Annotated in this window: 49 protein-coding genes, 1 tRNA gene, 1 other RNA gene and 2 pseudogenes (2 of these 53 only partly in view); 19 read left to right on the forward strand and 34 right to left on the reverse strand. The window is 71.4% G+C overall.

What is annotated here, in order from left to right:
- Positions 1-416 carry the final stretch of a S9 family peptidase gene (locus ACZ4U4_RS01225; RefSeq protein WP_467868105.1) on the forward strand. It extends 1,393 nt beyond the left edge of the window, so the window shows 416 of its 1,809 coding nt (coding positions 1,394-1,809); its start codon lies beyond the left edge, outside the window; its stop codon occupies positions 414-416.
- Between the two features lie 23 nt (positions 417-439).
- Here ACZ4U4_RS01225 and ACZ4U4_RS01230 read toward each other — a convergent pair whose 3' ends face one another.
- The 4 genes from ACZ4U4_RS01230 to ACZ4U4_RS01245 form a co-directional block, all read right to left on the reverse strand.
- The gene (locus tag ACZ4U4_RS01230; protein ID WP_467868107.1) at positions 440-1,267 is read right to left on the reverse strand and encodes an SURF1 family protein; all 828 of its coding nucleotides are present in this window, start codon (positions 1,265-1,267) and stop codon (positions 440-442) included.
- Between the two features lie 101 nt (positions 1,268-1,368).
- A complete protein-coding gene (locus tag ACZ4U4_RS01235) occupies positions 1,369-2,574 on the reverse strand; it encodes a hypothetical protein (RefSeq protein WP_467868109.1) in 1,206 nt (401 codons plus the stop codon).
- On the reverse strand, positions 2,571-3,251 hold the full coding sequence (locus tag ACZ4U4_RS01240; protein ID WP_467868111.1) for a SigE family RNA polymerase sigma factor: 681 nt from the start codon (positions 3,249-3,251) through the stop codon (positions 2,571-2,573). The genes ACZ4U4_RS01235 and ACZ4U4_RS01240 overlap by 4 nt, the downstream gene beginning before the upstream one ends.
- Before the next feature lie 536 nt (positions 3,252-3,787).
- Positions 3,788-5,059: an aspartate kinase gene (locus ACZ4U4_RS01245; protein ID WP_030285545.1), complete on the reverse strand. Its 1,272-nt coding sequence runs from the start codon at positions 5,057-5,059 to the stop codon at positions 3,788-3,790.
- A gap of 537 nt (positions 5,060-5,596) precedes the next feature.
- Between ACZ4U4_RS01245 and ACZ4U4_RS01250 the strand changes: the two are divergent.
- Together ACZ4U4_RS01250 and ACZ4U4_RS01255 are read left to right on the forward strand one after the other, a co-directional pair.
- Positions 5,597-5,911, forward strand: a pseudogene (locus ACZ4U4_RS01250) (type I restriction-modification system subunit M N-terminal domain-containing protein); the annotation flags it as partial.
- A gap of 76 nt (positions 5,912-5,987) precedes the next feature.
- A complete protein-coding gene (locus ACZ4U4_RS01255) occupies positions 5,988-7,151 on the forward strand; it encodes an HsdM family class I SAM-dependent methyltransferase (protein WP_467868113.1) in 1,164 nt (387 codons plus the stop codon).
- A 27-nt stretch (positions 7,152-7,178) separates the two neighbouring features.
- Here ACZ4U4_RS01255 and ACZ4U4_RS01260 read toward each other — a convergent pair whose 3' ends face one another.
- On the reverse strand, positions 7,179-7,361 hold the full coding sequence (locus tag ACZ4U4_RS01260) for a DUF397 domain-containing protein (RefSeq protein WP_467868115.1): 183 nt from the start codon (positions 7,359-7,361) through the stop codon (positions 7,179-7,181).
- 84 nt (positions 7,362-7,445) lie between these two features.
- Entirely contained in the window at positions 7,446-7,874 is a 429-nt protein-coding gene (locus ACZ4U4_RS01265; RefSeq protein ID WP_467868117.1) for a DUF5753 domain-containing protein, read from the reverse strand.
- 227 nt (positions 7,875-8,101) lie between these two features.
- On the opposite strand from ACZ4U4_RS01265, the gene ACZ4U4_RS01270 reads away from it, so the two are divergent.
- A complete protein-coding gene (locus ACZ4U4_RS01270; protein WP_467868119.1) occupies positions 8,102-8,677 on the forward strand; it encodes a hypothetical protein in 576 nt (191 codons plus the stop codon).
- A gap of 117 nt (positions 8,678-8,794) precedes the next feature.
- Positions 8,795-10,855, forward strand: a complete 2,061-nt coding sequence (locus tag ACZ4U4_RS01275; protein WP_467868121.1) for an AIPR family protein — start codon at positions 8,795-8,797, stop codon at positions 10,853-10,855.
- A gap of 100 nt (positions 10,856-10,955) precedes the next feature.
- Here ACZ4U4_RS01275 and ACZ4U4_RS01280 read toward each other — a convergent pair whose 3' ends face one another.
- From ACZ4U4_RS01280 to ffs, 5 genes are all read right to left on the reverse strand, one after another.
- Positions 10,956-11,627, reverse strand: coding sequence for a DUF5063 domain-containing protein (locus tag ACZ4U4_RS01280; RefSeq protein WP_467868122.1), 672 nt, complete (start codon positions 11,625-11,627; stop codon positions 10,956-10,958).
- The gene (gene recR, locus ACZ4U4_RS01285; RefSeq protein ID WP_030285547.1) at positions 11,620-12,219 is read right to left on the reverse strand and encodes a recombination mediator RecR; all 600 of its coding nucleotides are present in this window, start codon (positions 12,217-12,219) and stop codon (positions 11,620-11,622) included. Before recR ends, ACZ4U4_RS01280 begins: the two co-directional genes overlap by 8 nt.
- An 83-nt stretch (positions 12,220-12,302) precedes the next feature.
- On the reverse strand, positions 12,303-12,650 hold the full coding sequence (locus tag ACZ4U4_RS01290) for a YbaB/EbfC family nucleoid-associated protein (RefSeq protein WP_078654103.1): 348 nt from the start codon (positions 12,648-12,650) through the stop codon (positions 12,303-12,305).
- A gap of 264 nt (positions 12,651-12,914) precedes the next feature.
- The gene (locus ACZ4U4_RS01295) at positions 12,915-15,341 is read right to left on the reverse strand and encodes a DNA polymerase III subunit gamma and tau (RefSeq protein WP_467868125.1); all 2,427 of its coding nucleotides are present in this window, start codon (positions 15,339-15,341) and stop codon (positions 12,915-12,917) included.
- Positions 15,342-15,385: 44 nt separating this feature from the next.
- Positions 15,386-15,484: signal recognition particle sRNA small type (ffs, locus tag ACZ4U4_RS01300), an RNA gene on the reverse strand.
- A 131-nt stretch (positions 15,485-15,615) separates the two neighbouring features.
- Between ffs and ACZ4U4_RS01305 the strand changes: the two genes are divergently transcribed.
- The 5 genes from ACZ4U4_RS01305 to ACZ4U4_RS01325 all read left to right on the forward strand — a co-directional run bounded on the left by ACZ4U4_RS01305 (position 15,616) and on the right by ACZ4U4_RS01325 (position 22,451).
- A tRNA-Ser gene (locus tag ACZ4U4_RS01305) sits at positions 15,616-15,703 on the forward strand.
- 372 nt (positions 15,704-16,075) lie between these two features.
- Positions 16,076-17,626, forward strand: a complete 1,551-nt coding sequence (locus ACZ4U4_RS01310; protein WP_467868127.1) for a type I restriction-modification system subunit M — start codon at positions 16,076-16,078, stop codon at positions 17,624-17,626.
- Positions 17,619-18,884, forward strand: coding sequence for a restriction endonuclease subunit S (locus tag ACZ4U4_RS01315; protein ID WP_467868129.1), 1,266 nt, complete (start codon positions 17,619-17,621; stop codon positions 18,882-18,884). The genes ACZ4U4_RS01310 and ACZ4U4_RS01315 overlap by 8 nt, the downstream gene beginning before the upstream one ends.
- Positions 18,885-18,908: 24 nt before the next feature.
- Positions 18,909-21,986 (forward strand): type I restriction endonuclease subunit R, encoded by a 3,078-nt coding sequence (locus tag ACZ4U4_RS01320; protein ID WP_467868131.1) that lies wholly within the window; start codon positions 18,909-18,911, stop codon positions 21,984-21,986.
- Positions 21,987-22,277: 291 nt separating this feature from the next.
- Positions 22,278-22,451: a hypothetical protein gene (locus tag ACZ4U4_RS01325; RefSeq protein WP_467868133.1), complete on the forward strand. Its 174-nt coding sequence runs from the start codon at positions 22,278-22,280 to the stop codon at positions 22,449-22,451.
- Here the strand turns inward: ACZ4U4_RS01325 and ACZ4U4_RS01330 are convergent.
- Positions 22,437-23,780 carry an APC family permease gene (locus tag ACZ4U4_RS01330; RefSeq protein WP_467868135.1) on the reverse strand — a complete coding sequence of 448 codons (1,344 nt, stop codon included), beginning with the start codon at positions 23,778-23,780 and terminating at the stop codon, positions 22,437-22,439. The genes ACZ4U4_RS01325 and ACZ4U4_RS01330 overlap by 15 nt on opposite strands.
- Positions 23,781-23,891: 111 nt before the next feature.
- Between ACZ4U4_RS01330 and ACZ4U4_RS01335 the strand changes: the two genes are divergently transcribed.
- A complete protein-coding gene (locus ACZ4U4_RS01335) occupies positions 23,892-24,437 on the forward strand; it encodes an Lrp/AsnC family transcriptional regulator (RefSeq protein ID WP_467868137.1) in 546 nt (181 codons plus the stop codon).
- Between the two features lie 27 nt (positions 24,438-24,464).
- Here the strand turns inward: ACZ4U4_RS01335 and ACZ4U4_RS01340 are convergent, their stop codons facing one another.
- Both ACZ4U4_RS01340 and ACZ4U4_RS01345 read right to left on the reverse strand, forming a co-directional pair.
- Positions 24,465-25,142 carry a hypothetical protein gene (locus tag ACZ4U4_RS01340; protein ID WP_467868139.1) on the reverse strand — a complete coding sequence of 226 codons (678 nt, stop codon included), beginning with the start codon at positions 25,140-25,142 and terminating at the stop codon, positions 24,465-24,467.
- A gap of 157 nt (positions 25,143-25,299) precedes the next feature.
- Positions 25,300-26,262 carry a GlxA family transcriptional regulator gene (locus ACZ4U4_RS01345; protein ID WP_467868141.1) on the reverse strand — a complete coding sequence of 321 codons (963 nt, stop codon included), beginning with the start codon at positions 26,260-26,262 and terminating at the stop codon, positions 25,300-25,302.
- A 127-nt stretch (positions 26,263-26,389) separates the two neighbouring features.
- Here ACZ4U4_RS01345 and ACZ4U4_RS01350 point away from each other — a divergent pair, with 127 nt between their 5' ends.
- Positions 26,390-27,028: an HD domain-containing protein gene (locus tag ACZ4U4_RS01350; protein ID WP_467868143.1), complete on the forward strand. Its 639-nt coding sequence runs from the start codon at positions 26,390-26,392 to the stop codon at positions 27,026-27,028.
- Between the two features lie 88 nt (positions 27,029-27,116).
- Here the strand turns inward: ACZ4U4_RS01350 and ACZ4U4_RS01355 are convergent, their stop codons facing one another.
- The 11 genes from ACZ4U4_RS01355 to ACZ4U4_RS01405 all read right to left on the reverse strand — a co-directional run bounded on the left by ACZ4U4_RS01355 (position 27,117) and on the right by ACZ4U4_RS01405 (position 39,556).
- The gene (locus ACZ4U4_RS01355) at positions 27,117-27,323 is read right to left on the reverse strand and encodes a hypothetical protein (protein ID WP_467868145.1); all 207 of its coding nucleotides are present in this window, start codon (positions 27,321-27,323) and stop codon (positions 27,117-27,119) included.
- An 88-nt stretch (positions 27,324-27,411) separates the two neighbouring features.
- Positions 27,412-29,475: a hypothetical protein gene (locus tag ACZ4U4_RS01360; protein WP_467868147.1), complete on the reverse strand. Its 2,064-nt coding sequence runs from the start codon at positions 29,473-29,475 to the stop codon at positions 27,412-27,414.
- An 11-nt stretch (positions 29,476-29,486) separates the two neighbouring features.
- A complete protein-coding gene (locus tag ACZ4U4_RS01365) occupies positions 29,487-31,265 on the reverse strand; it encodes a hypothetical protein (RefSeq protein ID WP_467868149.1) in 1,779 nt (592 codons plus the stop codon).
- 220 nt (positions 31,266-31,485) lie between these two features.
- Positions 31,486-32,364, reverse strand: coding sequence for a TIR domain-containing protein (locus tag ACZ4U4_RS01370; protein ID WP_467868151.1), 879 nt, complete (start codon positions 32,362-32,364; stop codon positions 31,486-31,488).
- Positions 32,365-32,665: 301 nt separating this feature from the next.
- On the reverse strand, positions 32,666-33,910 hold the full coding sequence (locus ACZ4U4_RS01375) for a helix-turn-helix domain-containing protein (protein ID WP_467868153.1): 1,245 nt from the start codon (positions 33,908-33,910) through the stop codon (positions 32,666-32,668).
- A gap of 397 nt (positions 33,911-34,307) precedes the next feature.
- Complete coding sequence (locus ACZ4U4_RS01380) at positions 34,308-34,979, reverse strand: potassium-transporting ATPase subunit C (RefSeq protein ID WP_467868155.1); 672 nt, start codon at positions 34,977-34,979, stop codon at positions 34,308-34,310.
- A gap of 8 nt (positions 34,980-34,987) precedes the next feature.
- Positions 34,988-37,108 (reverse strand): potassium-transporting ATPase subunit KdpB, encoded by a 2,121-nt coding sequence (gene kdpB, locus ACZ4U4_RS01385; protein WP_467868917.1) that lies wholly within the window; start codon positions 37,106-37,108, stop codon positions 34,988-34,990.
- 68 nt (positions 37,109-37,176) lie between these two features.
- Positions 37,177-38,841: a potassium-transporting ATPase subunit KdpA gene (gene kdpA, locus ACZ4U4_RS01390; RefSeq protein WP_467868918.1), complete on the reverse strand. Its 1,665-nt coding sequence runs from the start codon at positions 38,839-38,841 to the stop codon at positions 37,177-37,179.
- A gap of 32 nt (positions 38,842-38,873) precedes the next feature.
- A complete protein-coding gene (kdpF, locus tag ACZ4U4_RS01395; protein WP_384598624.1) occupies positions 38,874-38,972 on the reverse strand; it encodes a K(+)-transporting ATPase subunit F in 99 nt (32 codons plus the stop codon).
- Positions 38,969-39,097, reverse strand: a complete 129-nt coding sequence (locus tag ACZ4U4_RS01400; protein ID WP_467868158.1) for a hypothetical protein — start codon at positions 39,095-39,097, stop codon at positions 38,969-38,971. The genes kdpF and ACZ4U4_RS01400 overlap by 4 nt, the downstream gene beginning before the upstream one ends.
- 273 nt (positions 39,098-39,370) lie before the next feature.
- The gene (locus ACZ4U4_RS01405) at positions 39,371-39,556 is read right to left on the reverse strand and encodes a hypothetical protein (RefSeq protein ID WP_467868945.1); all 186 of its coding nucleotides are present in this window, start codon (positions 39,554-39,556) and stop codon (positions 39,371-39,373) included.
- A 73-nt stretch (positions 39,557-39,629) separates the two neighbouring features.
- Between ACZ4U4_RS01405 and ACZ4U4_RS01410 the strand changes: the two genes are divergently transcribed.
- Positions 39,630-40,190 carry a hypothetical protein gene (locus ACZ4U4_RS01410; protein ID WP_467868159.1) on the forward strand — a complete coding sequence of 187 codons (561 nt, stop codon included), beginning with the start codon at positions 39,630-39,632 and terminating at the stop codon, positions 40,188-40,190.
- Here ACZ4U4_RS01410 and ACZ4U4_RS01415 read toward each other — a convergent pair.
- Both ACZ4U4_RS01415 and ACZ4U4_RS01420 read right to left on the reverse strand, forming a co-directional pair.
- A complete protein-coding gene (locus ACZ4U4_RS01415) occupies positions 40,168-42,255 on the reverse strand; it encodes an APC family permease (RefSeq protein ID WP_467868161.1) in 2,088 nt (695 codons plus the stop codon). The genes ACZ4U4_RS01410 and ACZ4U4_RS01415 overlap by 23 nt on opposite strands.
- Positions 42,256-42,381: 126 nt before the next feature.
- Entirely contained in the window at positions 42,382-43,344 is a 963-nt protein-coding gene (locus ACZ4U4_RS01420; protein ID WP_467868163.1) for a DUF389 domain-containing protein, read from the reverse strand.
- A 132-nt stretch (positions 43,345-43,476) separates the two neighbouring features.
- On the opposite strand from ACZ4U4_RS01420, the gene ACZ4U4_RS01425 reads away from it, so the two are divergent.
- Positions 43,477-45,879 carry a SpoIIE family protein phosphatase gene (locus tag ACZ4U4_RS01425; protein ID WP_467868165.1) on the forward strand — a complete coding sequence of 801 codons (2,403 nt, stop codon included), beginning with the start codon at positions 43,477-43,479 and terminating at the stop codon, positions 45,877-45,879.
- Between the two features lie 28 nt (positions 45,880-45,907).
- On the opposite strand, the gene ACZ4U4_RS01430 is transcribed toward ACZ4U4_RS01425, so the two are convergent.
- Both ACZ4U4_RS01430 and ACZ4U4_RS01435 read right to left on the reverse strand, forming a co-directional pair.
- Positions 45,908-46,594 carry a methyltransferase domain-containing protein gene (locus ACZ4U4_RS01430; protein ID WP_467868167.1) on the reverse strand — a complete coding sequence of 229 codons (687 nt, stop codon included), beginning with the start codon at positions 46,592-46,594 and terminating at the stop codon, positions 45,908-45,910.
- Positions 46,595-46,693: 99 nt separating this feature from the next.
- Positions 46,694-47,146: a glycine-rich domain-containing protein gene (locus tag ACZ4U4_RS01435; RefSeq protein ID WP_467868169.1), complete on the reverse strand. Its 453-nt coding sequence runs from the start codon at positions 47,144-47,146 to the stop codon at positions 46,694-46,696.
- 116 nt (positions 47,147-47,262) lie between these two features.
- On the opposite strand from ACZ4U4_RS01435, the gene ACZ4U4_RS01440 reads away from it, so the two are divergent.
- The 4 genes and pseudogenes from ACZ4U4_RS01440 to ACZ4U4_RS01455 all read left to right on the forward strand — a co-directional run bounded on the left by ACZ4U4_RS01440 (position 47,263) and on the right by ACZ4U4_RS01455 (position 50,890).
- A complete protein-coding gene (locus ACZ4U4_RS01440) occupies positions 47,263-48,627 on the forward strand; it encodes a helix-turn-helix domain-containing protein (protein ID WP_467868171.1) in 1,365 nt (454 codons plus the stop codon).
- Positions 48,628-48,872: 245 nt separating this feature from the next.
- Positions 48,873-49,709: pseudogene (locus ACZ4U4_RS01445) on the forward strand (helix-turn-helix domain-containing protein).
- On the forward strand, positions 49,706-49,918 hold the full coding sequence (locus tag ACZ4U4_RS01450; RefSeq protein WP_467868172.1) for a DUF397 domain-containing protein: 213 nt from the start codon (positions 49,706-49,708) through the stop codon (positions 49,916-49,918). Before ACZ4U4_RS01445 ends, ACZ4U4_RS01450 begins: the two are co-directional and overlap by 4 nt.
- A gap of 177 nt (positions 49,919-50,095) precedes the next feature.
- The gene (locus ACZ4U4_RS01455; protein ID WP_467868174.1) at positions 50,096-50,890 is read left to right on the forward strand and encodes an SAM-dependent methyltransferase; all 795 of its coding nucleotides are present in this window, start codon (positions 50,096-50,098) and stop codon (positions 50,888-50,890) included.
- Between the two features lie 8 nt (positions 50,891-50,898).
- Here the strand turns inward: ACZ4U4_RS01455 and ACZ4U4_RS01460 are convergent, their stop codons facing one another.
- On the reverse strand, positions 50,899-51,915 hold the full coding sequence (locus ACZ4U4_RS01460; RefSeq protein WP_467868175.1) for a LysR family transcriptional regulator: 1,017 nt from the start codon (positions 51,913-51,915) through the stop codon (positions 50,899-50,901).
- 66 nt (positions 51,916-51,981) lie between these two features.
- Here ACZ4U4_RS01460 and ACZ4U4_RS01465 point away from each other — a divergent pair, with 66 nt between their 5' ends.
- Positions 51,982-53,268, forward strand: coding sequence for an MFS transporter (locus tag ACZ4U4_RS01465; RefSeq protein ID WP_467868176.1), 1,287 nt, complete (start codon positions 51,982-51,984; stop codon positions 53,266-53,268).
- Positions 53,269-53,281: 13 nt separating this feature from the next.
- Here the strand turns inward: ACZ4U4_RS01465 and ACZ4U4_RS01470 are convergent, their stop codons facing one another.
- The 4 genes from ACZ4U4_RS01470 to ACZ4U4_RS01485 all read right to left on the reverse strand — a co-directional run.
- Positions 53,282-53,812, reverse strand: coding sequence for a GerMN domain-containing protein (locus tag ACZ4U4_RS01470; protein WP_467868178.1), 531 nt, complete (start codon positions 53,810-53,812; stop codon positions 53,282-53,284).
- A complete protein-coding gene (locus ACZ4U4_RS01475; protein ID WP_467868180.1) occupies positions 53,809-55,257 on the reverse strand; it encodes an ATP-binding protein in 1,449 nt (482 codons plus the stop codon). Before ACZ4U4_RS01475 ends, ACZ4U4_RS01470 begins: the two co-directional genes overlap by 4 nt.
- Positions 55,254-55,949: a response regulator transcription factor gene (locus tag ACZ4U4_RS01480; RefSeq protein WP_467868182.1), complete on the reverse strand. Its 696-nt coding sequence runs from the start codon at positions 55,947-55,949 to the stop codon at positions 55,254-55,256. Before ACZ4U4_RS01480 ends, ACZ4U4_RS01475 begins: the two co-directional genes overlap by 4 nt.
- A 133-nt stretch (positions 55,950-56,082) precedes the next feature.
- Positions 56,083-56,838, reverse strand: the 3' portion of a protein-coding gene (locus ACZ4U4_RS01485; protein ID WP_467868184.1) for an acyltransferase family protein. 528 nt of this gene lie beyond the right edge of the window; only the last 756 of its 1,284 coding nucleotides appear in the window; the start codon falls outside the window, past its right edge; it ends in the stop codon at positions 56,083-56,085.

The following is a 56,838-nucleotide window of genomic DNA, read 5'->3' on the forward strand; positions in this document are numbered from 1 at the left end:
TCACCCTGCTCGGCCTGGGCACCCAGCCGGACGCCTGGGCCCTCGGCCTCGCCGCCGTCCCGGTCGCGGACTACGTCACGGCGTACCACGACGAGATGGAGGCGCTGAAGGCGATGGACCGCACGCTCCTCGGCGGCACCCCGGAGGAGGTCCCGGAGCGCTTCGAGGCGTCGTCCCCGCTCACCTACGTGGACGCGGTGCGGGCCCCGGTCTACCTCTCCGCGGGCGTCAACGACCCGCGCTGCCCGATCCGGCAGGTGGAGAACTACGTCGAGCGGCTGGCGCAGCGCGCCCACCCGCACGAGGTCTACCGCTACGACGCGGGCCACGGCTCCCTCGTCGTCGAGGAGCGCATCAAGCAGGTCCGCCTGGAGCTGGACTTCGCGCTGCGGTACCTGAAGGAGAAGGAGAGCTGAGCCGACGCGCGGAGGGGGAGCCGCTAACGAGCCGGAACGCCTTCCGGCTCCCCCTCCGCCTCGGCGGATCCGATGCCCAACGCCGCGTCCCGCGCCACCTCCGCCTCTCGCCGGAAGAGGCGGAACCACATGAAGACGACGAACCCGGCGAAGACGAACCATTCGAGGGTGTAGCCGAGGTTCTGGAACGCCTTGAGGTCGAGTCCGCTGCCCTCCGCGGCGGCCGGCGGTACGGCCTTCAGCGGCGCGGAGGTCTCGCCGAGCGTGATCCAGGCGTCGTAGACCGGGTACGGCACGATGTTGACCAGCGAGGCGGCGCTGATCATCCCGAGCTGCCCCGCGGGCAGACCGCCACTGGCCTGCACACCGCTGGTGCCGATGTTCTCGGACGCCTGGAGGGCGCCGGTGACGGTGACCTCACCGGTCGGCGGTGCGGGCACCTTGGCGGTGTCGGCGGGGTTGTCCGCGTCACCGGGCAGCCAGCCGCGGACGACCGGCAGCGCCTTGCCGCCGTCGGTGCGCAGCGGCGTCAGGACGTAGAAGCCCGGGCGGCTGCTCGCCTTGCGGTCGAGGGTGCGGTCCGGGACCAGCAGCTGGTGCCGGGCGTCGTACGTGCCGCGGGCGCGGGCCTGGCGGCCGGAGGTGACCTGGTCGACGGGGAGAAGGCTGTCGAGCGGCCGGGCGGCGGCCGCCTCGGCGGCGGCGGTCCGGTCCGCCTGCTGGCGATGCGAGTCGGCGCGGTCCTCGAAGCGGCCGAGCTGCCAGCTGCCCATGAGGATGCAGAAGGGGATCGCCAGTACGGCGAAGACGTTGATTCCCCACCACCGCGGGGTCAGCAGGAACCGGTACACACCGTCAACGGTACGGGGCCCGCGCCGGGCGCCCGCACCGCCCCCTCGCCGGGCGCCGCCGCCCCGCCGGGCCCACGGGAGCCGGTCCCCACGGCGACCGGCTATTTCCCGTTGAGCACGCCGGTCCGGTAGACGGTTCCGGCGCAGGCGTCGGTGAGGGTGGCGTCGGCGGCGATGGGGTCGCCGGCCTCCGGGGTGTGGTTGAGCACGATGCTGCCGGACGCGGCGCCACCGCCGCCCGAGCTGCCACCGCTCCCTCCGCCGGTGTCGCCGCCCTGGCCGCCGCTGTCCTGCCCGTTGTCGTCGGCCGGGGCGTCCGACGGGCTGGACGGGGAGGCCGACGGCGAGGGCCCGGAGCCGTTGCAGCCGCCGGACGCCGGAATCCAGGCGAACTTGATCTCGTACGCCTGACCCGGCTTGAGAACGAGCTGGTCAGGGGCGATGGCAGGGTCGGGCAGACGGGTGGCCTCGTCGCCGCTGGTGTGGTCGACGACATGGATGCGGGAGGTGTCGGCGGCGCCCTGCGCCACGACGTCCACGGTCCCCGCGCCGTCGATGGAGCAGGGCGTGGCGGAGGTGTTGACGACGCGGAAGGCGCCGTAGACGCGGCCCGCGGAGTCGGCCGGGGCGACATTGCCGGTGCCCTTGCCGAGCTGGTCGCGCCCGCAGGTCGGGGAGGCGACGTCCGTCGTCTCGTACGGGTCCGGGCTGCCCGTGCCGTGGCCGTCCCCGGCGCGGTGGGGCTCGGCCGTGGTGCCGTGGTCGCCGGCGGGACGGCCGGGGCCGCCGTCCGCCGCGCCGCCGCCGGAGGGCTGCCGTCCGCGGGTGGTGGTGCCGCTGTCCGGGGCGCCGTCGGTGGCGCCGGTCTGCTGGTTCCCCGCGGCGTTGGCCGACCGGTCGCCGGGGGCGTCGTCGAGGTGGACGACCTGCACCATCGCCGGGATGGAGGTGCCGCCGAGCAGCAGGGCCGCAGCCGCACCGACCACGGCGTGCCGACGGCGCCGCCGCCGGGCGGGGACCGCGTGCCGGATCTGCTCCAGGGCGTCCGGCGCCGGTTCGAGGTCGCCGACGGAGGACTGCAGCAGCCGCCGCAACGCCTCCTCGTCGCCGAATCCGCCGGAGTCGGGGCCGAGGTCGGGGCCCGCGACGCCGCCCGGCTCGCCGTCCCGGGCGTCCTGGGCCCAGCCGGGAGCGGCGTGGCCGCCGTCCGCACTTCCGGAATTCACGAAATCTCCGGCACCGTCCGGGCCGCCGGGATCACCCGCCCCGGAGTGCGCACGGGCCGGGTCGACGGGGTTGCCGTTCATGCCGGTGCCTCCATCGCGACGCGGAGCGCCGCGATACCGCGTGAGCCGTACGCCTTGACCGAGCCGAGCGATATCCCCAGCGTCTCGGCGACCTGCGCCTCGGTCATGTCGGCGAAGTAGCGCAGCACCAGCACCTCGCGCTGGCGGCGCTGGAGCCCGCGCATCGCCCGGATCAGCTCGTCGCGCTCCAGCAGGTCGTACGCGCCCTCCTCGGCGCTGGCCATGTCCGGCATCGGCTTGGAGAGCAGCTTGAGGCCGATGATGCGGCGGCGCAGCGCGGAGCGGGAGAGGTTGACGACGGTCTGCCGCAGATAGGCGAGCGTCTTCTCCGGTTCGCGGACGCGGTTGCGGGCGGAGTGGACGCGGATGAACGCCTCCTGGACGACGTCCTCGCAGGAGGCGGTGTCGTCGAGGAGCAGCGCGGCGAGACCGAGCAGGGAGCGGTAGTGGGCGCGGTAGGTCTCGGTGAGGTGGTCGACGCTGGTGCCGGTGGCCGCCGAGTCGTCGGAGTCACCGCGCTGGTCGGCGTCGCCGCGCGGGGCGGGGAGCTTGCCGGGCCGCGTGGTGGGCCAGGGCGCGATCACCGGCATGCCCCCGGCACCACGGGCGTGCGGCGGACGCACTGCCGCGCCCGCTGCGCCCGCCGGGGCGATCGTGAATGCGAGAACCTCTGCCACGCTTGTTGGACACGCATCTCCCCGTCAGGGTTGTACGCGCACGCCACCGTCTCCGGTGTCGCGTTGTATGCCCTCATTGCGCCCCAGCTCTTCCTCGGTGCCCCAGTTGTCCCGACGCGTCCACTCCGGCCTCCCCTGCGCCGGGACCGCCGCCGGTACGCCGCGACCGCCCCTGACACCGTGCACCCCGGGAGCCTCGCCCGCCCACGACGCCCCGCGGGGCAGGACCCAAGACGCTCCGCCCCCGACCGCCGGTTCCCGGATGATTCCGAGCCTCCCGACCGGATGCGCCGAGAGGCCCCTGACCAGGCACGGGACGCCGGAATCCCTGACCTGGTCACAGAATCTTCACACGTTTCACAAGTATGTCGCAGGGGGTCGACACCGCGACACCCGAATCCCGGAACACCTTCTCGCCGCCCGGTCGGTGGCGTTCCGAAACCGCCCGGCGCCACCGCTCCGTGCCCGGCCAAAAAAGCGGGCGGCCCGCCCCCGCGTCACGCGCGGGAGCGGACCGCCCGGTCCGTGCCGGTGGGTCAGCGCCCGGTGCCGCCGTAGACCACGGCCTCGTCGCTGTCCGTGTCGAGACCGAAGGCGGTGTGCACCGCGCGCACCGCCTCGTTCACGTCGTCGGCGCGGGTGACCACCGAGATACGGATCTCGGAGGTCGAGATCAGCTCGATGTTCACCCCGGCGTTCGACAGCGCCTCGAAGAACGTCGCGGTGACGCCCGGGTTGGTCTTCATGCCCGCGCCGACCAGGGAGATCTTGGCGATCTGGTCGTCGTAGCGGAGCGAGTCGAAGCCGACCGCCGCGCGGGTCTTCTCCAGGGCGGCGACGGCCTTGCGGCCCTCCGCCTTCGGCAGCGTGAAGGAGATGTCCGTCAGTCCGGTCGAGGCGGCCGAGACGTTCTGGACGACCATGTCGATGTTGACCTCGGAGTCCGCGATGGCGCGGAAGATACGCGCGGCCTCGCCCGGCTTGTCCGGCACACCGACGACCGTGACCTTCGCCTCGGAGGTGTCATGTGCGACGCCCGAGATGATTGCCTGCTCCATCGGCTGGTCCCCTTGTGGTTCGTTGCTGACCCACGTGCCCTTGAGCCCCGAGAAGGAGGAGCGGACGTGGATCGGGATGTTGTATCGGCGTGCGTACTCGACGCAGCGGTGCAGCAGCACCTTGGAACCGGAGCTGGCCAGCTCCAGCATGTCCTCGAAGGAGATCCAATCGATCTTCCGGGCCTTCTTGACGACCCGCGGGTCGGCGGTGAAGACGCCGTCGACGTCGGTGTAGATCTCGCAGACATCGGCGTTCAGCGCGGCGGCCAGCGCGACGGCGGTGGTGTCCGAGCCGCCGCGGCCGAGCGTCGTGATGTCCTTCTTGTCCTGCGAGACACCCTGGAACCCGGCGACGATGGCGATGTTGCCCTCGTCGACGGAGGTCTTGATACGGCCGGGCGTGACATCGATGATCCGTGCCTTGTTGTGCACGGAGTCGGTGATCACACCGGCCTGGCTGCCGGTGAAGGACTGCGCTTCATGACCGAGGTTTTTGATCGCCATCGCCAGCAGCGCCATGGAGATTCGCTCTCCGGCGGTCAGCAGCATGTCGAACTCGCGCCCCGATGGAATCGGGGACACTTCCTGAGCGAGATCGATCAGCTCGTCCGTCGTGTCGCCCATCGCCGAAACCACCACGACAACCTGGTTGCCGTTCTTCTTGGCCTCGACGACTCGCTTGGCAACGCGCTTGATGCCCTCGGCATCCGCAACGGATGAGCCGCCGTACTTCTGCACGACAAGGCCCACGTGCGCTCCTCGCAACTGTCTCTTCGGGAGTTTCCTCCCGGACCCCCGGAAATGGGGGTACTGCGGTCGACTCAGTTTAACGAGCAGGCGGAAACCGCCTCGCCGATACCGCATGGTGAGACACAACGCTCAACCATCGATCACCTTCGTACGCCGATGATCACCGTGTCCCGCGGCGGCTCCGCGCGGCGCCCCGTCGCGCCCGCTCGGCCAGCACATGCCCGCTCCGGCACGGAGCACACGGGAACGTAAGCCAGGTCACACACCGCCACGGCCTCGGCGCACACGGTTTCCGCCACCCGGGAGACGCCCCGCGCCCCCCTCCGGCACCGCCCCGCACACCGGCCACGGCCCGCGCGCTCACCCGTATTCAGGCCGAGCGGGCCGCGCGCGCCGCGCAGGCGAAGCCCAAGCGGACGCGGCGGGCCGGGACGAGGGCCCGAAGCGGCGCGGCAGCAACCACGGCGCCACCGCCCGAGCCATGCGCCCCCGCCCCCGCGCAGCCGCCGTCCAGCAGACCTTCGAGGTATTCGACCAGTGACCACCGCCGCAGAGACCACCACCGCCCAGGCGCATTCCCAGACCAACACTCTCGTCGCCAAGCTCTGGAACTACTGCAACGTCCTGCGCGACAACGGCCTGTCCACCATCGAATACGTCGAGCAGCTCTCCTATCTCCTCTTCCTGAAGATGGCGGACGAGCTTTCGGACGACCCCTTCAGCCCCAAGCGCATCGTCCCCAAGGACTACGACTGGCAGTCGCTGGTCTCCAAGAAGGGCGTGGCCCTCGAAGTCCATTACCGCAACGTCCTTCAGGAACTCGCCGCCAGGCCCGGCACCCCCCTCGGCACCATCTTCGCCAAGGCCCGGAATCGCATCACCGAACCCGCCCTCCTCGAAAAGCTGGTTCGCCGACCTGATCGGCGAGGTGGACTGGACGATCGACGGCATGGACCTCAAGGGCGACGCCTACGAAGGTCTGCTGGCCAGGGAGGCGGAGGACACCAAGACCGGGGCCGGGCAGTACTTCACCCCGCGCCCGCTGATCGATGCCATCGTCGACGCCGTCCAGCCGCGCCCCGACGACACCATCGCCGACCCGGCCTGCGGCACCGGCGGCTTCCTCATCGCTGCCCACAGCTACATCCGCAAGCACCACATGCGGGATCTGTCCCATGAGCAGCGGATCTCGCTCAGCGAGGGCAAGGGGATGATCTTCGGCAACGAGCTGGTCACAGGCACTGCCCGGCTCGACGCCATGAACATGCTGCTGCACGGCGGCGACAGCGACGGCCCCAGCCTCATCGACGTCGGCGACGCGCTCGCCGAGAAGCCAAGGCAGCACGCGTCCCTGGTGCTCGCCAATCCGCCCTTCGGCCGCAAGTCCGCGATCACCGTCATCGGCACCGACGGCACGGCGGAAAAGGAGGAGATCTCCTACGCCCGCGACGACTTCCGCGCCACCACCACCAACAAGCAGCTGAACTTCCTCCAGCACATCATGTCGCTGCTGGCCATCGACGGCCGTGCCGCGGTCGTCCTCCCCGACAACGTGCTCTTCGAGGGCGGCGCCGGCGAGAAGATCCGTGCCCGGCTCCTCCAGGACTTCGATCTCCACACGATGTTGCGCCTGCCCACTGGCATCTTCTACGCGGGCGGCGTCAAGGCGAACGTTCTGTTCTTCGACAAGAAGACCCCGCGCGCGGACGGCAAGCCGCACACCAGCAAGCTGTGGGTCTACGACCTCCGCACCGGCCTGCACTTCCCCCTCAAGCAGCGCCAATTGCGCCGCGCCGACCTGGAGGAGTTCGTCCAGGCGTACAAGCCGGGCAAGCCGCTCGACGAGCGCGTGGAGTCCGAGCGTTTCAAGGCGTTCGACTACGACGCGCTGATCGCCCGCGACAAGATCAACCTCGACATCAGCTGGATGAAGGACCCAGCCCTTGAGGACGCCGACAGCCTACTGCCGCCCGAGGTCATCGCCCAGGAGATCGTCCAGGACCTCCAGGCCGCGCTCGACGACTTCAAGGCGATTGCCCTGGCCCTGGGCGGCGAGGCGACGGAGGGGCCTGCCGCCGAGCCAACGCCCTGACCGCTGGCGATCGGTCCGGCGGTCGGCTCAGACCTCAGCCGCGAACGCCACGAAGTGCGCCCACTCCTCCGAGGCGAAGCTGAGCATCGGGCCGCTTTTGTCCTTGGAGTCCCGGACGTGGATGGTGTCGGCTCGGGCGGCGACCTCTATGCAGTCGCCGCCCTCGCTTCCGCTGTAGCTGGAGTTGCGCCAAGTCAGCTCGCGGTTCATTGCAGCTCTCCCAGCATCTTCTCCAGCCGCTCACGGAGTCCTCGGGGGTGAGAGCCTGTGAACGCAGAATCCCATAGCGCAGGTTCAGCTCAGATGCTCGAACTGGCGGCGCATCACTTCGGGGCCGCCGATCTCCCGCTCCAGCGTGACCTGTTCCAACACCACGCTGATGTCTGGCAACGGTGTGCGATGGAGCATCTGCTGTCGATCCAACCTGGCAGCGACCCGTCGTTCGACCTCATCGTCGTCAAGCGCGGGCCGACGGTTCCGGAGTACCTCGCGCGCATACTCGCCCGTCTGGAACAGCCCCGGAATCACATGGTTCTCGTACATCCCGAGCTGAGCGACCTGCTCCTCGTACGTCCGGTACTCCTCGAACCAGTCCGGATACCTCTGCCGCACAATGTGCTTCGCGGCCTCCCGGCACAGCCCGCCCGCGTCGCAGACCTCCTCGGCCGTATCGATAAGTGCCGACGGCGGCGCCCGCCTCCCCTGCGCCACCGAGCAGATCAAGTCGACCCCGTACCCGGCCTCATCGGCCAGTTGCTCCCGGCCCCCCGCCCGAGTGGGTGTCGCTCGGGCGGGGGGCCTGCGCCGCACCGGCGTGCACGTCGACGCAGGGAGGACTTCCGGACAACTTTGAGTCACATAACCGTCCTGCCACTTACCCATCCGGGTATCCCCCTACAAGTCTTGATCACCCGGCCCACGGGGGCGCATCACAGGACAGGGAGGGTCGGATGGCGATCGCGCGGCCGCAGACGCGCCAGTTCGAGTCGTTCGCGACCAACATGGAATACGCGTGCCAACTGATCACCGCAGGTCAGAGCTCGCGCGGGCTCCAGCCAGGCGCGCTGGACATAGGGGACCTCTACCGCGCGGCGTGGGTTCAGGCGGTCAGCGCCGTGGACCACTGGCTGCATGAGGAGCTCTTCCGGCGGGTGGCCGAGCTCGCCGCCGACCCCGGCGCCCGGCTGCCCGTACAGCTCCAGAAATACCAGCTCCCGCTGTCCATCATCGAAGAGGTACGGGCGGGGCAGGTCACGCTCGCGGACGCCGTTCTTGAGCGCGTAAGGAGCGAATGGGCCACCAAGCCGCTGCACAACCCCAAGGAGATCGCCCGGGCGTACCGGCTGGTCACCGACGACAACCTGTGGAGCAAAACCGCTGCTCAGCTCAACGAGTGGTTCCAGTACCGCACCCACTACGACGCCGACGCACTCAAGGAGAAATTCTCGGCAGTTGTCACCCGCCGTAACAAGTTCGCACACGAGTCGGATCTGGAGGAGGGCCACCTGAGAGGCGTCGTCCGATAACGGATGCCGACGCGACCGACGCTGTGGACTGGATCGAGCGGATTACCCTCGCCATCGCGACTGTGCTGGACTGAGACATCACGTAGCACCGCATCGAGGGGGAGCGCTGAACGCCGTATGAAAGACCTCCAGGTACGTCATCTGAAGACGACGCTGACGGATCAGTTCGAGGAACTGATCGATATGACGGACCGCGCGGCCCAGGTGGCCGCGGACAAGGAGGGCACCTTCCTGACCCGGGCGCTCGCGGCGCTCGCGGTGCATGAGGTGACCGGCTGGGAGCGCAAGCAGGCGGCGGAGTGTGTCATCGACGGCTTCGACGACGAGGGCATCGACGCCATCGCCGTCGACACCGAGGCTCCGCACGTGTGGATCATCCAGTCGAAGTGGAGCGGCACCGGAAACGCCACGTTCGACCAGAACGCCTGGTTTGTTCTCGCCAGTGGCCTCAAGAAACTCATCAAGGGGGAGTACCAGCGGTTCAACAGCCGTCTCCAGGCGATGGCGGCCGAGCTCGACGAGGCCCTCAACAACCCCAAGGTGCAGGTCACGGTCGTCTTCGCACTGGCCGCCGGTCAGGGGCTGTCACCGAACATCCGGCAGCGCTGCGCCGACCTGAAGGCCGAGTACAACGAGGACCAGGAGTTCCTGCGGTTCGAGACGCTGCTGCTGGCCGACTTCACCCGGACGATCCGGGCCGGCATCGATGAACCCAACGTCGAGCTCAGCGCCCGCATGTCCGACTTCCGCCCCCACGAAGGCCCCTTCATCGCCTACCACGGCACCGTCGCCGCGGACCAGGTCGCCACCTGGTACGCCGACCATCGGCACCGTCTGTTCAAGCGCAACATCCGGCACCCCCTCGGTCTAACCAAGATCAACGGGGAGATGGTCAACAGCGTCGTCCACAACCCCGAGCTCTTCTGGTACCTCCACAACGGCATCACGGTGCTCTGCGACGAGCTTGAGATCGGCCCGCGCGGCGATCTCAAGCTCCAGGGGGCCAGCGTGGTCAACGGGGCGCAGACCGTCGCTTCGCTCCATGAGGCCCATGAGCGCTCCCCGGAGGCCGTTGCCAAAGCCCGTATCAGCGTGCGGGTCATCCCGCTGAAGGAGACGCCGCACGGCTTCGCCAAAGAGGTCACCATCGCCACCAACACCCAGAACAGCGTGGTGCAGCAGGATTTCAGGGCACTCGACAAGATCCAGAAGAGGCTTCGTTACGACTTCGACGTCACCTTGGGCAAGACCTACGTCATCAAGCGCGGTGAGCTACCCCCGGAGCGCGCGGACGGATGCCACATGAACGAGGCCGCTGTGGCTCTGGCGTGCACGCACAAGGACGCACGGATGTCCTTCCGCGCCAACGCCGAAAGGGGTCGTCGCCTGTGGGACAACGACACCTATCCGCAAATCTTCCGGACCCCGGACGCCCGCAAGGTCTGGCGGGCGGTCCAGCTGGTGCGCGAGGTGCGGAAGGCGCTCGGTGAGACGCAGAACGAACGGGAAGGGCGCGCCGCGCTGCTGGCGGAACAGGGGCCCCTGCTGATCGCACACCTCGTCTTCCAGACTCAGCGCGGCTGGCACTCACTCGACGACGCTGAATGGGACCAGCTGCTCAAGCGAGGCCAGGAGATCACCGACGCCACGCTGCGCTGGGCCGTGCATGCCGTCGACTTCACCAACGGCGCCAACAGTCAGATCAGCGCGATCTTCCGCTCCGATGTCCGCTATCAGGCAGCGACCCAGGCGACGCTGGAAGCGATGCGCGGCGGCCACTCCGCACCCCCGCTGGCGCCGGAATACCGCACTGCGGAACGTGAATCCCGTGCCCGCCAGACCAAGGCGGTCACGGTGATCCTTGAGGCGGGGGCGATCGAAGAGGGGGCCGGACTAGAGTTCCGCCCGGTCACCGGCCCGGAGCGGGCGGCGCTGATCGAATGGGTCGCGGAGGAGCCCCGCCGGGGTCGCGCCACCTGGGTGAGGCATCCGAGCAAACCGCTCCTGTGGGAGTGGGACGGTCAGCGGTACGCGCCGAGCAAACTGGTGCAGGAGATGTTCGCGCAGGCCCACAAGAAGGTACCGAAGGCCGTGCAGGGCACGCGCCGCTGGTTCGTCCCCGAGGAAGGGTCGCTGGTGGAAATCGCCGACCGCCTGCGCGCCGAGGCAGAGTCCTGACGGACCCGTGGGCCGGGACACCTGCACGCGTGCAGGTGTCCCGGCCCACGGGCGCCATACGAGGGTCCAGTGGTCTCGGGCGTCGCTTCGCGGACCCGGTTCACTTCCGGGTGGAGGACCGCAGCCCCAGCGGCCCGGCGATCTCCGCCGCCATGACCTTGCCCGCCTCCTCGGCGAGCCGGTCCTCGTCGCCGCCGGCACCGCTGTCGGTGTCCAGCCCGTCGAGCGCGTCCAGCGGCTGGTCGAGGCGGACGTGCGCGACCAGCGACTGGAGGGCGCGCAGCGACGCCGACGCGGTCGGACCCCAGTTGGTGAGGTAGGAGAACTGCCACCACCACAGCGCCTCGCTGACCCGGCCCGCCCGGTAGTGCGCGAGCCCGTGCCGCAGATCGGTGACGATGTCGGCGAGGTCGTCGGAGATCCGGCAGGCCACCGGCTCGCTGCGCGGCACGTACGGGTCGAAGACCTCGGAGTACACGTCGACCGGGTCCAGAAGGCGGGCGAACTGCTCACGCAGCGCGTCGGCGTCCGGCTCCGGTCCGCTGTCCGGTTCGTAGCGCTCGTCCGGGACGATGTCCTCGTGGGCGCCGAGGCGTCCGCCGGTGAGCAGCAGCTGGGAGATCTCCAGCAGCAGGAACGGCACCGCGCTGTCCGGCTCGTCACCCTTGGCGACCTCGGTCACCGCGACGATGAAGCTCTCGATCGAGTCGGAGATCGATACGGCGAAGTCATCGGGATTCTGCGTCGCGTTGTGCAGCGTGGCATCAGACATCGAGAAGTCTCCTCCCTTCGAAGGCCCGCCCGAGCGTGACCTCGTCGGCATACTCCAGGTCTCCTCCGACCGGCAGTCCGCTCGCCAGTCGCGTCACCTTCAGCCCCATGGGCTTGATCATGCGCGCCAGATACGTGGCGGTGGCCTCGCCCTCCAGATTCGGGTCGGTGGCCAGGATCAGCTCGGTGACGGTGCCGTCGGCGAGCCTGGCCAGCAACTCCCGGATCCGCAGATCGTCCGGCCCCACGCCCTCGATCGGGCTGATCGCCCCGCCGAGCACGTGGTACCGGCCGCGGAACTCCCGCGTCCGCTCGATCGCCACGACGTCCTTGGGCTCCTCGACGACGCAGATGACCGCCGGGTCGCGGCGCGGGTCCAGGCAGACCCGGCACTGCTCCTCCTGTGCGACGTTGCCGCACACACTGCAGAACCGGACCTTCGCCTTGACCTCCATCAGCGCGTTCGCGAGCCGTCGGACGTCGGTCGGCTCGGCCTGCAGGACATGGAAGGCGATCCGCTGCGCGCTCTTGGGACCGACGCCGGGCAGCCTGCCCAGCTCGTCGATCAGATCCTGAACCACGCCTTCGTACACGGAACGTCTTCTTTCTCTTCTGCCCTGCTCAGTACGCTAGTTGGCCACCGCCGGAATGGGGAGACCGCGGCCGGCCCCGGGCCTCAGAAGGGCAGGCCGGGGATGCCGCCGCCCAGGCCCTGCGCCAGCGGGCCGAGCTTGCTCTGCTGAAGCTGCTGGGCGCTGGCGTTCGCGTCCCGGACGGCCGCGAGCACCAGGTCGGCGAGGGTCTCGGCGGTCTCCTCCGCGGAGTCGACATCGACCGCCTTCGGGTCGATGACCAGGCTCTTCAGCTCACCGGAGCCGGTCACCGTCGCCTTGACGAGGCCGCCGCCCGCCGAACCCTCGACGGGCGTCTCCGCCAGCTCCTGCTGGGCGGCCGCAAGGTCCTGCTGCATCTTCTGGGCCTGCTGGAGCAGCTGCTGCATATTGGGCTGACCACCGGGGATCACGACGTGACTCCTGCCATACGACAACGATTGGTGCGGTAGCCCGAGCCTACGTGCTTCCCGGGACGGGCGCCTTACGCCGTACGGACGAGCCGCCACACATACGCCCGGCCTGTTCCGCTCCCCTCATTCTCCCCCTGCGGGGTGAACGGAACGGAGCCGTCCGACCACCCGCGGCGGTACGGGCGGCGGCCTGCGCACCGGAGCCTGCGCGGAGCGGCCCGGCGGCGCCCCGAAGCCTCACGGGGCCCCGGGCGCCCCGCCGTCTCACTCGTTGTTGAACTCCTCCACGACCGTCGCGCCCAGCTCCCGCACGATGAGGTCGTGGCCGCTCAGGGCGGAGTCGACGAGGTCGGGGTCGTCCTCCTCCGGCATGTCGTACTCGACGGAGACCGGCGGCGGCTCGGGCGAGACCTCGGGCTCCGCGGAGCGGCCGCCCGGACCGCCGGACGACGGCGACGACACGGCCTCCCGCGCCATCCGGGCACCCTGGCCGCCACCGGAGGCGCCGCCCCCGGCCGCCGGACCGCCCTGCGCGGGCGCGGGCGACGGCGGGCCGGACTGCGCGGGGCCGCCGTACCCGCCGCTCTGACCTGCGCCGTTACCGCCGCCCTGGCCGCCGAAGCCGCCCCCGCCGCTGCCGCCGCGGGCACCACCGGTCGGCGGGTTGGTACCGCCCGACGGGTCGACGATGGCCTCGACCCGCCACTGCACATGGAACGTCTCGGCGAGCACGTCCTTGAGCACGTCCTCGCTACCGCCGTTGGCGAAGCTGTCGCGCGCCCCGGCGTTGGGGAAGCCGATCTGGAGGGTGGTCCCGTCGAAGCCGGAGACCTGGGCGTTCTGGCTCAGCAGGATCCAGGTGAAGCGCCGGCGGCCCTTGACCGCGTCCAGGATCTGCGGCCACATCTGCCGCACCTGCGCCGCGCCCTGCCCGCCCCCGGCCGGGGCCTGCGGTGCGGGCGCCGCCGCGGCGGGCTGCTGCGGCGCCGCTGCGGGCTGCTGCGGAGCCGCTGCGGGCGCCGGGGCGGACGGACGCGCCCCCTGCCCCGGAGCCGCGGCCGACGGCCAGCCGCCGGGCCGCCGCGCGGCCTCGCCCTGACCTGCGCCACCGCTCCCGGGCCAGGCACCGGGCCGCGCGGGAGCGGGGGCCTCGCCCGCCGCGGCGGGCGCACCGGCCGCCGGGCCGCCACCCGTACCGCCGGGCCAGGCACCGGGACGCGGCTGCTCCCCGGCCTGCTCGGCCGCGTGCGAACCGCTCCGCGGCGCCGCGCCCTCCGCGGGCGCGGCGGCCGGGGGCTGAGCCGCCACGGGCGGAGCCGCAGCGGGCTGGGGCGCCGTGGGAGCGGCCGGAGCGCCGGTCGCCCCGCGCACCGCCGCCCGCGCCGCCGCCGGACCCGCGGGGCCCGCGGGCGGACCCACCGGATGCGCCTCCGGCCCGGGCACGTACCCGGCGGCGGGGCCGCCGCCCTCGATCACCGGCGCACCGCCGCCCGCGAAGGCGGCCCCGCCGCCCCCGGCGAGCCCGGCCGCGCCGGCACCGCGCTCCAGCCGGTCCAGCCGGCTCTGCACGGATCGCTCGTCGTCGTACGCCGCGGGGAGCAGCACCCGGGCGCAGATCAGCTCCAGCTGGAGACGGGGCGAGGTGGCGCCGCGCATCTCTGTCAGCCCGGTGTTGACCAGATCGGCGGCGCGGCTCAGCTCCGCGGCGCCGAACACGGACGCCTGCGCGGTCATCCGCTCCACGACATCGGCGGGCGCATCGATCAGCCCCTTCTCCCCCGCATCCGGCACCGCGGCGAGAATGACCAGGTCACGCAGGCGTTCCAGCAGATCGGCGACGAATCGGCGCGGGTCGTTGCCACCCTCGATGACCCGGTCGACGACCTCGAAGGCCGCGGCGCCGTCCCCGGCCGCGAACGCCTCGACGATCGCGTCCAGCAGCGATCCGTCCGTGTACCCGAGCAGCGCCGTCGCCATGGCATACGTCACACCGTCGTCACCGGCACCGGCGAGCAGCTGGTCCATGACGGACATCGAGTCACGCACCGAACCGGCACCGGCGCGCACCACCAGCGGCAGCACCCCGTCCTCGACGGGCGCCGACTCCCGCTCGCACACCTCGGAGAGGTAGTCCCGCAGCGTCCCGGGCGGCACCAGACGGAAGGGGTAGTGGTGCGTACGCGAGCGGATCGTCCCGATGACCTTCTCGGGCTCCGTCGTCGCGAAGATGAACTTCAGATGCTCCGGCGGCTCCTCGACCACCTTCAGCAGGGCGTTGAACCCCGCCGAGGTGACCATGTGCGCCTCGTCGATGATGTAGATCTTGTACCGGCTGGAAGCGGGCCCGAAGAACGCCTTTTCCCGCAGGTCACGGGCGTCGTCCACACCACCGTGGGAGGCCGCGTCGATCTCGATCACATCGATCGAACCCCGGCCGTTGCGCGCCAGGTCCACACAGGACTGGCAGGTGCCGCACGGGGTGGGGGTGGGGCCTTCCGCACAGTTCAGACAGCGCGCCAGGATGCGCGCACTGGTCGTCTTGCCGCACCCGCGCGGGCCGCTGAACAGATACGCGTGGTTGACGCGGTTGTTCCGCAGGGCCTGCTGGAGCGGATCGGTCACGTGCTCTTGCCCGATGACCTCGGCGAAGGTCTCGGGTCGGTAGCGGCGGTACAGCGCGAGGGACGACACGCATACGACGATATCGGCCCCCACCGACAACCGGGCCGCCCGCAAACGCAAACGCCCCTCACGCACCCGCCAGAGCCGACCTACCCTTGCTGCCTTCCGGCCCTGGGGGAGTTCAGTCAGATAGCGCCACGTGAGGGGCTGCGCACCACAGTAGCCGATCCCCACCCCCGAACACGACCCGCCCCCACCTGCGACTCCCTCCCACCCCCACCCGGAACCCCGCTCTCCGGATCATGGTCGCGAGCACCCCTCAACGTCTTGTATTGTTTGCGGCGGAGGATTCGCCTAGTGGCCTAGGGCGCACGCTTGGAAAGCGTGTTGGGGGCAACCCCTCACGAGTTCGAATCTCGTATCCTCCGCCAGTGCCTCACCGGGCACTAACGTTGAAGGGCCCCACCGTTTGCGGTGGGGCCCTTCAACGTTGGTGGTCTCAGTTCTGGTCTCAGTTGCGCGGGGCGGACAGCCGCGGATCTCCACGGTCAGACTTCCGCTGCTCTCTGTCGACGATCAGGTGAGTCGTGATCGTCGACCGCTCGAGGTCAAGATCCTTCTGGGCGACCAACATGAGGCTCCACGGCAACGTGCGGGCCCCACCCAGCCCGGGCCGCCCCTTGGGACCGGCCAGCAGGTAGGTCGATCACGGCCTCATTGTCAGACGACCAAAATAGGATCCCAGCGGAGACTCCGCGGCTTCCAGCCCGCCACCCGGACACGAGCAAGGACACCCCCGACTGATGGCAGTGACCCAGCAGGAGATCGAGAACCGGTTGTGGGACGCCGCCGACGAACTGCGCGTGGCAATGCCCGAAGCTCAGTACTCCTCGGTCGTCTTCCCGCTGATGTTCTGGAAGTACCTGTCGGATACCTGGGAGCACACCCACCAGACCTTCCTCCGGGAGAACGAGGACCTCAACCTCTCGGCCGAGGAGGCCGACGAGGTCGAGTACAGCAACTACCAGACGTTCAAGATCCCGCTCATCTTCCCTGGCACCGTCGCCGAGAGCCGCGCCTCTTGGTCATCCATCCTCGCCACCGTCGCCCAGCACGGCCTCGGCCAGCGGGTTCGCGCTTCCCTCCAAGCCATCGAGTCGGCCAACCCTGACAAGTTCTCCCGTCTGTTCGGGTCCATGACCTGGACCTCCGAAGCGGTGCTGCCAGGGGAGGTACTGGCATCAGTCATGCGGGCGATGGACCGCACTCCCAAGATGCACGAGGGCAACATGTCCCACGACGTGCTCGGTGGAGCGTACGAGTACCTGCTCAAGCGCTTCTCTGACGGGTCAGGCACCCGCGCTGGCCAGTTCTTCACCCCGCGCGAGGTAGTCGAGCTGATCATCGAGCTGCTGGCCCCCAAGAACCACGATTCGGTGTACGACCCGACCTGTGGGTCAGGCGGCATGCTCATTGCCGCCGCGAGCCTCCTGAAGTCCCACGGCGGGCGGGGGTACACACTGAGCCTGAACGGACAGGAGGCAGTAACGGACACCGCAGGTGTGGCCCGCATGAACCTCTTCATGCACAACCTGACCGATTTCAAGGTCGAGGTCGGCGACACCCTGAGGGATCCGCGCTTCAAGAAGCCGGACGGGTCCGTGAGGCAATTCGACGTGATCGTCGCCAATCCGCCCTACAGCCTGAAGTGGAAGCCCTGGACCAACGACCCGCGCGCCATCGGAGGGGTCGCCCCGCGGTCGTCGGCGGACTGGGCCTTCGTGCAACACATGATCGCCAGCATGGACCCGAAGAAGGGCCGTGCCGGTGTCGTCCTGCCGCACGGCGTCCTCTTCCGAGTTGGGCAGGAAGCAGCTATCCGTCGGCGAGTCCTGGGCGACGACCTCTTGGAAGCCGTAATCGGGCTGCCATCGAACCTCTTTTACAGCACGACGATTCCAACCTGCATCCTCGTATTCCGCGCCCCTGGCACCAAGACCCCGGAGCGGCAGAGCGGCGTGCTGTTTATCGACGCCTCCGCGCGGTTCACTAAAGCCAAGAATCGCAACCTTCTCACTGACGCAGACATCGCCGACGTCGTGACGGCCTACCGCTCAGGCTCCGACGGTGGCGGAGAGGCCGGCCTCGCGGCGCGCTTTGTCCCCACTACGGAGATCGTGGCGAACGGGTACGACCTCAACATCGGCCGCTACATCAAGCAGGCCGCCGCCGAGCAGGAGGACCTCGGCACCCTCATCGACGCTTACAACATCGCCCGCACTGAGCGCCAGAAGACCGAGCAGCACATGCTCGAGGTCCTCTCTGCCGCCGGAATCGAGGGCTTCGATGAGTGACTGGCAGCAAATCAGCCTCGGCGACCTTGAGACTCCCGCGCGCCGCAAGGTAGCCGTTCCGCCGCAGGGATCGAAGGCTTCGGAGAGTGACGGATATCCACTTCGTCCGCTCGGAGAATTGATGCGCCTCGACATCCAGCGCACACCGATGAAGCCTGGAACTACCTACCGCCTAGCCGGGGTCCTGAATGCAGGAAAGGGGGTTATCGCTAAGGGTGAGCTCGACGGTGGAGATACAGAGTACGCGGCGATGAACGTGCTGCGCGCCGACCAAGTCGTAATGCGAAAACTGACTGCGTGGGAAGGGCCAATCACGGTAGTACCTGCCGAGTGCGACGGATTCGTCGTCAGCAACGAATTCCCGACGTTCACGCTCGGCCCAGAACTGATGCCCAACTGGATGAGACACGTCTGCGGCTCACCGCGACTGTGGGCAGAGATGAAGAACCGAGTGAGCGGGACGGTTCAACGGCGCAAGCGTCTCACCCCAGAGCAACTCTTGCAGATCCAACTCCCGATCCCCCCTCGCAAGGTACAAGCGCGGATCGTCGACGTGCTTGATGCCGTGGATGACCAGGTCACCGCGCTCGACATGGAGGCGGATGCGCTTCGAGATGTTCTTCGCCGCCTTCGCGCCGACTCGATGACCGATAGTTCAGCTGATGAAGTCCGCGCGAACGAGGCATTCAGCATCACGATGGGACGCCAGCGCTCACCGCAACGCGCCACTGGCCCGCACATGACTTCCTACCTACGGTCTGCCAACGTCGGCTACGGAACCCTCGACCTCTCCGACGTACTTGAGATGGACTTCAACCCGAGCGAGCGGGAAACCTTCGGGCTCCGGTACGGGGACGTCCTCGTCTCCGAGGGGAGCGCGAGCGAGACCGCAGTGGGAATGCCAGCCATGTGGCGGGACGAGATCCCAGCTCCGGTCTGCTTCCAGAACACCCTGCTTCGCTATCGCGCCATCCGGGGCGTCAGTATTTCTGCGTTCGTCAAGCACTGGTGCCTGTGGGCGTACGAGTCCGGGCAATTCCGAGACGTAGCTGGCGGAACCAACATCAAGCACATCGGCTCCAGGCGAGCGGCACAGATGCTGGTGCGCCTACCGAACGTCACGGACCAGGAACGTATCGCAGCAGAGCTCGACTCGCTAAGCGAAGTCGTCGCGGCGACCCGCGCAGAGGCCGCACGACTCCGTGAAGTCCGGGCTGGACTGCTGTCGGGGCTACTGGACCGCACCATCCAGATTTAGTCTGCCTACCTGGGGGGCTGAGCCGTGGCAAAGGGCATACGAGAGCGCGAGTTCCAGAACTCGATGATTCAGTGGTCCCTCCCGATGGGATGGGACTTCAAAGCGGGCAGGTCACTGCCGCGTGAGACGACACAAACGGTGCTCGCCAGCCAGTTGCGGGACGCCATTGCACGGCTCAACCCTGAGGTAATCGACGGGTACGACGTGGACGCCGTGGTCGAGGAGATCATCGCCATGGTCAACGCCGTAGACGGCGGGCTGGTGCGAGCCAACGAGCAGGTACTGGAACTGCTGTGCGGGCACAAGGAGTTCCGGGGCGCCGACGGCGTGTGGCACGCCTTGAAGGTCATCGATTTCGAGAACCCGACCACCAACACCCTGGTCGTGTCGGACGAGGTGACCATAACCATCCCCGGCAAGACTCCCCGCCGGTTCGACCTCGTCTACTGGGCCAACGGCCTGCCCCTCGTTGTCGTGGAGGTGAAGTCACCTACCGCTAAGTCAGGGTGGGCCGACGCCGCACGCGAGATCAACGACGTGTACGCCACCGAATATCCGTGGTTCTTCACCCCCAATGTCTTTGCTGTCGCCTCCGACGGACTGAAGCTGCGGTTCGGTGCCGCTGGTGCGCCCCTGAACTTGTGGCAGCCGTTCCGATCCACTGACGACGACGAGAACCTGTCCGGGCAGGCCGACGTGCAGCGCTCCGTCGAGCTGCTGCTCAACCCGGCCACGGTCCTGGACATGCTCGCCAACTTCACCCTCTTCGACACCTCTGGAGGCGGGGCGGACAAGAAGTACCTGCCCCGCTACCCACAGATGGAGGCCGCCCATCTGATCCACAGGCGGGTCCTGGCCGACGGCAAGAAAGGTCTGGTCTGGCACCACCAAGGCAGCGGGAAGACACTGCTGATGGTGTTCGCTGCTTCGCTGCTGCTGGCTGACACCCGCACCGAGTCGCCCACGATCATCTTGCTCTCGGACCGAACCCAGCTCGTGCGGCAAACCTCCGGGGTGTTCACCTCCGCGATGGGAGACGCCTACTTCCACCAGCCCGTAACCAGCAAGGAATTGCGTTCCCTGCTGGCTGACGATGTGCGCGGCGTCATCTCCACGACCGTCCACAAGTTCGCCGGCGCCGGCAAGAACTTGTCGACCCGCCGCAACATCATCGTGCTGGTCGATGAGGCACACCGCACGCAGTCATCCGAGGAAGAGTCCCTGGCGGGGCAGATGCGCGCAGCGTTGCCGCGCGCGAAGTTCTTCGGGATGACCGGCACACCCGTCAGGAGCCTCGCCACCAACACCTTCACTCTCTTCGGCGAGGAGAGTGACCCGAACAGGGTGCTGCATCGATATTCGGTGTCCCGGTCCCTGCAGGACGAGGCAACCGTTCCAGTCATGCTGGACCCGCATCCGGTCACCTTCGAGATGAACGACCAGGCCCTACAGGCCGAGTTCGACCAGTTCGCCGACGAATTCGACCTCGACGCCCCCGACCGGGAAACCTTGTCCCGCAAGTTCGGGCGCCTCACCTCGGTGTTTACCAGCCCCGAACGCATCCACACGGTCTGCCAAGACATCGTGGACCACTACCTGGCCGGCACCTATCGCAACGGCCTCAAGGCGCAGGTCGTCGCCTACAACCGTGAACTGGCCGTGGCGTACACGGACAAGATCAACGAACTGCTGGCCGGCTACGAGGCAGCGCAAGTACTCGCCGAGGTCGGCAAGCACGATCGGATCACCGCAGAGGTGAATATCCACGTCTCGGACGCCAAGACCGAGGAAGCGGCCATGCGGCCTTATCGGCTCTCCGAGGTCGACGAGGAGGACCAGAAGCGGCGGTTCCTCACTCCCGATGACCCACTGTGCTTCCTGGTCGTGACGGCCAAGCTGATGACTGGGTTCGATGCCCCCAACGAGGGCGTCCTCTACCTGGACAAGCCAATGAAGGCTCACAACCTGTTCCAGACGATCACTCGCCCGAACCGCACCTGGGTGTCTCCGACCGGATTCGTGAAAACCACCGGCGTGGTCGTGGACTACATCAGCCTGGCAGAAGAGGTCCAGCGTGCCGTCGTCGACCCCACCTCGGAGGGGTCCGCCGGCAAGGGCGGTGGGTTCGTCGCCGACCTGACCGACCTGGTCGCCGAGTTCCGCACCACCTTCGCCCGCATCGAAGACCTCCTCGCAGACGTGGACGGCCTCGACCTCACGGCCCACGGATACGAGTCCGTACGTGCCATCAACGGCTTCCTGGACGCCAACCCTGACGCCGCCGAGGTCTTCAGCAAGAACTACCGGCTTCTGGCCCGCCTGTACCCACTCATCAACACGGACAAGCGAGTCGCCAAGTACCAGGACGGGTTCGGGCTCTTCGGATCTGCGTACACGACCCTGTTCAAGAAGTCTTCCGACGAGGAGAGGAAGGAGCGGCTGGGCGAACTGGGGCCGATGGTCCTGGAGATAATCAATGCCCACGTCCACTCCTTCTCGGTGGCCGCCTCCCAGGAAGAAGCTCTCGTCCTGGATGCCCAGGGCATCACGATCCTCAAGGAGCTGCTGGCCCTCGTCCGCCCCAAGTCCGGCAAGGACGACAGCGAGGTCAAGAGGCCGCCGTCTGCGGCGGAGATCCTGGACCAGATCAAGGCCGCCCTCGAGAAGGGCGTCGAACCAGGGTCCGCGAAGTACACCGCCTTGGCAGAGCGGATCAGGCAGCTGCGGGACCGAATCATCCAGAACGCACAGGATGCTCTGGAGTTCCTGGCCGACGCCCTCCGGGTCGCCCGTGCCATCGTGAACGCCGAGAAGCACCCCGACGAAGCCGTCGTGCTGGATGACGACCATGTAGGTGTCCTGTCGCGGATCATCCACGACCACGCACCGTCCGGCCTCACCGTCACGGAGCAGAACCTGGCCGAGGAGATCGACCAGGTGGTCAAGCGCACCCTTGCCCAGTCATGGGACAACGCTGAGGCCCGCAACCGCGGTGTCCGCCGAGGCACCGCCGTGGTGTTCCGCCGGTACATGTTGAAGCCGGTGGGGGAGCCGTATGGCTCCACTGTCGCCTACATCGAGGCCCACTATCTCGTCGACTGAGGTACACACCGAGGCCCGGCAACCTGTGGCGGTTGCCGGGCCTCGTCGTGCGCGGGCCCGATGTACTCCCTGGCATCATCGGGCCGGCACTCCTCTGATTCGCCGTGGTGGGTGGCAATCCGGGGCACTACCAGTCGCGGGTTCTCATGCGGGACGTACGGGAGCCTCCGGGGGCGGCGGCTCCGCGGCCCGGTGGCCGTCAGCATCGTCGCCGGCTCACTGATCACCGCGTGGCTGCTCGTCTTCCTGATACGTGGGCACCGTTCCGGACGCCGCAAGGAGATATCTGACATGACGTCGGCCACTGGGGAGAAGACCGTCCTGACGCGCCTCGCCGTTCTCGCCCTGCGGCGCGGGACGGCGCGGCGCGGGCGGGCCTGGGCCGGTCTGCTCCTCGGCCCCGCCGATGTCACCGTGCTGGCGGTGCTGGTCACCGCGGGCGGGACGGTCTCATGGGGTCTGTGACGCCCGGCGGCACCACAGCAGGGCGGCGGCGGTCAGCATCGCGGGCCACAGCAGATATGCGCCCGTCAGGGCGAGCAGGACGCAGATGAGCAGGAGGGAGACCACCGCGGCGGCCGTGCCCCAGCGGGTGTGGGGGCGGAGGATGCGGGCGCCGGCGGCCGAGCCGAGGGCGTAGACGGCGCCCAGGCAGGCGGTGGTGGTCAGTACCAGGGGCTGTACGGGGGTTCCGGTGAGGGTGGCGGCGGTGAAGACGGTGGCGGCGATCGCGGCGACCACGGTCAGGCTGCGGCGCGGGACGCCGCCCGGTTCGGCGCCGGTGCCCAGGGTGCGGGGCAGGGCGCCGTCGCGGGCCAGGGCGGCGCCGAGTTTGGCGGTGCCGGCGATGTAGGCGTTCATGGTGCCGAGGGTGGTGAGGATCGCGATCACCCCGGCGAGGACCCCGCCCAGCGGGCCGAAGCCCAGCTCCAGCAGGGCGGCCAGGGAGGTCGCCGAGGTTCCGGCGGCGGTGTCGAGGGCCAGCACGGTGACGGTCGCCAGGGCGAGGTAGAGGACGCCGATGGTGAGCAGCGCGGCGGCGGTCGCGCGTTTGATGTCGCGGCGCGGGTGGGCGAACTCCGCCGACAGGTGGGTGACCGTCTCCCAGCCCGTGAACGACCAGACGAGGAGCGCCGCGGCGGGGCCGATCGCCGACCAGCCGTGCGGGGCGAAGGGGTGCAGCCGCGCCGGGTCCGCGTGCGGGAGCGCCACCAGGATGCCGAGGACGAGCAGCAGGGCCAGCGAGCCGGAGAGGAGGAGTTGGACGCGTCCGGAGACCCGTACGCCGAAGGCGTTGGCCAGGAAGCCCGCGACGAGCAGGGCCGCGGCGTAGCCGGTGGTCGCCGCGGGGCCGCCGCCGGTGCTGCGTTCCAGGTAGGACGCGCCGAAGAGGGCCAGTGCGGGGATGCCGACCGGGGCGCCGAGGTAGAACCACCAGCCGACGACGGTGGCGGCGCGGTTCCCGAACGCCCGCCGTACGTAGGTCGACACGCCGCCCGGGTCGGGCTGCCGGGCGGCCAGTGCGGCGAAGGTCGCGGCGAGCGGCACCGACAGCACGACGAGCGCCGCCCAGGCCAGCAGCGACGCGGGGCCGGCCGCCTGTGCGGTCAGTCCGGGGAGGGCGAGGACGCCGGTGCCCAGCACCGCCCCGACGTAGAGGGCGGTGCCCTGCGGGAGGTTGAGCCGCCCGGTGGTGGCCGGGCCTTCGGCCGGAGCGGGGGCCGCGGGGTGCGGTGAGCGGTGCGGTCGGCCCGGATGCGCGGGGCGATTCCGGGGTGGGGTGGCGGGCGCCATTTCGTCCTCCTTCGCGTCGGCTTCACGCTAGGGCGCGCGCCCGCTGCTCCCACAGGGGAAGTTGAAGGAGTTCGGCGGCCGTCACCTGGGAAATTTCCGTATTCTTGGCCGATGGCTGAAGAGGTGAAAGCGGCGCTCGACGCGACCGATTGGCGGATCCTGGAGGAATTGCAGGCCAATGCCCGCATCACCTTCAGTGAGCTGGGACGACGGGTCTCCCTGACGCCTCCGGCGGTCACCGAGCGGGTCCGGCGGCTGGAGCAGTCCGGGATCATCGAGGGGTACCGGACGCGGGTCAATCTGTCCGGGCTCGGACTGCCGATCCTGGCCATCGTCAACATCGTGTTTCCGGGCAGCAATTACCAGGAATACCTCCGCGTTTTCCGCGACTGCCCGGAGATCGTGGAGTGCCACCACGTGACCGGCAGCGACTGCTTCGTCGCCAAGGTGGCGGCCCGTTCGATGGGCCATCTCGAAGAGGTCACCGCGCGCATCACGAAGATCGGCTCGCTGTCGACGACGATCGTCTACTCGACGAATGTGAGCGACCGGGTGATCACGCGCGAGATGGCCGAGCCCGGCCACCGCGCCCGGCCGCCCGTGAACGTCAACGGGAGCGGGGACGGTGGCCGGGCCCGGCCCGGGGAGATCACCTAGGGGAACGGCCCGGTCCCGGGCCCGTGGTCACTCGTGGGCGCTGATCTCGCCGCCGGCGGTGAGGACGATGGAGACACCGTTGGCGTCGACGCCGGCGGCGTGGCCGTTCGCCTCCAGGGTGGCGTCCACCGATCCCTCGTGGCCGATGATCTCGGCGCGGAAGTGGAGTTCGCCGAGCTTGGTGACCTTGGCCTGCCAGCCGCCCGCGAGGGTGAAGGTGCCCGGTCCGGTCTGTGCGCCGCCCTCCCAGGAGTGGACCTCGCCGCCCATCGTGAGCAGGACGTACATGCCGTTGAGGTCGGCCGCGGCGTCGGAGTCCTTCGTCTCCAGCGTGGCCAGGGTCTCGCCGTCGTGGACGATCTCGGCGCGGTAGTTCTGGTTGCCGAGGTCGTGGATTTCGGCCTTGCTGCCGTCCACCAGGGTCACGGTCTTGTCCGGGGAGCCCGACTCGCCCGTGGCGGACGTACCGCCCGACTGCGTGGCCTCGGCACCGGACCTGGTCTCGGCCGCGTTGCCGGACTTGGCGCCGGCGGCGGAGCCCGTCCCGCCGGTCTCGGCGGCGGCCGTGTGACCTGCGGGCTTCGTGGCGGCGGCGTCCGCGCCGGAGCAGGCGGTCAGGGTGAGTCCGGCGGCCGCGGTCAGGGCGGCGAGGGCGATGCGCAGGGTGCGGCGGCGCGGGGTGCGGGCGGCGGTGCGGGCGTTCATGCGGGGTCCCCCAGGGGCGGTCGGTGTCGTGCTCTCCTCGGTACGTCACCGACTCTGCCGGGGGCCGCTACCGTCCGGCTGCCCCGCTGCTAACACCTGACTAACCGGCGGATCCCCTACGGGTCGTCGCGTACCGGGCACCGCGTTCGCGGGCCCCCTAGGGGATCTCGGGGGCCGTCATCTGCCGGGTACTGGCGAAGCGTTGGCGGTAGTGGGTCGGGGTGGTGCCCAGGTGGCGGGCGAAGGCGCGGCGGAGGGATTCGTCGGTGCCCAAGCCGCTGTGGCGGGCGGCGGCGGTGACGCTGTGGCCGTCGAGGAGGAGTTGCCGGGCGCGGTCGAGGCGGACGCGTTCGACCCAGCGGGCCGGGGTGGTGCCCAGTTCGGCGCGGAAGCGGCGGGTCAGCTGGCGGGGGCTGACGGCCGCGGCGGCGGCCAGCGCCGGGAGACTGTGGTCGGCGGCCGGGTCGGCGAGGACGGACTCCAGGACCGGGCGGAGCAGGTCGCCGCGGACGGGCGGGGTGTCGAGCGCCGCGGAGAACTGCGACTGGCCGCCCGGCCGGTGCAGGAAGACCACCATCTCCCGGGCGATCTCGCGGGCCACCTCCGCACCGTGGTCGTCCTCCACCAGCGCGAGGGTCAGGTCGATGCCCGCGCTGATGCCCGCCGAGGTGACGTACCGGCCGTCGCGGAGGTGGAGCGCGTCCGGCTCGACGCGTACCCGCGGGTGGCGGCGGGCGAGGGCGGCGGCGTGCCGCCAGTGGGTGGTGGCGCGACGGCCGTCCAGCAGGCCCAGATCGGCGAGGACGAAGGCGCCGGTGCAGACGGAGGCGATGCGGGCCGCCCCGGGGGTGAGCGCGCGGACGGTCGCCAGGAGGGCCTCGTCGGGCGGCTCCTCGGCGAGGCGGTCGCCGCCGGCGACCAGCACCGTGTGGACCGGCCCGGCCTCCTGTGCCCGGACGGTGCCGGTCAGCGCCGGTCCGGCGGCGGTGGTGACCGGCCCGCCGCCGGGTGCGACCAGCACCAGCTCGTACGGGCATCCGAAGCGGCCCGCCTGGTGCAGTACCTCCGACGGGCCACTGACGTCGAGGAGGGTCACCCCGTCGAAGACGACGAACGCCACCCGCAGCGGTGTGGCCGCGCCCCGGCGGCATGTCCGAATCCGTGGTTCATCCGGCCGTGAGGACATGGCGCCAGCGTAGGGGCCGGGGCGAATCTGGGGGCAAGCGGAAGAGAGGACGTGCGTACCCATGAGTGCATCGATCGCAGGAGTACGGATTCCGGACAGTGCGCTGGCGCGGGAGGCCACCGAGCTGGTGCGGGAGGCGGCGGCGCCGCTGGTCTTCGACCATTCGCGGCGGGTCTTCCTGTGGGGCACGCTGCGCGGCCGGGAGCAGGGGCTGACGGTCGACCCGGAGCTGCTGTACGTCGGGGCGATGTTCCACGATCTGGGGCTGACCGAGCGCTACCGCCGGACGGACCAGCGGTTCGAGATCGACGGCGCCGACGAGGCCCGCCGCTTCCTGCACGCCCACGGCATCACGGGCGAGCCGGCCGACCGGGTGTGGACGGCCATCGCACTGCACACCACCCCCGAGATCCCGCTCCACATGGCGCCGGAGATCGCGCTGGTCACCCGGGGTGTGGAGCTGGACGTCCTGGGCATCGGCTACCACGCGGTCTCGGACGAGGAGCGGGCCGCGGTGGTCGCGGCGCACCCCCGGCCGGACTTCAAGAACGGCATCCTCGCCGCGTTCACGGAGGGCATCAAGGACCGGCCGGAGACGACGTTCGGCAATGTGAAGGCGGATGTGCTGGCGCATTACGTGCCCGGGTTCGTGCGGGGGGACTTCGTCGAGGTGATCAAGAACTCCGACTGGCCGGAGTGAGGCCGCGCCGCCCGGCGCCCCCGGGCCGGGTGAGGGCCTGCCCGGCCTTCCCGGGCCGGGTCAGGCTCAGTCCGGGGCGGGGCGCCGTTCAGCTCCCCCCGTTGATCTCCGCCCGCGCCACCGCGCACTCCGCCACTTCCCACCTGTCGAGGATCTTCCCGTAGGTGCCGTCCTCGATGAGCCGGTTCAGGGAGGCGCGGACGGCGGCGCGGAGGGCCGGTTGGTTCTTGGCGACGGCGATGCCGAAGGGGCGCGGGGCGATCTGTCCGCCGGTGATGACGAGGGGCGGCTTCACCCGGGCGGCCGGAGCGCACGGGAACGGGCCCCACCGCGATCGGTGGGGCCCGTCAGCTGCCGTGCTGCCCTCGGGGCCGGGGTGCAGGTCAGCCGAAGCCGGGGGTGTGCGGGTTCTGCGGCCCGCCCTCGTGGGGAGGCTCGGCCCGGTCCGCGACCTCCGGGGTGTCCTGGCTGTGGTCGGCGTCCGCGGGCGGCATGGCCCAGACGCGGCGGGGCGCGGTGGGCGGGTCGGCCGGAGGCGCCGCCGGTCCGTCGTCGGACGGTACGGACCGGTCGCCCCACCACAGGGCATCGGCGGACGGCGGCGTGCCGTTCGCGGGCAGGGCGGCATCGGCTTCCTGGGTGTGCCCGGTCAGCGCCGCGTCATTGGGCGGCGGCGCGTATCCACCGTCCGGGGTCTGCTCCGGCGGCAGTCCGTAACCGCGCCGGGGATCGTGGTCCGCGGGGCGGGGCTCAACGGGCCGGTCGGGGTCTTCGTACGGGGCCGCGGCCTCGGGGACGTCGAACGGGGACGGCTGCGGGGCCGGACCGTTGCCGTCGCCGGGGGTGGCATCGGGCGCGGAGTACGGGGGGACGGGTTGCCCGTCGGGGGTGTGCCCGTCGGCTGCGTCGTATCCGCCGTCTGCGTCCTCGCCGGCCAGGGGTCCGCCGGTGAATCGTCCTTCGTGGGTCTCCTGGCCCTGGTAACCGTCCTCGGGACGGCTGTTGAACGGGCTCGCGGGGGCGGCGGGGGCTTCCTCGGGACGGTGCCCCGGGCCCCAGCCCTCCTCGGCGGATGCGCGCGGTGCCTCGTCGGCCGGGGCAGAGGCGGAAGCACTCGGGTTGTCCGGGGCCTGCTCCCCGCCCATGGTGGTGCCGTGGTGGCCGGGGGGCTCCGCGGCGGGGTCCGTGAACGGCGGCCGGGCCTCGGGGGACGGGCAGCGGTCAGGGTTCAGCCGCTGCCTGATCTTTTCGGCGTCCTCGGCCCGTCCGGCGGCCCTGGTGGAGTGGACGATGCGGTCGACGAACACCGTGCGCTCCGGCGTGCCTTCCTTCAGACCGAGTGCGTCGAGCATCTCGGCGAAATGGTCCGCCACATCACGCTCCGGCGCCACATCGGGAGCGCTGTAGGGTCCCGGACCACCCGACGCGAATCCGGTGTGCCGAAACTCCTCGTCCACATCCTCCGGAGCGGCGAAGTTCCTGTCGAAGCGGAACGATGGCTGCTCCGCCTCCGGCATGGGCATCCTGCCGACGTATTCCCCGTCTTCCTCGTCGTCGGCTGCCACCTGATCCACTCCGTTCACGGCGGCGAGGTAGGAAGCGCGGTCCGGGTATCCGGCGACGACGTGCCGGAACGGTTCGGGGATCTCGGTGTCGTTCGCGGCGGCCGACAGCTGGGCGAGCGGGCCGATCATGTTGACCGCGTCCTTGACCCGTTCGTCGTGGCGGGCCAGCCACCACACGACGGCACTGCCGGGCGTCTTGAGCACCTCGTCGCCCAGGTAGGAGCGCCGGCTGCGTTCGAAGTGCCGGTGGCGTTCCCAGTCGTCCTGGTCCTTGCGGAGCTGGGACAGCTTCTCCAGCCTGACGCGGTCGTCCTCGTCCAGCATCAGGCTGATGCCGTCCGCGACAACGGTGACCAGGTCCGAGGAGTCCGTGCGCTGGCAGCCGATCTCGCCCTGCAGCCGGTGGGGGGCGGTCTCCCAATGCTCGGGGTCCTCCTGGCCGACGACCGCCTGGGCCCGGGACAGCACGGTGGACACGGCGAGGTCCGCGAGGCCCGGCTGCACCGGGCCCGCGCCGCTGCGGAGCGGACGCCACCACACGGTGGCGGAGAACACGAAGGTGTAGTCCGGACGCGCGCTGGCCAGCCGGATGCGATCCACCCGCTTTTCGTTGAAGGGGGGTTCGGGCGGCGCCATGAGTCCGGTCGTGAAGGGTGACGGCGCGGGCTCCACCACGGGTGACGGGTCGGGGCGGTACGGGTCGGTCTCCCGCTCCTGCTCGGCGGTCTGGTGCACCACCAGCAGGGACAGGGCCGCCACCAGCGCCAGCGCCGGGAAGACGGTCACCCAGACGGGCCAGCCGAGCTGGAGTCCGAGCAGGACGGGCACGGAGCCGCCGAGCAGGACGAGGAGGAGGGGAACGGTCTTGCTTCGGAACGTCATCGGGGTTCTCCCTAGGGGGCGCCGGGGCGATCGGTCGTGAAGTCCAGGCCCTGCGCGGCGTCGATCTTCTGCCGGATCCCGGCGGCGGTCTTCTGCCGGGCTGCGCGGTCGCGCGGCGTCGGCGCGTCCGCGGCCCAGTCGCAGGTCATGACGTAGAGGTGGTTCAGGACGCCCGGGTCGCCGTCGGCCGCGCGTATCAGGGCGTTCGGCGCGCGGTCCCAGTCCGGCGGCCGTTCGTGCACCGCCGTGAAGAGCGCGAGCGCCAACGGCTTCCAGACCGCCGGGGACTCGGCCCGGGCTAGCACCGCCTGCCAGGCGTCGTGGAGGGGCTGCCGGTACGGGCAGAAGCCGAGCCGGGTGGGGTCGAGCAGTTCGAGGAGGAGCCGGAACTTCCGCTCTTCCGCTCCCCGTCTCACGGTCAGCAGCCGGTGGACGAGGCGGGCGTGGAGGCGGCGGCTGCCGCACGCCAGGTCCAGGAGTCCCTCCCATCCCTCCTCGGCCTCCGCACCGGGGCGGAGCGCCAGATGGTGCAGACGCACCAGTGCCTGGTCGGGGTGAGTGGCGGCGAGGACCTGCCGGCAGACGCCGGCCAGGACCCGGGCGAGGCCGAGGCTGAGGTGGGGCCCCGTCACCCAGTCGTAGATCCGGGCGCGGATACGGCCGGCGTGCCGTGGGTGGGCGAGACCCTGTTCGAGGAGGGCGGCGGCCTCGGTCTCCAGACGGCGAGGAGCGTCGGCGGTCCATTCCTCGGCCACGGAATAGAGGTCCCAGGGGCGGTCGACGGCGAGGCACTGCTCGGCGAACCGCACCGCCAGGCGCTCCCGGTCGCTTCCGGTGAGCCCCGGGAGGCGGGCCGCCTTCGCAATCCACTCCCGCAACACCTTCCGGAGATCGGGGTAGTTGGCCCAGAAGTGCAGGCGAACGGCCCCGTCATAAGCCAGCTCCGCGAAACGGACCCGACCGTCCTCCCGCCGCCGGACCCCCAAGGCTTTCAGCCGCTCGCCGAGCCCGGGCCGGGCGAGCAGCGGAGTTCCGTCGTCCTGGTGGCCAAGACCGTGGAGGAGTTGGGCCGCGCCGCGGTGCACCGCGTCGGCGGTGGCCTCGCTGAACATGGCGGCGGACAGCAACAGCGCCCGTTCCGGCACCTGTTCAAGCTTCTGAACCTGTTTCGTCACCTCTTCAGGCCGCTCGTTGAACGCTTTGAGCGCCTCGGCGCACCAGACGGGGAAGCTGCCTGCCTGGCCGGCCCAGTCACGGGCCCGACGCACCATGTCCGCGAAGTCGAAGATCTCCTGCATCGACGACTCGTGGAGCAGATGCTTCAGCTTCGGCACCGACGACTCGGGGAGCCAACGCCTCAGCTCCGGTGCCTCCAGGCTCCTCCGCTCGACGTGGATGCCGTTCTGCCGGAGGTGCAGTGCGAGTGCCCGCAGCCCGTCAGGGCGGCCCAGCTCGACGGTCAGCCATGCCAGCTCCGAGCGCAGGTGGTGCCTGAGCCCGGTCGGCAGCACCACGGCCATCCATGCGCCGTTGTCCGCCACTTTCTTCTGATGGATGACCAGCTGTTCCCGGGCTTCCCGGTAAGCGTCGTCGGAGGTCGCGGAGAGGTCGAGCAGGAAGCGGTCGCCTGCGGCGACCTCCGCACCCCCCTCGTCCCCCTCCGGCCTGGCGGGCAGTTCCTCGAACGGACTGTCCGGGGTGCCCAGCCGGTGGAGCAGCATGGTGGCAGCCGTCCGCAGCCCGATACCCTCCGGGCCGGTCAGCAGGACGGTGCTTCCCGGTTTCTTCAACCGGTCGGCGGCCTCCCCGAAGTTGACCGGTTGGACGAACCGTCGGCTCAGCCAGGCGCGGTGCTCCCGGGCGACCGTCAGCGGGTCCTTGGGAGCGCCCGCGGGCCGGAACGGGCCGCCGCCGGCCGAACCGAAAAATACGCGTGATTGTGCTGGTCACCCTCGCCTGTGTTGACCGGCCCCTGTGACTCGCCGATCCAGGTGGCGCTGCCCTCGTCGGTCACCTGTCGCTGTCCTCGGATGCGCAGCGGTTGTCGTGGTGGGTGCCGATGGCTCCGACGGGGCCGAAGTGGCCTCCGGTGATGAGCGTTCCGCCGGACACCTCGCCCTCGATACGGGTCCCGTTGTTCTGGTCACCGGCGATGTGGGTGGTGTGCTGATCACCCGCGACGTGGGTGCCGCCGACCGGCCCGGCGACATCGCCTGCGACATAGTTCGCGCCGTCCCCGGAGAGTTGCGGGGCGTGCTGGGTGCCGCTTCCCGTGTGAACGGGACCGGTCGATTCACCGATGTAGGTGCCGCGGAAGTCACGGCCCACGCCGCCGATGCCGATGTTCCGGCCTTCCACCCGGTTCCCCCCGCCCGCCTCAGCGGCGCTCCGCGTCGTCTCCTCGCCCCCGTGCCGGTCGGCCTCGGCGAGATGGGGGACCAGCTCGGCGATGTCGTCGCCGATGCGCTGGAGGCCGGCGGTGTGGTCGCGGTGGTACAGCCGGCGGTACTGGCAGTCCGCGAGCCAGGCGAGGTTCTTCGGCAGCTGGGAGCGCTGCAGCCGGAGCGTGTCCCCGACCAGTACCGGGATGACCTGCGCCGATCCGGCCGCCTCCACGAGTTCCCGGCGCGTCCAGTCCGCGGGCACGTCCAGTGCCCGCCTGCCGTCCTTGGCCTGCACGGTCAGCCAGTCCGGCCCGATCACCGCCAGCAGGACGTGGCAGCGGCGCGCGGCGGCGACCAGCCCCTTCCGGAAGTCCTGGCCCGCCTCGATGGACTTGCTGGCACGGAAGATCTGATCGGTGCCGAAGCGCCCCGAGAGATAGACATCCAGCGTGGTGGCGGTGGCCTCTTCGTCCTTGGTGCGGTAGTTGATGAAAACCTCGTGCATGGCGGTGTTCTCTTTTCCTCTTCGGTTCTCTGCGGGTTCGGTCCGCCGGGGGCGGCGGACCGGGTCGGCGGCGGATCGGGGAAAGATCCGGGTTCGGTGGGGCGCCGCGTCTCCGGGCGCGGCGACATGGGCCGCTGTCGGGGGCCGGGTTCCGGGCACAGGGCCAGGGGCGGGATCGTCGGGGTCGCCGTCCGGTCGCGGGGCGCGCCTCTCCCCTACGGGCAGGCGTCATCGCCCTCGCGCGGCGGAGGGAACAGGCGGGGAGTGCCGCCGGGCGACGGGAGGCCGGGCGGGGCGGCCGTCAGGGCCGGGTGAGGGTGAGCGCTCTGGACAGCGCGGGTTGCAGCTCGCGTACGGCGCGGAGGGTACGGAACCGTGCCAGCTCCCTGGCGAGGTTGCGGACGTCCGCGGTCACGGTGGCGGAGCGCGCGGTCACCGTCAGATCGAGCAGGTCGGCCGCGATCTCGCAGGCGCGCTCCACCTCGCCGGCCGCGGCGTGCGCCCGCGCGTGGCGGAGGCCGTACCGGGTACGGGTGCGCAGGGCGTGGGCCGGGATGCGCAGGCACTCCTGGTCGAAGACCTCGGCGGCCTCGCGTGGTCGTCCCAGGTCGAAGAGGCACCAGCCGGTGACCATGGCGGCGGGGTCGGTGAGGTGCGAGGTGCCGATCACCGGGTCGCCGCCGGTACGGGCGGGCTCCGCGGCGAGCAGCGCACGAGCCCGGTCGAGGCTGCGCAGACAGGCACGCTCATCTCCGGCGAGCGCATGGCCCTGCGCCTCCCGCTGGGCGGCCAGCCCTCGGATGCGGGACGGCAGCCGCTCGGACTGCGCCCGGCCGGCGAGCGCGACGGTCTGCGCCGCGTCGTGGTCGTAGAAGGCCACCAGCGCCTGCCGGACCAGGGCGTACGACGACAGGTTCCGGTCGCCGCCGGCCTCCGCCAGGTCGACGGCCTTGGCGGTCCAGTCGAGTGCGGCGCGGTTGTCGCCGCTCTCCTGCGCCATCCAGCCCGTGTAGGTGGCGAAGTGCGCGGCGAGGACGAGGAGTTCGGCACCGTCGGACGAGCTTTGGGCGACCGCGAGCCGGGCGAGGGTGGCGGTCTGCGTCCCGAGCAGGTCGAGCAGGGTGCCCGGGTCCGCGCTCTGCCCCAGGCGGCGCATCTGTTCCAGCTGCGCCCGGAACGGATCGGCGAGCGAGACGCCCGCGGGTCGGCCGGTACCGGCGCCGGCACCGGTGGGGAGGTTGTAGCCGATCAGTGAGGCCGCACCGGCGGTGAGCAGACCGCGTCGGCCGAGGGGCCGGTCGGGCAGCGGTAACGCGTCGGTGAGGTCGGGCGGTTCCTCCTCGGCCAGCTCCTGCAGCCGTCCGGCGGCCTGGAACAGGGCGTCGCAGCGGCGGGCCAGCGCCACGGAGGGGCGCTTCTCCCCGCGCTCGATGCGGCTGAGGTGGCTGCGGCTGTAGTTGGTCTCCTGCGCCAGGTCGTGCAGCGTGCGTCCGGCCTGCTCCCGCAGGCGGCGCAGTTCGCCCCCGAAGGTTGGGTTCATGGGCATGCCAAGTCCTCTCGTCGCGGCGCACGCGTCGGCAGTTCCGGGTGGGGTCGGAGCGCGATTTCCGCTCCACCACGAGCTTGGCACGCGGAGAGAGCCCCGCACGGCAATCCGGACGTGTTGTCCGTTGCCTCTTTCCGGTGACCGGACGCGAAACGGCGAGCCGGGCCGGGCCCGCGCGGCGGCCACGGCCCACGGCCGGAAACCGCGGGGACCGTTGCGTGCGCTCTTGCCGCGCTTGCGGTACGCACGTACCAGGGAAGAGCGAACACCCGCTCGGATAGCCGGAGTTGGCGCGATCCCTGCGTCCTGAGGAGCCGCGCCCCGATGCCGATCCGGCGCCGCACGGAAATGCGGGGCGCCCGCCCCCACCGGCCGGACGCCCCGCATCCCCGCCCCCTCACCCCTGAACCCCCACCACCTCCCCCAACGCCACGTTCAGCTCCAGCACGTTCACCCGGGGCTCGCCCATGAAGCCGAGGGTGCGGCCCGTGGTGTGGGCGGCCACCAGGCGGGTGACCTCGGCCACCGGGAGGTGGTTGCGGGACGCTACGCGGTGGATCTGGAGGTGGGCGTAGGCCGGGGAGATGTCGGGGTCGAGGCCGGAGGCGGAGGAGGTCACCGCGTCGGCGGGGATGTCGGAGGGCTTGGGGGTGTAGCCGGGGACGGTGTTGTCGGTGAGGACGGCGGATCTGGCGGCCTTGATTGCCTTGATGAGGTCGGGGTTGTCGCCGGACAGGTTGGTGGCGCCGGAGACCTGGAGGCGGTACCGGGTGTTGAGGGTGTTCTCGCCGAGGCCGTCGGACGGGCGGGGCTGGAACCAGCGCAGGTCGGGGGCGGGGGCCGACTCGCCCTTCGTCAGCGGCAGGGCGTAGCGCTGGCCGATGAGGGAGGAGCCGACGACCTTGCCGTCGCTGCGGAGTGGGGAGCCGTTCGCCTGGTGCGGGAAGAGGCCCTGGGCGAGGCCGGTGACGGCGAGGGGGTAGAGGACGCCGCACAGGACGGTCAGGGCGAGGAGGGCGCGGAGTGCGGCGCCGGTGAGGCGGGCGGTGTTGGCCAGGGAAGTGTTCATGGTGGGCGTCACCCGATGCCGGGGATGAGGGTCAGGAGCAGGTCGATGAGCTTGATGCCGAGGAACGGCGTGATCAGGCCGCCGAGTCCGTAGAGGGTGAGGTTGCGGCGGAGCATGCGGTCCGCGCTCATCGGGCGGTAGCGGACGCCCTTCAGGGCGAGCGGGACCAGCGCGACGATCACCAGGGCGTTGAAGATGACGGCCGACAGGATCGCGGACTGCGGGGACGTCAGGCCCATGATGTTGAGCTTGTTCAGGCCCGGGTACACCACCGCGAACATCGCGGGGATGATCGCGAAATATTTGGCGACGTCGTTGGCGATGGAGAAGGTCGTCAGGGCGCCGCGGGTGATCAGCAACTGCTTGCCGATCTCTACGATTTCGATGAGTTTGGTGGGGTCGGAGTCGAGGTCGACCATGTTGCCGGCCTCTTTGGCGGCGGAGGTGCCGGTGTTCATGGCGACGCCGACGTCGGCCTGGGCGAGGGCGGGGGCGTCGTTGGTGCCGTCGCCGGTCATCGCGACGAGTTTGCCGCCGGCCTGTTCCCGTTTGATGAGGGCCATCTTGTCCTCGGGGGTGGCCTCGGCGAGGAAGTCGTCGACGCCCGCCTCCGCCGCGATGGCCTTGGCGGTCAGCGGGTTGTCGCCGGTGATCATGATGGTTTTGATGCCCATCCGGCGCAGCTCGTCGAAGCGTTCGCGCATGCCGTCCTTGACGACGTCCTTGAGGTGGATGACGCCCAGGACGCGGGCGCCGTCCGCGTCGTCGACCGCGACGGGCAGCGGGGTGCCGCCCGCCTCGGCGATGGCGGTGGCGATCCGGTCGACGTCGTCGGCGACGGTGCCGCCGCGCTCGGTCACCCAGGCGGTGACGGAGGCGGTGGCGCCCTTGCGGACCTTACGGGCGGGTCCCGCGGCGCCGTCCGCGGGGAGGTCGACGCCGGACATCCGGGTCTGGGCGGTGAACTCGATCCACTCGGCGCCGGTCAGCCGGTCCTGCTGCCGGGCGGCGAGGCCGTACTTCTCCTCGGCGAGGTCGAGGACGGAGCGGCCCTCGGGGGTCTCGTCGGCGAGGGAGGAGAGCTGGGCGGCGTCGGCGAGTGCGGTGGCGGTGACGCCGGGGACGGGGACGAACTCGGCGGCGCGGCGGTTGCCGTAGGTGATGGTGCCGGTCTTGTCGAGGAGGAGGGTGGAGACGTCGCCCGCCGCCTCGACCGCGCGGCCGGACATCGCCAGGACGTTGCGCTGGACGAGCCGGTCCATCCCGGCGATGCCGATGGCGGAGAGCAGGGCGCCGATGGTGGTGGGGATCAGACAGACCAGCAGCGCGGTCAGCACGATCATCGACTGTTCGGCGCCCGCGTACACCGCGAACGGCTGGAGGGTGACGACGGCCAGCAGGAAGACGATGGTCAGGGACGCCAGCAGGATGTTGAGGGCGATCTCGTTGGGGGTCTTCTGCCGGGCGGCGCCCTCGACGAGGTTGATCATCCGGTCGATGAAGGTCTCGCCGGGCTTGGTGGTGATCTTGATGACGACGCGGTCGGAGAGGACCTTGGTGCCGCCGGTGACGGCCGAGCGGTCGCCGCCCGACTCCCGGATGACCGGCGCCGATTCGCCGGTGATGGCGGACTCGTCGACGCTGGCGACGCCCTCGACGACATCGCCGTCGCCGGGTATGACGTCCCCGGCCTCGCAGACCACCAGATCGCCGATGCGCAGCTCGGTGCCGGGGACCTGCTCCTCGGTGGTGCCGGTCAGGCGGCGGGCGACGGTGTCGGTCTTGGCCTTGCGCAGGGTGTCGGCCTGCGCTTTGCCGCGGCCCTCGGCGACCGCCTCGGCGAGGTTGGCGAAGAGGGTGGTCAGCCAGAGCCATGCGGTGATCGCCCAGCCGAACCACTCGCCGGGGTGAAGCAAGGCCAGCACGGTGGTGAGCACCGAGCCGATCAGCACCACGAACATCACCGGGGAGGCGACCATCACCCGCGGGTCGAGCTTGCGGAACGCGTCGGGCAGCGAGCGGACCAGCTGTTTCGGGTCGAAGAGCCCGCCGCCTACGCGGCCGCCTTCGGGGTGTTCGGGGGCGGGCGCGTCCTGCTGCGGCGCCCGTTCCTGGGTGGCGGTGGACATCGCATCGTCCTCGTGCTTCTCGGAAGGGGTGGGCGCCGGGGCGCCGATGGAGCGCTGCGTACCGGCGGTCATGACGCCAGGCCCTCGGCGAGCGGGCCCAGGGCCAGGGCGGGGAAGTAGGTGAGACCGGCGACGATCATGATCGTGCCGACCAGCAGGCCGGAGAAGAGCGGCTTCTCCGTGCGCAGGGTCCCCGCGGTCTTCGGTACGGGCTGCTGCTCGGCGAGCGAACCGGCGAGCGCCAGCACGAAGACCATCGGGACGAAGCGGCCCAGCAGCATCGCGAGGCCGATGGTGGTGTTGAACCACGGGGTGTCGGCGTTGAGTCCGGCGAAGGCGCTGCCGTTGTTGTTGGCGCCGGAGGTGTACGCGTAGAGGAGTTCGGAGAAGCCGTGCGCGCCGGGGTTGAGCATCGAGTGCGGCGGGGTGGGCAGCACCAGCGACACCGCGGTGAAGCCGAGCACCAGCGCCGGGGTGACGAGGATGTAGCAGGCGGCGAGCTTGATCTCGCGGGTGCCGATCTTCTTGCCGAGGAACTCCGGTGTCCGGCCGACCATCAGCCCGGCGAGGAACACCGCGATGACCGCCATGATCAGCATCCCGTAGAGGCCGGAGCCGACGCCGCCGGGCGCGATCTCGCCGAGCTGCATGCCCAGCATCGTCAGGCCGCCGCCGAGCCCGGTGTACGAGGAGTGGAAGCTGTCCACGGCGCCGGTGGAGGTGAGGGTGGTGGCGGCCGCGAAGATCGACGAACCGGCGATCCCGAAGCGGGTCTCCTTGCCCTCCAGCGCGCCGCCGGCCAGCTCGAACGCCCGGCCGTGGCCGCCGAATTCGGCCGCCCACATCAGGAGCGTGAAGCCGATCCAGATGACGGCCATGGTGCCGAGGATCGCGTAGCCCTGCTTGAGGGAGCCGGTCAGCCGGCCGAAGGTGCGGGTCAGCGCGAACGGGATCACCAGGATCAGGAAGACCTCGAAGAGGTTGGTGAATCCGTTGGGGTTCTCGAAGGGGTGGGCGGAGTTGGCGTTGAAGTAGCCGCCGCCGTTGGTGCCCAGCTCCTTGATGACCTCCTGGGAGGCGACCGCGCCGCCGCGCCACTGCTGCGAGCCGCCCAGGAACTGGCCGACCTCGTGGACGCCAGAGAAGTTCTGGATCGCGCCGCATGCGACGAGGACCAGCGCGCCGACCACGGAGATCGGCAGCAGTATCCGGACAACGCCGCGGACCAGGTCGGCCCAGAAGTTGCCCAGCTCGCCGGTACGGGACCGGGCGAAGCCGCGGACCAGCGCGACGGCGACGGCGATGCCGACGGCCGCCGAGACGAAGTTCTGCACCGCGAGCCCGGCGGTCTGCACGACATGGCCCATGGCCTGTTCACCGGCGTACGACTGCCAGTTGGTGTTGGCGACGAACGAGGCGGCGGTGTTGAACGCCTGGTCCGGGTCGATCGCGGCGAAGCCGAGGGAGCCGGGCAGGCTGCCCTGGAGCCGCTGGAGCAGGTAGAGGAAGAGAAGACTGACCGCGGAGAAGGCGAGGACGCCGCGGAGGTAGGCGGGCCAGCGCATCTCGGTGTGCGGGTCGGCGCCGATGGCCCGGTAGATCCACTTCTCGACGCGCAGATGCTTGTCGGAGGAGTAGACGCGGGCCATGTGGTCGCCGAGCGGGCGGTAGGCGAGGCCGAGCGCCGCTATGAGGGCGCCCAGTTGGAGCACCGCGGCGACGGCGGGGCTCAGGGCGCCGGAGGCGGCAGCGAGGGAGTTCACCGTCAGAACCTCTCCGGCTTGATGAGGGCGAGGACGAGATAGCCGAGCAGGGCGACGGCCACGAGCAGCCCGATCACGTTCTCGATGCTCCGGTCGCTCACAGCTTCGCCACCCCCTTGGCGATGACGGCCACCAGCGCGAAGACCGCGAGCGTGGTGGCGACGAAGGCCACGTCGGCCATCGTGAACTCCTGGGAGGAAGGGACAAGAGGGACGACCGGGCGCATGCACCCGGCCGTGTGGACCTCTCGACGAAACCTCTTTTCGGCCACCCGCCGTAGCCCGTTGACGGGTCCCTTACGGCGCCGGGCCCGCTCTTGACGCGTCCCGTACGCCACCTTCGGCCACGGGTGGCGTACGGGCGCTCCGGGGCGCGGTACGAGCCCCGGAGCGCGCTCCCCGCGAATGCGGCACGCGCTGGGTCCGCCCACCTGTTTCCGCAGCTCAGGCCGGTGCGTCGGCTCCCGGCCGAGGTGTCGCCCCGCGACCTGCGCGGCGGCTCACAACCGGAGCCGCAGGCGGCAGATGACGGCGTCCGTGTCGCGGCGGACGGCGTGGGCGACGACGGCGCCCCGCTGGTTCTGGAGCAGCCGATGGCGGAGACGGTCCGGTTCGGCCTCCGCGATGAGCACCGTGATGCGCGCCCCGGGGTCGGCGGCGGCCGGGGCGCGTATGGACTCCGTCAAGGGGTGATCCGGACCCGTCAGCGCCGTGTCAACGGGCCGTCCGGAGGGGGGTGGCGGGCCTAGCCTCGGCGGCATGGGACGACGTAGTACCCGCTCCGCCGTGCGGCCGGCGGCCGTCGCCGTACGGTCCCCGGAGCGCACCGCGACCGACGAGGACTGGCCCGCCGCGCTGCGCGACGCCGTGGTGAGCGGGGTGCTGCTGCTGACGGCGCTGGTCGCCGTGGACGCCGTCGCCGGGAGCCTCGACGCGCTCCGCTGCGGGCTGTGGGCGGCGCTGGCGGTGGCGCTGTTCGGGCTGTTGCTGCCGCCGCGGATCAGCGCGGGTCAGGGCTGGCTGGCGGCCCGCGGTCCGCTGCGGCGGCGGCTGGTGCGCACCGACCGGCTGGTGTCGGTGCGCTGGTCGGAAGGGGTCGCGCAGCGGCTGGTGCTGCGCGACGACGCGGGGCGGCGGCTGGTCCTCGACCCGCGGGTGCTGCTCGCCAACCCGGCGCTGTGGCACCTCTTCGCGACCGGCGCCCGCACCGCGCAGGCATCCGGTGTGCTGCTGTGCGGCGCGACGGCGCTGCGGCAGCTGACCGAGCGCGCCGAGGGGCAGACCGCGTGGACGCTGCTCAGGGGGAACGGTCCGGCGTAGGCGCGCCGTCCCCCGCCCCGGGGCCGTCGCCCGGTCCGCCCGCACGCGGTACGCGGCGGATGCCGTGCCCGGTGGCGGGCACCCCGCGGCGGACCGCGCCCGCGCCCCGGACGGCGGGCCGGGCGTGCGCCGAGGAGGTCAGCTGCCAGGGCACGGACGTGACCATCACGCCGGGCGTGAACAGCAGCCGGCTCTTGAGCCACAGCGCCGTCTGGTTGTGCAGCAGGTTCTCCCACCAGCGGCCCACCACGTACTCGGGGATGAAGACGCCGACCACGTCCCGGGGGCTGGTGCGGCGGACGTGGCGGACGTACTCCACGACCGGGCCGGTGATCTCCCGGTACGGCGAGTCGACGACGGTCAGCGGGATGTCCGTGTCGAGCCGCGCCCACTGCTCCTCCAGGCGGGCGGTGGCGGTGCGGTCCGCGTCGACGGTGAGCGCCTGGAGCCGGTCGGGGTGGAAGGCGCGGGCGTAGGCGAGGGCGCGCAGCGTCGGCTTGTGGACGTCGGCGACGAGGACGAGCGCCAGCACCCGGGGCGGCGGGGTGAGGTCGGCGCGCGGGTCGGTGACGGTCAGCTCCGCGGCGACCGTGTCGTAGTGGCGGCGGATCGCCCGCATCAGCAGCCACAGCACCACCGCCGCGAGGACGGCGAGCCAGGCGCCCTGGAGGAACTTCGTCGCCAGCACGATGACCAGCACCAGGCCGGTGACGAGCGCCCCGGCGGCGTTGACCACCCGCGCCAGCTGACGGCGGCGGCGCAGCGCCGGGTCCGGGTCGGTGCGCAGCGCCCGGTTCCAGTGCCGGACCATGCCGGTCTGGGAGAGCGTGAAGGAGGTGAACACCCCGAGGATGTAGAGGTGGATGAGGCTGGTGACGTTCGCCTTGAAGCCGAACAGCAGCGCTCCGGCGACGACCGCCAGCACGAGGATGCCGTTGGAGTACACCAGCCGGTCGCCGCGGCTGTGCAGCTGGCTCGGCAGATAGCGGTCCTGCGCCAGGATCGAGGCGAGCAGCGGGAAGCCGTTGAAGGCGGTGTTGGCGGCGAGGATCAGGACCAGCGCGGTGGCCGCCTGCACGACGAAGAAACCGACGGAGGACGAGCCGCCGAAGACCGACGAGGCGAGCTGGGCGATGACGGTCCGCTGGGTGTACCCGGCGCAGTGGGCGAGGCCGATCAACCGGCAGGGATCCTGCACGATGTGGACCTTGGCGACGATCGCCAAGGTGGTGACCCCGACGAACATCGTGACGGCGATGGCGCCCATCGCCGCCAGCGTGGCCGCCGCGTTCCGCGGCTTGGGCCGCCGGAACGCCGGGACGCCGTTGGAGATCGCCTCGACGCCGGTCAGCGCGGTACAGCCGGACGAGAAGGCGCGCAGCACCAGCATGGTGAGGGCGAGGCCGGTCAGCTGCGCCGAGCCCGGGGTGGGTTCGACGCCGTAGCGGGCGCTCTCGGCGACCGGCGCGTCCCCCATCAGATACCGGAGCAGGCCCGTCCCCACCATGATCAGGACGGCGCCGACGAAGAGGTAGGTGGGGGCGGCGAAGGCGCGGCCGGACTCGCGGACGCCGCGCAGGTTCATCGCGGTCAGCAGCGCCACGAAGCAGAGCGCCAGCAGCACCCGGTGCCCGGCGAGCGCGGGCAGCGCGGAGATGACGTTGTCGACCCCGGAGGCGACCGACACCGCCACCGTCATCACGTAGTCGACCAACAGCGCTGCGGCCACCACCAGCCCCGCCGACGGCCCCAGGTTGGTGGAGACCACCTCGTACGAGCCGCCGCCGCTCGGATAGGCGTGGACGACCTGCCGGTACGAGAGGACGACCACGGTCATCAGGGCGACGACGGCGGCGGCGAGCCACGGCGTGACGTAGAGGTAGGCGAGGCCGCCGAGGGTGAGGACGAGCAGGATCTCCTGGGTGGCGTACGCGACCGACGACAGCGGGTCGGAGGCGAAGACCGGCAGCGCGAGCCGCTTGGGCAACAGCGTCTCGCCCAACTCCTCACTCCGCCGGGCCCGGCCGAGGAGCAGGCGCTTGAACAGTCCGGTCACGGTGGCCACGGGGCGAGCGTAGGCAGCGGCGGGCCGTCGGCCGTGGCGGCGCGGGCGGGGCGACGGCGGATGGAGCAGCGGGGACGCCCGGCGGCCGGGCGCGGCGCGGGCCCGTTCGCCGCGCGCCGCCCGTCGTCAGGCCCGTGACCGCAGGTGCTCCGGGCGCACCGGGGCGAGGCGGGGCCCGTAGCGGGACCACAGGGCGCGTTGGGTGGCGAGGGTGAGGGTGCCGGCGACCAGCATCCCGGCGAGGTTGATGCCGAGCTGGGCGAAGGAGGCGCCCACCTCGCCCCAGTGGCCGAGAGCGAGGGCGACGGCGATGTTCCCGGCCGCCGGGACGGTGGTGACGGAGATGAAGACGCCGATCAGGGAGGACGACTTCCCGGCCGTCATCGACAGGATTCCGGCGGCCCCGGCGAGCACCGCCACGATGAACGACCAGTGGTCGGGGTGGACGATGAAGCCGGTCAGCGGCCGGGCGCCGAGCATGTCCGGGGTGATCCAGCCCAGCAGGCGGCTGACCGCCGCACAGGCCAGGGTGATCGCGATGGCCACGCCGAAGCCGACGGCGAGCGTCCGCACCGCGACCCCCGCCTGCCGGACGTCGCGGCGCAGCACCGCGAAGCAGAGCGCCGCGAGCGGCCCGAACTCCGGCCCCAGGACCATCGCGCCGACGATCAGGATCGGCTGGTCCAGCAGCGCGCCGATCGCCGCGATCTGCGTGGCCAGGGTGAGGAAGGCGAGGAACGCCCAGGTCAGACGGGACTCGGCGGCGGTGCGGGCGGTGAGTTCGGCCCAGACGACGGCGTCGTCCGGATCGCCCGGCGCGGCCGCCTCGGCGCGGTCGGCGGCTGCCGACAGGGACAGGTCGAGCGGTTCGACGGTCAGCGCGCCGGACTCCTCCAGACCGAGGTCCCGCAGCTCCGCGAGGACGTCGTTGGCGCCCTCCCGCGCCACGTCGAACTCCAGGTAGTCGCCGGGCGGCACACAGGCGGCGCCCGGCAGCCGGACGAGATGGGTGGCGGCCGGAGCGGCGGTGACGATCCGCACCACCTCGTCGGCACGGTCGGCCGGGGAGATCACTCGTACGTGCAGCACGGCGGTCATTGTGCCCTCCGGGAGCGGATGCCCCGCCCCGGTCCCGTTCCCGACCGGCTGCCAGCACTCGTTCGATCCGTGGGAGGAGGGCACACTGAGGTGATCGGTCCGTTCGACGTACGGAGTGTTCCCATGGCCGTGCCACGACCGGAGCCGCCGGCGCCGTTGAACGGTGTCGTCGCGGTCGTGATCGACGAGAACGGCCTGGTCACGCACTGGACGCGGTCCGCCGCGCAGCTGCTGGGCCATGAGCCGGACGCGGTGCTCGGCACGCCTGCCCGCGCGCTGGTCGGGCCGCGCTCCGCGTCGCCCGTCCCCCGTACGGGCGAACCGTCCGGCGCCCCCGGCGGCCGCGTCCTCCCGCTGCGCCACCGCGACGGGTACACCGTCCCCGTATGGGTGCGGCTGCTGCCGCTGGCCGGCGCCGGGGTGCTCGCCCTGGGGCTGCCCGCCGAGGCGCTCACCGAATGGAGCGACGAGACGGCGGTGGGCCGGGCGCTGCTCGCCCAGGACGTGTGGCAGCTCACCGTGCACGGCCCCGACCTGCGGATCCGGCAGGCCAGCCCGGCGGTCGGCCGGGCCGGGCGGCTGACCGCCGACGGCCACGACCCGCTGTGCACGATGCCCGGCCTGGAGGGCGGCCGCACCGGTGAGGAGCTGCTGCGGTACGTGATGGACAGCGGCGAGCCGGTGGTGGACGCCTCGGGCGTGCTGCGCGCCGAGACGCCGGGGAGCCAGGACCTGGTCTACTCGCTGACCGCAGCGCCCCTGCGCGATCTGTGGGGCCACCCGAACGGCGCACTGACCTCGCTCGTCGACGTCACCGAGCGGTACCGCTCCGCGCGCCGCCTCGACCTCGTCTACCGGGCGACGCGCTCCATCAGCGGCAGCCTGGAGGTGGAGCGCACCGCACAGGACCTGGTGGATCTGCTGGTGCCGTCGATGGGCGACCTGGCGGCGGTGGAGATCGCGGAGGCGACGCTGCGCGGGGGCGAGCCGCCGCGCAGCGTGGAGGGCGTGCACGGCGACTTCCGGCGGCTGGCCGTCAAGCACGCCCACGGCCCCTGGCCCAAGGAGCTGATCCAGGCGGGCGAGATGCTGCCGGACATCCCCAACGGCCCCGGCTTCCGCGATCTGGAGCGCGGCAAGGTCCTGGTCGTCAACGAACCGGACGCCTACGCCGCGATCCTCGGCAACGGCCCGGCCGTGGCGCGGTTGGTCCCGGAGGACCTGACCGCGTCCATCGGCGCGGCGCTGGTCGCGCGGGGCCTGGTGCTCGGCTACGTCCAGGTCTACCGGGTCCGGCAGGGCGCCCCGTTCGACGGGCAGGACGCCAAACTCCTCCAGGAGATCGTCAGCCGCGTCGCGCTCGGCATGGACAACGCCCGCCGCTACACCCGCGAGCACCGCATGTCGGTGATGCTCCAGAACAGCCTGCTGCCGCCGGTCTCCCGCTCCACCGCGGCGGCGGAGACCGCGGGCATCTACCTGTCGGCGGAGGGCGACGCCGGCGTGGGCGGCGACTGGTTCGACGCGGTACCGCTGTCGTCACTGCGCACCGCGCTGGTCGTCGGCGACGTCATCGGCCACGGCCTGCCCGCGACCGCCACCATGGCGCGGCTGCGCACCGCCGTACAGACCCTCTCCGACCTCGATCTGGGCCCGGACGAGCTGCTGACCCGGCTGGACGACCTGGTCCACCGGATGGCGGAGGAGGCCGAGAACCCGGACACGATGGGCGCGTCCTGTCTGTACGCGGTGTACGACCCGGTGGACCGCCGGTGCCAGGTGGCGAGCGCCGGCCATCTGATGCCGGCAGTGGTGCATCCGGACGGCACCGCCCGGTTCATCGACGTCGCACCGGGGCCCGGACTGGGCGTCGGCGGGATGCCGTTCGAGGTGACGGAGGTGGAGATCCCGCCCGGCAGCGTGCTGGCGCTCTACACCAACGGGCTGATCGAGGCGGAGCGCCGGGGCACCTCCGACTCGTTCGAGGACGCGGAGGCGGCGGTGCTGCGGCGGCTGGCCGAGGCCGCGGGCCCCGGACGCTCGCTCGACACCATCGGCGAGGAACTGGTCGCCCCGGTCCGCTCGGCGCCGCACCGCCCCGACGACATCACGGTCCTCCTCGCCCGCACCCGCGCGATCCCCGCGACCTCCCTGGCCGCCTGGCAGTTCCCCGCCCGCCCCACCGCGGTGGCCCTCGCCCGCGAACTGGCCACCGGGCAACTACAGGAATGGGGCCTGGACGCCCTGGCCTTCAGCACCGAACTGGTCATCAGCGAACTGGTCACCAACGCCCTGCGCTACGCCCGCGGCCCGATCGGCGTCCGCCTCGTCCGCGACCAGGTCCTGGTCTGCGAGGTCACCGACTCCTCCAACAGCCAACCCCGCCTCCGCCAGGCCCGCGACACCGACGAGGGCGGCCGCGGCCTCTTCCTCGTCGCCCAACTCACCACCCGCTGGGGCAGCCGCTACGGCCCGACGGGCAAGACGGTGTGGACGGAGCAGGCCATTGAGGGGGTGGAGGGGTGAGGCTTCGCTCTGCCTTCAGCGGCGGCTGTCAGGTCTTTCGGCGTGCGCTCACGAGCAGGGCGTCCGCGGTGCGCGGCCCGGCGGTGTGCGAAGGCAGCACGTCGGCACCGATGTCGGTGAACCCGGCCTCGTCCAGGACTTTCGTCCAGACCTGTTCTTGAAGGACCCACCGCGGCATCGTCGCCGCGTTCCCGTCCGGGGTCTTCGCGGGGATGTCGGCGGAGACGGCGTCCGGTTCCGCGGGAGCGCCCGTCATGTAGTGGGCGAGGGTGGCGAACACGAGTCGGCCGCCGGGCCGCAGGGCGGTGGCCGCGGCGGGCAACAGTGCGCGCGGGTCGGTGAAGCAGACCGCGCCGAAGACGCTGTAGAGCACGTCGTACGTTCCGCCGGCCGCGCGCAGGTGCGGTACGACGTCGGAGAGAACGAGGCGCAGGCGGGGTGCGAGGTGGCCGAAGAGGCCGGTGGCCATGGCATGCTGCGCCGGCGAGGCGTCGATCGCGTCGACGCGGGCCGGATCCTGGTGAGTGGCGAGGTGGGCGGCGTGGCGGGCGGCCCCCGCTCCGAGGTCCCCGACGGTCCGGCCGGAGAGGTTGCCGAGAGCTTCGGCACCGGGTCCGGACTGCTGGTCCCAGGACCAGCGAAAGGCCGGTGGGACGCCACGGTCATGGTCGGTGCGGGCGCGGCCGTAGTGGTGCCATAGATCTGCGGTGGTCACCCCGCCATCCTGGCGAGCCCGGTCCGGTGGCGGGCGGGTTCCGGTGAATCTCACCCGGACGCCGGGGCCGGCCGGCTCCCGGCCGGCCCCAGGCTTCGGTCAGTGCGAATCGTTGCCGGGGTGGCAGGGGCCGCACTTCGCCGCATCCGCCCACAGCGGCAGGTCGACCTCCCAGCCGTCGGCCGCGATCAGGTGCGCGGTCTTCATCACGGAGCCGTCGTTCTTGAACTCAGCCTTGGGCACGTGGTGCAGGAAGTGCCCATGATTGAAGCGGTCGCACAGATCGGCGTAGGCCACGGTGTCGAGGATGATGGTGTGGACGCCGATGTCGACGAACGCGCTGGGCGCGAGCCCCAGGGACTCACCGCGGTGCGCCATTGCGGTCAGCAGGTAGGCGTACCCCTGGCCGAGGACACGGGCCGCCATGATCGAGTCGTACGGATGGTCCCGCATGAGCAGCGCGACCTGCTTGTCCCAGAGGATGACGGGAACGACCTCACGGGCGCGGCGGACCGATCCGGCAGTAGGCGCGGGCGCGGCGGCGGATGTCATGAGTACCTCCGATGGCTGGCCCCGCTGTCCGGGGCGGGCACATCCACCAGACCGCACCAGACACCTTCCCAAGGATCAACTTCCCTACAGTGCAACGCATTTGCACGCCATGAAAGATGCCTCGACGGCGGCGGGCGGGCTCCGTACCGTTGAGGCCCGGTGGTGCGGCGCGTGGGGGAGGGGCCGGTGCCCGTGGACCCGCTCTGGAACAGCAGGAAGGCCCGCGAACTTGCCGCCCGGGTCGCCCCGGTGCGCTCATCCGCCTGGGCCGTGAACACCGCGCCTGGACGCTCGCCGTACTCGGCGCTCGGCTCGGCTGCTCACCCGCCACCGTCTCCCGTCTGGAACGGCGCAGCAGGGTCATCGACCTCGATCTGATACACCGGGCCGCTCGCGAAGTCGGTGTTCCGCGACACGTCTTGGTGAGTTCCTTGGCGCCACCCCTTGGTACGAACCCGGCGGCAACTAGAGTGACGGCCAGCCCGCTCGCCGAGGAGGAGCCGATGCGCCGCCGAACGCTGCTCACCGCCACGGCAGCCGCCGGCCCGACGGCCCTGCTGCTCGGCGTGGACCACGCCCTGGCCGCCACGCCCGCCCCGACCGGCGCCGGGCACCTCGACAGCCGCCTGAGGCTCGCGCGCGAGCTGTACGACAAGGGGGCGCACGCGAAGCTTCTCGTCGAGCTGCCCGGCCTCATCGCGGACGGACACGCCGCCGCTTCCTCCCGCAAGGAACTCGACCAGGCCCGGCTCTCCTCCGTCTACAGCCTGGCCACCGCCGTGCTGAGCAAGCTCGGGTCGTACGAGCAGGCCCGGATCACCGCCGACCGCGCCCGGACCTGGGCCGAGGTGTCCGGCTCCCCACTCGCGACGGCCGCCGCCGTCCGGGAACTGGCGATCGTCCTGCGCCACCAGAGCCGCGGCGAGGAAGCCCAGCACCTCATGGCCTCAGCCGCCTCCACCGTGGAAGCCACCGGTCTGCGAACCGAAGCGTCCGCGTCCGCATACGCGCAGATGCTGTGCACCCTGGCCTACACCGCCGCCCGCAGCGGACAACGCCACGAGGCCCTGGCCATGATCGGGGAAGCCCGCAGCGCCGCCCGCCGACTACCCCAACAGGCACCTGCCGGACGCCTCTTCCCCCTCACCCCCGCAGCCGTCAGCCTCTACACGGTCGGCGTCCACTGGGCGCTCGGAGACGCCGGCGCCGCGCTGGAAGCCGGACGCGGCCTGCGCCCGGACCAGTTCCCCACCGCCGAGCGCAAGGCCAGGCTGGGCACCGACATGGCGCGGGCGTGGTGGGCATGGGGACGGCCCGAGGAGACCACGTCCGCCCTGCTCGACGCCTACCGCGCCAGCCCCGGCGAAGTACGAGACCGACCAAAGATCCGGGGCATCATCACCGAACTCTCCCGGCGTCACCCGCACACCACCGGTATCCGCGAGCTGAGCACCGCCATCAGCAGGCCGAAAGGGGCCTAAGGCTGCCACGTGACGTCCGCCCGGGATCGCACGGACTTCGGGCCGAGGGCACTACATCCGAGGCCAAGACACCAGAAGATGCAGGTTCTTTCGGCGCGCGGACAACGCCTCCGCCCGTGGCGTAGCGTGACCAGTCGTGACGCACCGGCGCGGGTGGGTTGTGCGCGGCGGCGCGCGGAGCCGTACATGAGGCAAGGCGCGGTACGCGGGACAGGCGGTGGAACCGGGTGGATCAGTACCAGGGTGTGGGTGAGGCGGACGAGGGCCCGAGGCCGGAGGACGAGCCGGGTACGGGTTTGGTCGTCGCGTTCGGACGGCAGCTGAAACTCCTCCGGCTGGCGGCGGGCCTGGAACGCCCGGAGCTGGGCGCGCGGTTGGGGTAATCGGCCTCGACGATCGCCTCGTACGAGCAGGGCAGACGGATCCCGCCACCGACCGTCATCGACCAGGCGGACGAGGTGCTGGGCGCCGGGGGCGTGCTGAAAGCCCTGAAGGAGGAGGTGGCGCGGGCGCAGTATCCGGCGTTCTTCCGAGGGGCGGCGAGGTTGGAGGCAGCGGCAGCCGCTCTGAGCGTCTACGCCGTCTACGCGGTACCGGGCCTGTTGCAGACCCAGGAGTATGCGCGGGCGGTCTTCCGTATGCAGCGCCCTTTGCTGGACGAAGAAGTCATCGAACAGCACTTGTCGGCCCGCTTGGCGCGGCAGTACATCTATGACCGGCGGCCCGCGCCGCTGCTGAGCTTCGTCATCGAGGAGTTCGTGCTTCGAAGGCCCCTCGGTGGACGGGAGGCGTGGTTGGGGCAGCTGGAGCAGATCCTGCTCATCGGTCAGAAGCGAAACGTCGAGATCCAGGTGATGCCGACGGATCGGGAGGACCACGGCGCTCTGGGCGGGCCGTTCAGCCTGATCGACACTGCGCAGGGCCAACGCATCGCCTATGCCGAAGTCCAGGACGAAAGCCGTCTTTACACGACTCGATCAACGGTCCGGGTGCTCGAATCCCGCTATGGGATCATCCGGTCCCAGGCACTCACTCCGCGTGAGTCGTCAGCGTTCATCGAGAAACTGCTGGGAGAGAGATGACCGTTCAGCCCACCGAGCCGCGCATCCCGGAGACGGCCTGGTTCAAGAGCAGCTACAGCACGGGCAATGGCGGTGAGTGCATCGAGGTCGCGACCGCTGACGGTGCCGTGCACGTCCGGGACTCGAAGAACCCGGCAGGACCGAACATAACGGTGTCACCCAAGGCGTGGACCGGCCTGGTCGCCCTGGCGGTTGCCGACGGGTCCTGACCGTCCCCGCATGCTGTGGAGCCCTGCCGTCTGACGAGGCGGCAGGGCTCCGGCGTATCGTCGCCCGCCCTTGGCTCACGCCCGAAGCACACCTCACTCGTTCGGATGTCGCGGGCCGTGCGTGGAGGCAGTTGGATGGTTACCGTCCGTGATCGACAAGGTGGGAGGGCCATCGCCATGACTGACGAGATCCGCACCGACATCCCGCATTCCGCGCGGATCTGGAACTACTGGATGGGCGGTCACGACAATTACGCCATCGACCGCGAGGTCGGCGATGCCTCCCTGGAGATCGACCCCGACATCGGAGAGGTGGCGAGCGAGGGCCGCAGATTCCTGATCCGCGCCGTCCGCCATCTGGCCGGCGAGGCCGGCATCCGGCAGTTCCTCGATATCGGCACGGGGCTGCCCACCATGCAGAACACCCACGAGGTGGCTCAGGGCATCGCCCCCGATGCCCGCGTGGTCTACGTCGACAACGACCCCTTGGTGCTGGCCCAAGGGCGGGCCCTGCTGGCCGGCACGACCGACGAGACCGACGAGGGTGTCACCACCTACGTGGAGGCCGACTTCAACACCCCTGAGCACCTCCTTGAGGAGGCCGGAAACATCCTCAACTTCACCCAGCCGGTCGGCGTGATGTTCATGGGCGTGCTCGGGCATGCCCAGACGTACGACGACCTGCTGCGCATCGTGAGGACGGTGCTGGCTGCGGTGCCGTCGGGCAGCCATCTGGTCTACTGGGATGGCACCACCGATGGCCCGAACTACGTACGGATGTGTGAGGAGTACGCCAAGTCTGGTGGTGTGCCCTATATCCCGCGCACACAGGACCAACTGCGAGCCGTCTTCGACGGTCTCGACATGCTTGAGCCGGGTTTCGGGAAAATCACGCACTGGCGCCGACCGGAATCTGAGCTGGCCGGGGTGCGCGATCTAGCCGCCTTCGGCGGGGTCGCGCGCAAACCCTGACGGCCCCCTCACCCCACCACCCCTCCCCCGAAGCACTCCTGCGCCCGCTCCCCCAGCAGCTCGATGAAGTCCGCGACCGCGGGCGTCGGTGTGCGGGCGGTGACGCGGGTGAGGCCCACGGTGCGGTGCGCTGCGGGTTCGTCCATCGGGAGGTCGACGAGGCCGGGGACGGCCACCGGGGACGGGGGGAGGACCGCGACGCCCAGGCCCGCGGCGACGAAGCCGCGGATGGTGGCGATCTCGGCGCCCTCGAAGGCCACCCGGGGCGTGAAACCGGCGTCCGCGCAGAGGCCGTTGACGAGGCGGCGCAGGCCGTAGCCGGAGGTGGCCATGACGAAGTCCTCGTCGGCGGCGTCGGTGAGGCGGACCCGTTCGCGCGTGGCCAGGTGGTGCCCGGCGGGGACGACGAGGCGGAGCGGTTCGCGGGCGACGGGGACGGTGGTGATGCCCGCCTCGTCGGGCAGCGGCGAGGTCAGGCAGAGGTCGACCTCCCCGGCGCGCAGCCGTGCCAGCAGCCCTTCGGCGTTGTCCTGCACCAGCTGGAACCGGGCCTGCGGATGGCGCTCGCGGAACCAGCTGACCAGCAGCGGTACGGGGGCGGTGCCGAGTGCGGGCAGGAAGCCGAGGGCGACGGTGCCGGGGACGCCGGTGGCGAGCCGCAGTTCCTCGCAGCCGGTGGCGATCTCCTCCAGGCCCCGCTGGACGCGGGCGAGGAACGCCCGGCCGTGCCGGGTCAGCCGGAGCCCGCGCCCCTCGCGGTCGAAGAGCGGGGTGCCGACCGCCGCCTCCAGCCGGGCGATGCCGCGGCTGACCGTCGACTGCGGGGCGTCCAACTCGTCGGCGGCGGCCGAGAGATGTTCCAGCCGGGCGACGGCCACGAACCGCACGAGGTCCGGGCAGACCGCCGCCAGCGGCCCGGCCGCCCGCAGGTCGCCCGGTCCCCGTACGCCACCGGGGCCCGGCCCCGTGCGCCGTCGCCCCCGCGCCGTTCCGTCCCCGTCACCCCGCTCGCTCATCTGTTCCATCTCCGGAACATATCTCCCCGATCCATGCATTGGACGCATCATTTGCCCCGTGCCTACCGTCGCCGGGTGACCGACGCAGCCGCGATACCCGCCGCCCACCTCCGAGGCACCCCCGGCTTCCGGCGCGCCACCGGTGCGCTCTTCGCGGCCGGGCTGACCACGTTCATGACGCTCTACTGCGTCCAGGCGCTGCTGCCCGCGCTCTCCTACGACCTGCATCTGAGCCCCGCCGCGTCCTCGCTGACCGTCTCCGTCTCGACCGCGTCGATGGCGCTCGCCGTGGTGCCGCTGACGGCCGTCTCCGACGCCTGGAGCCGGACCGGCATGATGACGCTCGCGCTGAGCTGCGCCGCGCTCCTCGGTATCGGCGCCGCCTTCGCGCCCAACTTCCCGGCGCTGCTGGTGATCCGCGTCCTCCAGGGCCTCTCCCTGGCCGGGCTCCAGGCCACCGCGATGTCGTACCTGGCCGAGGAGGTGGACCGCGCCTCGCTGGGGCAGGCGATGGGGCTGTACGTCGCGGGCAACGGCATCGGCGGGATGGCGGGGCGGCTCGTCGCCGACGGGGTGCTGGAGGTGACCGGCAGCTGGCGGTGGGCGATCGGCGCGGTCGGGGTGGTCGCGGCGGTCTGCGCGGTGCTGTTCCGGCTGACCATCCCGGCGTCGGTCCGCTTCGTCCGCCGGGAGCCGCGTCCGCGTGCGCTGGCCGCGGGGATCGGCCGGGCGCTGCCGGACAGCGGGCTGCTGCGGCTGTACCTCATCGGCTTCGTCGCGATGGCCGCGTTCGTCACCGTCTACAACTACCTGGGCTTCCGGCTGATCGCGGCGCCGTTCCACCTCTCCCAGACCGCCGCCGGGCTGCTCTTCGTGGCGTACGCGGCCGGGTCGTTCTCGTCGGCGGCGGCGGGCCGGCTCGTCGACCGGTTCGGCCGTCCGCGGGTGCTGATCCCGGCGCTGCTGACCACCGTCGCGGGGCTGGTGGTGATGCTCGTCCCGCACCTGGGCGCGGTCGTGCCGGGGCTGGTGGTCTTCACCGTCGGGTTCTTCGCCGCGCATTCGGTGGCCAGCGGCTGGGTCGGCGGCCGGGCCACCGCCCTGGGCGCCCAGGGCGCCGCGGTCTACCTCTTCTTCTACTACATGGGCAGCGCCGTCGGCGGCACGGTCGGCGGCGTCGCCTACTCCGCCGCCGCCTGGCCGGGCGTCACGCTCTACTGCCTCGGCCTGATCGCACTGGCCCTGATCAGCGCCGTCACGCTGCGGCGGCTGCGCCCCGTCGCCCGGCCGGAGCCCGCCGGGGAGCGGGCGGCGCCCGGGGCGGCCGCGACGGCGGAACCGGAGCGGGAACGGGGCGTCTGAGCGGCCGCCCGCCTCACCTCCGGCTCACCGGGTGGACGGTGCCCGTCGCGTCGCACCGTACGGTCCACACCGTCTCGTACCCCTCCTCGTGCACCCGGACGTCCACGTCGGGGGCGCGTCCGGCGCCGGGGATCGAGGCGTTGGCCACGGTGCAGATGATCTGCTGGAGGCCGAGGCCGCCGCCGGTGATGCTCGACACCGGCAGCGGGAGGTGGAGGTCGACTCCGCCGCGGGCGGCCCGGGCGGTGCTGCGGCGGAGGTCCGGGGGCACCTCGGTGGTCAGCCCGCGGGCCTGCTCGTCCCCGTCGGGGCCCTTGAGGAGCAGGTCGAGGGCCTGTTGCGGGGTGGCGGGCGCGGCCACCTCGCGGACCGTGGCGCGCAGCCCGTAGGGGCTGGCGAAGTAGAGGCGGGCATGGCGGGCGGGCGCGGCCGCCGGCAGGCCGGAGGCCGGGGCGCCGACCGGATCCGGACCGGCCGAGCCGACCCCGCACCCCGCCGCGCAGACCGCCAGCAGCACGGCGCCGCATACGCCCCGGCGCCTCACCACGCCTCCTCGGACGCGCGCCGGACCGGCAGCGTCACCGTGAACACCGCACCGCCACCGGGGAGGTTGGCAGCTGTCAGGGTCCCTCCGTGAAGATGGACGTTCTCCGCGGCGATGGCGAGCCCGAGCCCACTGCCCTCGGAACGGCTGCGCGCCGCGTCCGCCTTGTAGAAGCGGTCGAAGACATGCGGCAGCACGTCCTCGGGGATGCCGGGGCCGCGGTCGGCGACCTCGATCACCACCTCCTCGGGTGCGCAGACCGCCCGGACGGTGACGGGCGCCGCGCCGTGCCGCAGCGCGTTGCCGATGAGGTTGGCGAGGACGACGTCGAGGCGGCGCGGGTCGGCCCGCAGCCGCGGATCGCCCTCGGGCAGCTCGGTGACCACCTCCTCCGGCTCCCGCCAGCCGCGCAACTGGAGGGTCTTGTGGACGACGGTGCGCAGGCTCACGTCGTCCGGGTGCAGCACCGCCGAACCCGCGTCGAAGCGGGAGATCTCCATCAGGTCCTCCACCATGACGGCCAGTTTGCGGGTTTCGCCGCTGACGAGGAGGACCGCGTCGGCGGTGTCCGCGGGGAGCGCGCCGGAGTGGGCGTCCTCGTCGAGGGCATCGGTGACGGCGGCCATCGCGGCGAGCGGGGTGCGCAGTTCGTGCGAGACATCGGCGGCGAACCGGCCGGCTTTGGCCTCCATCCGCCGCAGCTCGGCGTCGTCCCGCTCCAACGTGGCGGCCATGGTGTTGAACGTGCCGGTCAGCGCGGCGAGTTCGTCCTTGCCGACGACGTCGAGGCGGGTGTCGAGCGCCCCCGACGTGATCCGCTCCGCCGCGGACCGCAGCCGCCGCACCGGGCGCAGCACCCCGCGCGCCGCGAACAGCGCGGGGACGACGGCGAGGGCGAGCGCGGGGACCGCACCGGCCCAGGCGGCGGTGATCAGCGTGGTGATGTCGGCCCGTTCGCCGTCGAGCGGCAGCGCCGCGTAGACGACCAGACCGGACGGCTTGCCCGCGCCCGGGCCCTGGTCCTCGTACCGCACCGGCATCCCGATCAGCAGCCGCGGCGTCCCGGAGGACGCCACCCGCTCGGCGAAGGCGGTGTCGCCGCTCCGGGTGGCGGCGCGCAGGGCGGGGCCGATGCCGTGGGCGGTGCCGAGGAGCGGGCCGCCGTCGCGGGAGACGGCGGTGCGGCGGCCGTCGCCCGTGGCGTGGTCGAGCTGGCCGGCGAAGGTGCGCAGGTCGCCGTCGGTGGGGTCGGGCGGCAGGTTGGGGACGAGCGCGTCGACCTGCCGCCGCAGTTCCCCGACGGCGGTGTCGCGGGTGCGGTCCAGGATCGCGCTGCGGGCCTGCCGGAAGGTGAGCGTGGCGGTCAGCAGCGCGCTGAGCGCGGCGACGAGGACGAACGCGACGACCAGCCGGGGGCGCAGGCCACGGGGGAGGGCGGGGCTCATGCGGGCAGCGGCCCGAAGCGGTAGCCGAAGCCGCGGACGGTCTGGACGTACACCGGGTGGCGCGGATCCTCCTCGATCTTGGCGCGCAGCCGCATCACACAGGCGTCGACGAGGCGGGCGTCCCCGTAGAAGCTGTGCTCCCAGACGTCTTCCAGCAGTTGCTGACGGCCGAAGGTCCGCCCCGGGGAGGCGCTGAGGAAGAGCAGCAGCTTCAGCTCGGACGGGGCGAGCGGCAGCTCCGCGCCGTTCTTCCGGGCGAGGATCGCCCCCCGGTCGATCTCCAGGTCGCCGAAGGTGACGAGCCCCCGGGACGGCCCGCCGTCCGGGGCGAGCGCGAGGCGGCGCAGCACCGCCCGCATCCGGGCCTCGATGACGGCGGCGCTCGCGGGTTTGACGACGTAGTCGTCGGCGCCCGCCTCCAGCCCCACGACCACGTCGATGTCGTCGCCGCGCGCGGAGAGGATCACGATCGGCACCTGGCTGACCTCACGGATCCGGCCGCACACCGCCAGGCCGCTCATCCCGGGCAGCATCAGATCGAGCAGCACCAGCTCGGGCCGGAACGCGGCCAGCGCCTCCAGCCCGTCCTCCCCGGTGCCGACCGCCTCGGTCTCGTGCCCGTTACGGGTCAGCCCCAGCACGACCCCGCGGCGTACGGCCCGGTCGTCCTCGATCAGCAGGACTCGGGTCATGGGCGGGCTCCTTCCAGGGGGCGGACGGTACGCATGTGGTCGCGGTGAGCGGACATCTGGGCAGTATCGGGGAGGGGCGGGGCGGGAGTCGGCCGGGGCGCGCGGTGCGCCGTGGTCGGCCCGGGCACGCCGTTCACCGCAGCTGGTCGAGGTCGACGGTGCCCGCGCCGAGTGCGGGGGCCGGCAACGCCGCCCACAGCGCGATCCCGGCGACGGCCAGCGCCGCCACCAGGAGCGGACCGCGCCGCCCGCGCGCCCAGCCGGTGCCGAACCGGACCGGGTCCTCGATCAGCCGCCGCGTCACCACGGCAGCGGCCACCGACACCCCGATGGCCACGGCGAGGGCCGCCGGATGCCCGAGTCCGTCCAGCCGCGGCAACAACAGCAGGTACACCGGCCAGTGCCACAGATACAGGCCGTAGGAGATCTCGCCCAGGCGGCGCGGCAGGGCGCTGCCCGCGATCCGCGCCGCCCGGGTGTCCGCCGCCCGCGCCAGGAGCACGATCAACGCCGCGGCGGCCAACGAGTGCACGAAGAGGCCGCCCCGGAAGAGCAGCGGTTCGTTCTCCCCCTGGGTCATCACCCACGCGGCCATCAGCCCGCCCGCCAGGACGAGGCACACCGGGTCGGCCACCCGGCGCGGCACCCGTTGTACGAGCCCGCGCACCGGGGCGGTGGCGGCGAGGGCCCCGAGGAGCAGGGCGGCGGCGCGGGTGTCGGTGCCCTCGTAGGCGCGGGTGGTGTCCACCGCGGCGCCGAGCGGCACGGTCACGGCGAGGGAGACCAGCGCCCCCGCCCCGGCGAGCAGCGCCACGGTCCGCTCGGCGTACCGGCCCCGGGCCACGCAGGCCACCACCAGCGGCCAGACCAGGTAGAACTGCCACTCCAC

Source organism: Streptomyces sp. NPDC029159 (genome assembly GCF_055564055.1).

Coding starts and splice junctions, on each gene's coding strand:
- ACZ4U4_RS01350 (WP_467868143.1), top strand. CDS start 26,390: ATGAGTGCATCGATCGCAGGAGTACGGATTCCGGACAGTGCGCTGGCG.
- ACZ4U4_RS01235 (WP_467868109.1), bottom strand. CDS start 2,574: ATGAACGGCAACCCCGTCGACCCGGCCCGTGCGCACTCCGGGGCGGGT.
- ACZ4U4_RS01435 (WP_467868169.1), bottom strand. CDS start 47,146: ATGACATCCGCCGCCGCGCCCGCGCCTACTGCCGGATCGGTCCGCCGC.
- ACZ4U4_RS01275 (WP_467868121.1), top strand. CDS start 8,795: ATGAAAGACCTCCAGGTACGTCATCTGAAGACGACGCTGACGGATCAG.
- ACZ4U4_RS01450 (WP_467868172.1), top strand. CDS start 49,706: ATGACCGTTCAGCCCACCGAGCCGCGCATCCCGGAGACGGCCTGGTTC.
- ACZ4U4_RS01260 (WP_467868115.1), bottom strand. CDS start 7,361: ATGAACCGCGAGCTGACTTGGCGCAACTCCAGCTACAGCGGAAGCGAG.
- ACZ4U4_RS01460 (WP_467868175.1), bottom strand. CDS start 51,915: ATGGAACAGATGAGCGAGCGGGGTGACGGGGACGGAACGGCGCGGGGG.
- ACZ4U4_RS01360 (WP_467868147.1), bottom strand. CDS start 29,475: ATGACGTTCCGAAGCAAGACCGTTCCCCTCCTCCTCGTCCTGCTCGGC.
- ACZ4U4_RS01280 (WP_467868122.1), bottom strand. CDS start 11,627: ATGTCTGATGCCACGCTGCACAACGCGACGCAGAATCCCGATGACTTC.
- ACZ4U4_RS01270 (WP_467868119.1), top strand. CDS start 8,102: ATGGCGATCGCGCGGCCGCAGACGCGCCAGTTCGAGTCGTTCGCGACC.
- ACZ4U4_RS01340 (WP_467868139.1), bottom strand. CDS start 25,142: ATGAACGCCCGCACCGCCGCCCGCACCCCGCGCCGCCGCACCCTGCGC.
- ACZ4U4_RS01475 (WP_467868180.1), bottom strand. CDS start 55,257: ATGAGCCCCGCCCTCCCCCGTGGCCTGCGCCCCCGGCTGGTCGTCGCG.
- ACZ4U4_RS01425 (WP_467868165.1), top strand. CDS start 43,477: ATGGCCGTGCCACGACCGGAGCCGCCGGCGCCGTTGAACGGTGTCGTC.
- ACZ4U4_RS01410 (WP_467868159.1), top strand. CDS start 39,630: ATGGGACGACGTAGTACCCGCTCCGCCGTGCGGCCGGCGGCCGTCGCC.
- ACZ4U4_RS01400 (WP_467868158.1), bottom strand. CDS start 39,097: ATGCGCCCGGTCGTCCCTCTTGTCCCTTCCTCCCAGGAGTTCACGATG.
- ACZ4U4_RS01380 (WP_467868155.1), bottom strand. CDS start 34,979: ATGAACACTTCCCTGGCCAACACCGCCCGCCTCACCGGCGCCGCACTC.
- ACZ4U4_RS01325 (WP_467868133.1), top strand. CDS start 22,278: ATGACGTCGGCCACTGGGGAGAAGACCGTCCTGACGCGCCTCGCCGTT.
- ACZ4U4_RS01370 (WP_467868151.1), bottom strand. CDS start 32,364: ATGCACGAGGTTTTCATCAACTACCGCACCAAGGACGAAGAGGCCACC.
- ACZ4U4_RS01375 (WP_467868153.1), bottom strand. CDS start 33,910: ATGCCCATGAACCCAACCTTCGGGGGCGAACTGCGCCGCCTGCGGGAG.
- ACZ4U4_RS01440 (WP_467868171.1), top strand. CDS start 47,263: ATGCCTCGACGGCGGCGGGCGGGCTCCGTACCGTTGAGGCCCGGTGGT.
- ACZ4U4_RS01315 (WP_467868129.1), top strand. CDS start 17,619: ATGAGTGACTGGCAGCAAATCAGCCTCGGCGACCTTGAGACTCCCGCG.
- ACZ4U4_RS01480 (WP_467868182.1), bottom strand. CDS start 55,949: ATGACCCGAGTCCTGCTGATCGAGGACGACCGGGCCGTACGCCGCGGG.
- ACZ4U4_RS01335 (WP_467868137.1), top strand. CDS start 23,892: ATGGCTGAAGAGGTGAAAGCGGCGCTCGACGCGACCGATTGGCGGATC.
- ACZ4U4_RS01330 (WP_467868135.1), bottom strand. CDS start 23,780: ATGGCGCCCGCCACCCCACCCCGGAATCGCCCCGCGCATCCGGGCCGA.
- kdpB (WP_467868917.1), bottom strand. CDS start 37,108: ATGTCCACCGCCACCCAGGAACGGGCGCCGCAGCAGGACGCGCCCGCC.
- ACZ4U4_RS01455 (WP_467868174.1), top strand. CDS start 50,096: ATGACTGACGAGATCCGCACCGACATCCCGCATTCCGCGCGGATCTGG.
- ACZ4U4_RS01310 (WP_467868127.1), top strand. CDS start 16,076: ATGGCAGTGACCCAGCAGGAGATCGAGAACCGGTTGTGGGACGCCGCC.